The sequence below is a fragment of the Massilia sp. Dwa41.01b genome, assembly GCF_014171775.1.
Classification (GTDB): Bacteria; Pseudomonadota; Gammaproteobacteria; order Burkholderiales; family Burkholderiaceae_D; genus Telluria.
In genome coordinates, this window is the sequence record NZ_CP050454.1 from 519045 (window position 1) to 573692 (window position 54648).

Genomic DNA, 54648 nt, shown 5'->3' on the forward strand with positions numbered 1-54648 from the left:
CACCGACACCCATCTCGACCTGCAGGTCGGCGCGCGCGCCAGCGCCCGCATTCCGCTGGGCGGGGTGGAGCATGCGCAACTGCTGCGCGACTCCGTCGATGCGTGGCGCAAGGCCCATCCATGCCGACTGATGGAAAGGGTCTCGATCACGCCATTCGACAAGCCGAACCTGGTCCTGACGCTGCGCGCGGATGCCGGCTGCGCGATCGTGCACCACGGCGTGGTGCGCAGCGGAGTGCGGTATGTCTTCCTGTATCTCGACCGGCCGCAGCAACTGATTGCGGCCCTGGATGCGCGCCAGGAACCAGGAAAAAGCTGACCGGTTTCCAAGGACAGCGCGCCCGCGACGACAGCTCCCGCGCAAGGAGAACGGGGCCAAGCTGGGCGCGCGCAGGAAGCGAGCACGTTTTTATTGCGAGGAAGGAAAGCTGACGGACAGCCGGCCTACTGCAAATGGTCCAGCACCGTCGAGAATGCCGGCAGCGCCATCGCCATCGCTTTCTGCTCGAACGCTGGCGCCGTCAGCGGACCGGTCACCGTCTCGCGAACGGCTCCCTGCGGCGACCGCGTCGCCGTATCGACGATAAAATAGCTCGTCGTGCCGCGATTGCCTTCTGGATGCTGTTTCGCTACCAGGTAACGCCCGTCCCAGCCGACCGCGAACACCGTGCTGTCGACCAGCACATCCCAACTACCTTCGCCCTCGTCGCGGGCCAGCGAGACGTTTTCCGGCGTATCGATCCAGAGCAATGCATAGGGGCCGCCGCGCCATTCGACCCCGGAATCGAACAGACTGCAGGAACTCAGGAAGCCTGCCATGACAAGCAGCAGAGCGCGGCGCCAGGCTGTCATTGCCTCTCCTTTATGCGAAAGTGTCCGCCGGCCGCTTCTTCTTACTTTTCCCGACTGATCGTCTGCAGCAGCTTGAACGCTTCGCGTTCGATGGACGGCTCCGCAGCCGCCAGTTCCTTGCTTGCCAGGACATAGGCGGCGCGCTTGCGCTCCTTCTTCTCTTCCGGCGCTACCGATGGACGCGCGTATGGATCGACGAACTGGGCAGAGTGGTTGTAGCGCTTGTAAATGACCTGCTTGCCGTAGGGCGTGCCGTAGAAGCGCGTCATCTCGATGGCGGTATCCGCCGAAATCGCCTGTACCAGCTGCGGCGCCAGGCGCCGGTAGACCTCTGTCGCCGGCAGTTTGTCGAGCTTGGCGAACACGGCCTGGCGCTGCTCCTGGCTCGGGAAGCGGCTGCGGGCCGCGACGCCGCGCAGCACTTTTTCGACCTGCATCGCGCCCAGCAGATCCTGCACGGCCTGCACGTGGGCGGGACCGGTAACGGCCGCCTGTGCGGCGGTCGGCACGGAAGCGGCAAACGCAGGCGCCGCGGCAAGCAGCGACAGACCGAATACGGCGTGGACTACACACTTCATGGGTTCTTCTTTCAGGTGGGGTTGTCGTCGGCTTCCCGGCACGGATGCTCGAGTGCTCGACCGTAGCGATCATACCCTGCCGCCTCTCGACGAAAATGCGCGGAATTTCACATCTTTTGAATCCACCTCGTCGATATGGAAGAGGAAGAAAGGCAAGCGACGCGGCGCCGTTTCCCGGCGCGCAGGGCATGCCGCCCGTCCCCTCAATCCTTGCTGCCGGTCTTCCAGCGCAGCCCGAACTGGAAGCGCTGGTCCATCAATTCGTGCGCGCTGGTCCGGCCCTGCTGTTCGAAATATTCGGCCAGCTTCGTCACCTGCAGGCGTCCGCCCTGGTTCTCGATCATCGCGATCGCACACATCATCTGGCTGCCGCCACCGTCCAGGCGTACCTCGACCGGTGCCTGGTTCGGTACGGCGATGGTGACCACGCCATCGGTCGCTCCCCAGTTCGGCACACCCTCGTAGATGAAGGAAAAGATCAGCGCGCGGCGGATGCCGTCGAAGCGCTCGCCGTTGATGTACAGGTTTTCGCCATTGCTCGACGATCCCGTGCGGTCGTCGGCGTCGAGCTTGATATAGGGGACGTTGTCGTAGTCGCCCCAGGCATTGCCGAGCGCCTGCACCAGGCCCTTGCGGCCATCGGCCAGTTCGAACATGCAGCCCAGATCCAGGTCGATGCCACCTGAACGCCGGCGTCCGCCCGGGGCGCCACCCAGCGCGCCGCTCAGCCGGCCGAGGAAGCCCGTCTTCTCGGGCTGCGTGCTCGGGCTGACGGCGCCGGACTGGTTCCAGTTCAGGTTGACGTGGATCCGTCCGAAGCCGCCGCCGGCGCGCTTCTCGAGCGAGACCTTGTCGCCGCGCTTTTCGAGCGTGACTTTCGACAGCGAGACTTTAGGCTGGACAGAAGAAACCGGCGCGGGTGCCGGCTGTGCCGGCGTGGAAGACGGCGGTGCCGCCTCGCTTCCACCGAAATGCTTCAGCAGCGCCGACAGCCCGCCATTGAATCCCTGGCCAACCGCGCCGAAGCGCCATTGCCCGTCGCGCCGGTACAGCTCGGCCACGATCACCGCCTTTTCGTCGCCGAAGTCCGCCCCAGACCACGGAAAGCGCAGCGCGCTGCCGACGGTGAGGCTGCTGGCACCGAGCGCGCGCATGGTTTGCGCGCCGTCGATGGCGGCCACGAACACCAGCTTGGCGATGGTCGAAGGCAGGGCGTCGAGTTTCAGGTCGAAGCGGGCCTTGCTGCCAGCCAGTTGCAGGCGCACGGCGTCGCCGGGGCTGGCGAGCTGGTTGTAGAAGACCATGTAGCGCTCGTCCGAGAGCTTGTCGGCGCCATCGAGCCCGAAGCAGGAGACGTCGAGCGTCATGCCTGGCGCCGCGATATCGATTTCGACCGGGAAGGAGGCGCCCAGGCCCAGGTCGGCCAGCTTGCCCTTCTGGCCGCGCGAGAAGATGTTCATGTGCTTTCCCTTTCAATGGAAGATGCCTCGGCGCCGAAGCGGCGCGACTGCGCGACAAGGCGCTCCGCCCAGGCGCGGTGGGTAGCCACCTCGCACATCGATTCGTGCAGCTTGAAGACGGCCGGGCTGTTCTCGTCGAGGATGGCATGGGCCGCCGCCAGGTCCTGCGGCTTCACCTTGTAATGCTGTTCGATCGGTGCGATCTGGCTCGGGTGAATGGCCGTCTTGCCGACCATGCCGTAGGCGATATCTTCCAGCACTTCCTGGTCGAGCAGGGCCGGTGCATCGAGGTGCTCGAACACGGGCGCGGTCAGCATGAAGCCCCAGGGGCGGAAGATTGTCACCAGGCGTGCGATCACGGGACCCAGAGGCGTGCGATAAATCGTCATGCCGCGCGGACGGCGCAGTCCCAGCAGGGCCAGCAGATCGTTGCCGCCGATGCGCAGCGCCAGGATGCGGTTGCGCACGCCCGGGGCCTGCAGCAGCTCGCGGAAGGCTTCCATCTCGCGCTCGCTGAACACCTCGGCCGTTTCCAGCGTCGGCATCAAGAGGTGGCGCGTGTCGCGCACCTGGCGGTAATACGATTCGAAATTCTGGCGCGTCGCTTTCGGGATCACGAAGCCGGCCAGCTTGTGCACGCCCGGCATGGCCAGCACCCGCGCCAGCACCTCGGGATTACGCACCCGCACGAAGCGCTGCGCATGCACATCGGGGTGCATGTTCTGCAGCACCACCGACAGGTTGAACAGCGCCCAGCTCAGGTCGCGGTCTGCCACCGCGTCTTCGGTACAGAAGATCAGCGAGCGCGCCTGTGGCAGCTTCTCGCCGTTGGCCACCTGCAGCAGGTCTTTGTGGTTGGCTGGCACGTACAGCGACGCGCCCATCGATTCATGCATCCGAGGCACTCCTGATCAGGGAAACAGCTTCATACGGCAGCGCCGGGTCGATCTCGACCGGTACCGCCTTTTCTTCGGCCAGCAGGCGCAGGTGCGCCGTCGCCGCGCCCTGCGCCTGGCGCAGCAGCAGCAGGCGCGGCACGCGGCGCAGCAGCACGCGGGTGGCTTCGCCGATGCCCGGCTTGACGAGGTTGACGTCGCCGATGGCATGGCGCGCCATGGCGCCGGCAATGTAGGCGTGCGAGCGCGCGGCGGCCGCGCGGGTATCGATCGCTTCCACCTGGCCCAGCGACGGCGCCTGCGCGAGCGCGAGTTTCACCAGCAGGTCGACGAATGCGCGCGAGCGGTCCTGCGGCGCGAACGCCTCGTAGAGCACGCAGCCGTGGAAGTCGGCCGGACCGATCGCATCGCTCAGCACCGAGCGGCTGACCAGGCCCGACACCGTCGCGTTCAGGATGCTCGAGGGGATCAGGTAGTCGTCGCAGGGCGGCGGCGACGCTTGCCGCCCCGGCCAGGTCCGACAGCACGTACAGGCCGGCGTCGAGCCCCACGCCGTGTTCACGGTTGAAGCGCGCGATCGAGGCTGCCAGCTCGCGTGCGATCACGCCCTTGCCGGTCCAGCCGTCCACAAACACGATCGATTCGGGCGCGTGGCCCCGGGCCAGGATGTGGCGCAGGGCGTTCGCGTCGATGCCGCGGTCGCGCACGATCGAGACCGAATAGTGGGTGCTGGCGCGCTTGAAAACGGGGCCCAGCAGGCGTTGCAGCACCACGCCGACGGGCGTGCCGCCGCGTGCCAGCGATACCAGCGTCACCGGCCCGCTGCGGCGTGCCGCGATCAGGCTCGCCAGGCGCAGGCAGTCCAGTGCCATGCGCTCGCCATTGTCGCGGCAGGCCTGGTCGAACAAGGCCAGGTAGCGCTGCGACGGCGGCCGTTCGGGAGTCAGCATTTCGCTGTAGTGGCGGCGGCCGGACTGGATCAACGCCTCCTTTTCGCCGATATCGACGAAATCGGCCAGCACCAGGGGCGTCAGGAGGAAGCGCACGTCCCCGCTCGCATAGCTGCCCGAAAAACTCACAGGGCCTCCAGCGTCAGTCTGGAGAGCTGGGTGCCACGCGGGACGATCGCATAGTCGCAGTCGGCCATGAAGCGCGCATCCGAGCGGCTATCGCCCATGCCGAAGGTGACGATCTCGCCGTGCTCGCGGCGCAGGCGCTCCGTCACGTGGGCCACCGCATGCGCCTTGTCCAGGCTGCGCGGCAGGATGGCCAGGTTGTTGCCGTTGCGGTGCACGCAGTAGCCGGCATGCGCATCGAGCCAGGGCTGTACGACCTCGCGCTCGATGCGCGCCAGCGTGTCGTGGTCCTTGTCCGGATCCTGAGCACCACGAAAAACGGCGTGCCCGCGTCTTCCACCAGGCGCGCGCGGCCACGGTAGCCGCAGTCCACGGCCCAGGCGTCGACGTGGGCGGCCAGCCCCTGCAGAACCGGGCAGGGCGGTCGTCATCTGGCCGTGCATTTGCGCCTGCCATTCGCGGTCGATGGCGCCGTCCGGCAGCAGGATGACGCCGCCGAAATTCAGGATGACGTAGCTGGAAAAGCCCAGGTCGACGCGGCGGAACGCGTCCAGGCTGCGCGCCGTGGTCGGGATCACGGTCGTGCCTTCGCTGGCAAACGCAAAAAAGGCGCGCTGCGCCGGCGTGGTGTACGAGCAGATGCTGCCATCGCTGTAATAGGCGGCCGGCTCGAGCTCCGCGCGGCCGGCGCATTTCTCGAGCGTCTGGAACAGGGTATCGTCCAGGTCAGCAAACAGGAACTTCTTCAACATCGTCTTCCAGGTGATAGTGGAACAGGCGCGCGCCGAGCTGGCGCGCCAGCGCATGCAGGGCGTCGTTCGGAGCTGTCTCGTGGCAGAGCAGCACATGCTGGTACTGGCCTGGCGCCACGTTGTACAGGTAGTTGGCAACGCCTTCGCCGTAGTTGTCGGGGAAGCGCAAGGCGTGGCTGACAGCGCCCCAGGTGAGGATGGGCGAGCGCGTGGTCGATTGCACCACGACGTCGACGCCATGGCGCTCCAGCGCCGCGCCCAGCAGCGTGGACGGGTGCATGAATTCGCCGGTGCCCAGCACCAGCACTTTCTCGCCAGGTGCGAACCCTGCGGCCAGGCGCTCTGCCAGCGCTTCGGGCGTACGCAGCGCGCGCCATCCCCAGGCGGCCGAAACGGGTGCTGGCGCCGCGTTCGGCTTTCGCATCGTAGCGCTGGGCCGGCGCCGCGTCGACCGGCAGGGTGCCAGGGGTGAAGCGGTAGGCGCCGCTAATGAGCGCGCCGAGGGTGGTGGGCAGGCCGAAGCGAGCGCTCAAGCCCGCGTTGGCCGCCTGGCCCATGAAATCGGTGATCACGGCCAGGTGCACGTGCTCGATGCCGGGATTGAGGCGCCGGCAGGCCTGCGTCAGGTTCAGGAAGGTGTTGCCGGTGCTGGCTTCGTCATCGACCAGCACGATGCTGCGCGCCCGGTGCAGCAGCGCCTGTTCGGCTTCTCCCTGCGGCAGGTGCAGGAACTGGCGCGGCGCGTGGCTGTGCGCCTCCTCGAATTCGAGCAGCGGGCCGCTACCGACGCGGTAGCGTGTGGTCTGCAGGAACAGGGCTTCGCGGCCCGGGTTGGCGCGCAGCCAGGCTTCGAACACGCCCTGGCCGAGGCCCACCGCGGTTTCCGCCATGGCGATGAAGAGCACCGGAGCGTCGGCCGCATTGTCAGTCACGGGAACGCCGGTAGCCAGGCGTTCGTGCACGGCCAGCATGTCGCGCGGGCGCACCGGCCAGTGCTTGCCCAGCACCTTGCTCAGGAACAGAAAACCGCGCTTGGCATTCGCGCGCGCCGCAAAGCCGAGCAGCGCGTCGAGCTCGTGCGCGCCCTCGTGCAGCGTGAGCTCGAGCAGGCCGGTCGGCAGTTCGGCGCTGCGCCCGATGGACAAGCCGTCGTCGCTGCGCGCGTTCATGCCAGCTCCACGGCCTGCGCCATTTCGGCAACGCGGATGCCGTTGCGTACGGCGGGCACCGCCAGTCCCTCGAACCCGTCGGCGCAGCCTTTGATGGCCAGCCAGGGCAGGTTGGGCCCGGCCACGCAGGCCATGCCGATGCCGCCCGACATGCGGGGGTTGATTTCCAGCAGACGGGGGCGGCCGCCGCCTTCACGGAACTGGACATTGAACAGGCCGTTCAGTCCATAGGTGGCGGCCAGGCTGGCAGTCGCCTCGAGGATGTCGGCGCGCTGGTCGATGCGCTGGCCGGCGCCGGCGGTGCCTGACTTGCGGCGCACCACGGCGGCAACCAGGCGGCCGGCGTCGCCCACGCAATCGACGCTGTATTCGCGCCCGTCCAGGTATTCCATCAGCAGCATGCTGCGGAAGTTGCCCATGTTCGCCAGGCCGCGGCGGAAGTCGGCCAGGCTGACGTGGTATTCGGCGCCAGCCATCAGGATCTCGGCGCTGCTGCGCTCTTCGTCGAGCACGGCAAAGCCCAGGCCGTAGATCGAATGCGCCGGTTTCACGCACAGGCGCGCATGGCGGCGGCGCAGCGCGTCATGGGCTTCCTCGAAAGCGGCCGCGTTCTCGAAGTGGCGGAACTCGGCCACCGGTGCGACCGGCAGATCGGTCTCGGCGTAGAAGCGCGCCTTGTCGTGGATGAGCTGCAACGCCGCCTCCGAGGCCACGTTCAGCATGCGCGTGCCGATCGCGTCGAAGCGCGCCTGGGCGCCGGCCAGCACCGTGGCCTCGCGTCCTGGCACGAAGATGTCGACCTGCTGCGCGCGGCAAAAGTCGAGGCACCAGTCGATGTACTGCGCTGGCGTGAGGCCGGTCGGTTCGGGATGGAAGGCGTCGGCCAGCCGGGCGCCGGCGGAATGCGGGTTCGGATGGCTGTGCAGGAGGTGGAAACGCCCGCTTGAATCTGCCTGGCGGATCAGGGAGAGGGCAGTGTGGACGGAGGAAAAACCGCGGTTGAACCAGACACGCATGAAGAATCGTTCGCTAGCAGGAAGAGCAGGCCGCGCCCCCGGACAGGCGGCGGCGCGGTATGGGGGAAGGGTGCGTCAGACGTTGACGCCGAACGAGCGTGCCAGCGGACCGAGGCCGCCGTTGTAGCCCTGGCCGACGGCGCGGAATTTCCAGTCGCCGCCTGCGCGATACAGTTCGCCGAAGATCATTGCCGTCTCGGTCGAGCTGTCCTCGGACAGGTCGTAGCGGGCGATTTCGCCGTTGCCGTTGGCATTGACGCAGCGGATGAAGGCCTTGCTGACCATGCCGAAGCTCTGGCGGCGCGAGTCGGCTTCGTGGATGGTCACGCAGAAGGAGATCTTGTCGATGTCGGCCGGCACGCGCGTCAGGTCGACGGTGACGGTTTCGTCGTCGCCTTCGCCCTGGCCGGTGGTGTTGTCGCCGTTGTGGACGACGGAGCCGTCGCTGGACTTCAGGTTGTTATAGAAGATGAAGTCGGCGTCGCCACGAACCTTGCCGTCGGCCTTGAGCATGAAGGCACTGCCGTCGAGGTCGAAGGCGGCGCCGTCGGTCGAGCGCGGATCCCAGCCCAGGCCGATGATGACCTTGGTGAGGTTCGGCGCTTCCTTGCTCAGGTTGACGTTGCCGCCCTTTTGCAGACTGATTGCCATTACAGCTCCTTTCGTGATTGTCGCGGGTTGTCGGTGGACTCGTTGTCGCGCGGCCCCTGGAGCGGCCGCGCGGTCGCTGCCGTGAATATAGCGCTAATTGACGAATATTACACATCGGGGCTTACGGAAGACTTAGGCGGGGGGCGGGAGGGGGGAACGCATGGGTCCATGGGGCTGTTGCCTGTGCTGGCATGGGCATGCATGGTCCGCGTGGGCTCGGAGAGCCCACTCTACGAGACTCAGGCGGGGCTGCCCATGGAAGGGAGGCATGGGTAGGCGGGGCTGTTGCCTGTGCTGTTATCGGGATGCATGATCCGCGTGGGCTCGGAGAGCCCACCCTACGGGACGCGCCAGGGGCTCCGGTCGCGAAACCCGATTTTTGCGGCCGGCAGTCAGCGGCCTCATCCGTAGGGTGGGCACCCTGTGCCCACGCGGACGAAGCCCACCCACAGCAGGGCAGGCAACAGCCCCACCGACATCCGCGCACGCCTTTCAACACTCAGCTATTGCAAACCACGGCAACCCTTGGCATAATGCGGCTCCCCGGGCGGTTAGTTCAGTTGGTTAGAATACTTGGTCGACATCCAAGGGGTCGCAGGTTCGAATCCTGCACCGCCCACCAAAGACACTTCAAAGTTCGCGTCGATCCTCTTGTGATCGGCGCAGAGAAAAGGCGCATCGGTGCCTTTTCTGTGCTGGCCAGCCAGGCCAGATTCCTTCTTCTCCACGCTACTGCGAAAAACGCGCAACAGGGTCGACATACCCCCGATTATCTTGTTGCGTCAAGCCCTTTTGCGCGCTATACTAGCCGGCTTCGGTATGGACTCGTCGTTGCAGAGTCCGTACGTTTTTAGTAGTTCAACTACCCCCGCCCAATCGTAGGTGGGAATGGAGAAAAAATGAGCTTGGGCCTTCTCGGTCGCAAGGTTGGCATGATGCGCATCTTCACGGATGACGGGGATTCGATCCCAGTTACCGTGCTCGACGTGTCGAACAACCGTGTCGCACAAATCAAAACTCCTGAAACTGACGGCTACGCTGCAGTCCAGGTCGCATTCGGTCAACGTCGCGCTTCCCGCGTGACCAAGGCAGTTGCGGGTCACCACGCAAAAGCAGGCGTCGAAGCTGGCACCATGCTGCGCGAATTCCGCGTTGACGCTGCCAAGGCAGCTGAACTGAAAACTGGCGACGCAGTCAATGTCTCGCTGTTCGAAGTCGGCCAGAAAATCGACGTGCAAGGCACCTCGATCGGTAAGGGCTACGCCGGTACCATCAAGCGTCACAACTTCGCATCGGGCCGCCAAACCCACGGTAACTCGCGTTCGCACAACGTTCCAGGCTCCATCGGTATGGCGCAGGATCCGGGCCGCGTGTTCCCTGGTAAGCGCATGACCGGTCACATGGGCGACGTCACTGTCACCACCCAGAACCTGGAAATCGCCCGTATCGACGCCGAGCGTCAATTGCTGCTGGTAAAAGGTGCCGTTCCTGGCGCCAAGAACGGTCAAGTGATCGTCAAGCCGGCTGTCAAAGTCAAAGCCAAGAAAGGAGCTTAAATATGGAACTTCAGCTCCTGAATGAGCAAGGTCAAGCTGGCGCCGCTGTTGCAGCTGCCGATACCGTGTTCGGCCGCGAATACAACGAAGCACTGATTCACCAGGTCGTCGTCGCCTACGCTGCCAACGCACGTAGCGGCAACCGCAAGCAGAAAGACCGTGAAGAAGTCAGCCACACCACGAAAAAGCCATGGCGCCAGAAAGGCACCGGCCGCGCTCGTGCTGGTATGTCGTCGTCGCCTCTGTGGCGCGGCGGTGGTCGCATTTTCCCGAACTCGCCTGACGAGAACTTCACCCACAAGGTCAACAAGAAGATGTTCCGCGCAGGTATCTGCTCGATCTTCTCGCAACTGGCACGTGAAGGCCGTCTGGTCGTTATCGAGAACCTGTCGATCGACGCTCCGAAAACCAAGCTGCTGTCGCAAAAGCTGCAGGGCATGGGTCTGGAATCGGTCCTGGTGATCACCGACACCATCGAAGAAAACCTGTTGCTGGCATCACGTAACCTGCCGAACGTGCTGGTTGTCGAGCCAAAAGCAGCTGACCCGATGTCGCTGGTGTTCTACAAGAAAGTCCTGGTCACCAAAGCTGCACTGGCCAAGATCGAGGAGATGTACGCATGAGCACCGCAATCAAATTTAGCGAAGAGCGCCTGATGAAGGTGCTGATGGCTCCGGTCATTTCCGAGAAAGCTACCTTCGTCGCGGAAAAGAACGAGCAGATCGTCTTCAAGGTCTTGCCAGACGCGACCAAGCCGGAAATCAAGGCTGCCGTCGAACTGCTGTTCAAGGTCGAAGTGGAATCGGTGCAAACCGTGAACCGCGAAGGCAAACAAAAGCGTTCGGGCCGTTTCAATGGCCGTCGCAACCACACCAAGCGCGCTTTCGTGTGCCTGAAGCCAGGCCAGGAAATCAATTTTGTCGAGGAGGCTAAATAATGGCACTCGTTAAGATGAAGCCAACCTCCCCAGGCCGCCGCGGCATGGTGAAAGTTGTGACCGAGGGCCTGTACAAGGGTCGCCCGTTCGCAGCACTGGTTGAGAAGAAATCGAAGACTGCTGGCCGTAACAACAACGGCCACATCACCACCCGTCACATCGGTGGTGGTCACAAGCAACACTACCGTCTGGTCGACTTCAAGCGCCAGAAGGACGGCATTCCTGCCAAGGTCGAGCGTATCGAATACGACCCGAACCGTACCGCGCACATTGCACTGCTGTGCTACGCGGACGGCGAGCGTCAGTACATCATCGCCACCAAAGGCATGGCTGTCGGCGACAGCGTCATGAACGGCTCGGAAGCGCCGATCAAGTCGGGCAACTGCCTGCCAATCCGTAACATCCCGGTCGGTACCGTGATGAACTGCGTCGAAATGCTGCCAGGTAAGGGTGCCCAGATGGCCCGTACCGCCGGCGCCGCCGTGGTCCTGATGGCCCGCGAAGGCACCTACGCCCAGGTTCGCCTGCGCTCGGGTGAAGTCCGTCGCGTGCACATCGAGTGCCGCGCAACGGTTGGCGAAGTCGGCAATGCCGAGCACAGCCTGCGCAAGATTGGTAAAGCTGGTGCGATGCGCTGGCGCGGTGTCCGTCCGACCGTCCGCGGTGTCGTCATGAACCCGATCGACCACCCGCACGGTGGTGGTGAAGGTCGTACGGCTGCTGGTCGCCATCCGGTGTCGCCATGGGGCCAACAGACGAAGGGCAAGAAGACGCGTTCGAACAAGCGCACTTCTTCGATGATCGTCTCGCGCCGCGGCAAGAAATAAGGGATAACACATGACTCGTTCATTGAAAAAAGGGCCGTTCGTTGACGCCCACCTGGTGAAAAAAGTCGAGACCGCGCAAGCGAACAAAGACAAAAAGCCAGTGAAAACCTGGTCGCGTCGCTCGACGATCACGCCTGACTTCATCGGTCTGACGATCGCTGTTCACAACGGCAAGCTGCACGTGCCGGTGTACGTCTCCGAGAACATGGTCGGCCACAAGCTCGGCGAATTCGCGCTGACCCGTACGTTCAAGGGCCACGCCGCTGACAAGAAGGCGAAAAAATAATGGAAACTAAAGCTATCCTCAAAGGCGTGCGCCTGTCGGAACAAAAGGGCCGCCTCGTTGCTGACCTGATCCGCGGCAAGAAGGTTGATGCAGCACTCAACATTCTGCAGTTCAGCCCGAAGAAAGGCGCAACCATCATCAAGAAGGTTCTCGAGTCGGCAATCGCCAACGCGGAACACAACGATGGCGCCGATATCGACGAACTGAAGATCACCCAGATCTACGTTGAAAAGGGTCCGATCCTGAAGCGCTTTACGGCTCGCGCCAAAGGCCGCGGTGATCGCATTTCGAAACAATCCTGTCACATCTACGTGACTGTCGGTAACTAAGGAGTCACACGATGGGACAGAAGATTCACCCAACAGGCTTCCGCCTGTCCGTCACCCGTAACTGGGCGTCGCGCTGGTACGCCGGCAACGGCAACTTCGCTGAAATGCTCAACGAAGATCTGCAAGCCCGCGCTTTCCTGAAGAAGAAGCTGAAGAACGCTTCGGTCGGCCGCATCGTCATCGAGCGTCCAGCCAAGAACGCGCGCTTCACCATCTACTCGTCGCGTCCAGGTGTCGTGATCGGTAAAAAAGGCGAAGACATCGAAGTGCTGAAGACTTCGCTGGCGAAGATCATGGGCGTGCCTGTGCACGTCAATATCGAAGAGATTCGCAAGCCGGAAATCGATTCGCAGCTGATCGCCGATTCGATCTCGCAGCAGCTCGAAAAGCGCATCATGTTCCGCCGCGCGATGAAGCGCGCCATGCAAAACGCCATGCGTCTGGGTGCCGTCGGCATCAAGATCATGTCGTCGGGCCGTCTGAACGGCATCGAAATCGCCCGTACCGAATGGTACCGCGAAGGTCGTGTGCCTCTGCACACCCTGCGCGCCGATATCGACTACGGCACCAGCGAAGCATCGACCACGTACGGCATCATCGGCGTCAAGGTCTGGGTCTACAAGGGCGACCGTTCGGTCACCGGCGAAGCCCCGGTCATCGACACCCCGCCAGACGAGAAGAAGCCACGCGGCCCACGTCGTGACGACGGCAAGCCATCGCGCGGCCCACGTCCGGCCGGCGGCGCCCGTCCAGCTGCAGCCCCAACCGTGCGTGCTCGCCCAGCCGTCAAGCTGGCGACCCCGGCCGCTGCTGCACCAGCTGAGAAAGCAGGAGAATAAGCATGCTGCAACCATCGCGCAGGAAGTATCGTAAAGAGCAGAAAGGCCGTAACACCGGCATTTCGCACACCCGCGGCACCGCGGTCTCGTTCGGCGAATTCGGTCTGAAGGCAGTTGCCCGCGGCCGTATCACCGCACGCCAGATCGAGGCGGCACGTCGCGCCATGACCCGTCACATCAAGCGTGGCGGTCGTATCTGGATCCGTATCTTCCCGGACAAGCCGATTTCGAACAAGCCGGCCGAAGTCCGTATGGGTAACGGTAAGGGTAATCCGGAGTACTACGTCGCTGAAATCCAGCCAGGCAAAGTCCTGTACGAGATGGACGGCGTCGCAGAAGAACTGGCGCGCGAAGCATTCCGCCTGGCCGCTGCCAAACTGCCACTGGCTACCACGTTCGTCGTGCGCCAAGTCGGCCAATAACAGGAGTTGAATATGAAAGCATCGGAACTCCGCGGCAAGGACCAGGAAGCGCTGCAAAAGGAGCTGAGTGAGCTGCTGAAGGCCCAATTCGGCCTGCGCATGCAAATCGCTACCCAGCAGCTGGGCAATACCGCGCAGCTCAAGAAAGTACGTCGCGACATCGCACGTGTGAAGACCGTGATGAACCAGAAGGAAGCCAAATGAACGACACCACTAAAACGGCGCTGAAGCGTACGCTGGTCGGCAAGGTCGTGTCCGACAAAATGGACAAGACGGTAACCGTACTGATCGAACGTCACGTGAAGCACCCGCTGTACGGCAAAATCATCGTCCGCTCGAACAAGTACCACGCGCACGATGAGACCAACCAGGCCAAGACCGGCGACACGGTCGAGATCTCGGAAGGTCGCCCGATCTCGAAGACGAAGGCGTGGACCGTGACCCGTGTTGTGCAGGTTGCACAGGTCATCTAAGCCTTAAAAATTGTCTTGCGTGGCCCGCTGGTATCTGGGATACTAGCGGGCTTCGTTCATGTGTTGCCGCAGTTTGTCCCCCTCGGTAACTGCGGCCTGTACGAAGCAATTGGAAAGTCCAATCACCCAATCGTAGTGCTCCAGCAGGGGCGGTACGGCGGGACCAAGACTGACCGCAGGCCTACGGTTTTCCGTGGGATTTCTTCGGCTTAAGTTGGGAAAGAAAATACTATGATTCAAACTGAAAGCCGGCTCGAAGTGGCCGACAACACCGGTGCAAAAGAAGTTTTGTGCATCAAGGTGTTGGGCGGCTCCAAGCGCCGTTATGCGAGCATTGGCGACATCATCAAGGTAACCATCAAGGTTGCCGCGCCACGTGGCCGTGTCAAAAAAGGTGAAATTTATAACGCTGTGGTTGTGCGTACCGCTAAAGGTGTGCGCCGCCAAGACGGCTCCCTGGTGAAGTTCGACGGCAATGCCGCAGTGCTGCTCAACGCCAAGCTGGAACCGATCGGCACCCGTATCTTCGGACCAGTGACCCGCGAACTGCGCACTGAAAAGTTCATGAAGATCGTGTCCCTGGCACCTGAAGTACTGTAAGGAGTCGCAATGGATAAGATTCGTAAAAACGACGAAGTCATCGTTTTGGCCGGTAAAGACAAGGGCAAGCGTGGCGTGGTTTCGCGTCGCGTCGACGCCGAGCACGTCATCGTCGATGGCGTGAACGTTGCCAAGAAGGCCGTCAAGCCAAACCCGATGACCGGCGTACAAGGTGGTATCGTCGACAAGGCGATGCCGATTCACGTCTCCAACGTCGCGCTGTTCAACGCCGCGACCGGCAAGGCTGACCGCGTAGGCTTCAAAGACCAGGACGGTAAAAAAGTCCGCGTCTACAAGTCTTCCGGCGAAGAAGTGAAGGTGTAAGAAATGGCCCGTCTCCAACAATTCTACAAAGACAAAGTCGTCGCTGACCTGACCGAAAAATTCGGCTACAAGTCGGTGATGGAAGTGCCGCGCCTGACCAAGATCACCCTGAACATGGGTGTTGGTGAAGCGATCGCCGACAAGAAAGTGCTCGAGCACGCTGTGGGCGACCTGACCAAGATCGCCGGCCAGAAGCCAGTGACCACCAAGTCGCGCAAGGCAATCGCAGGTTTCAAGATCCGCGAAGGCTACCCGATCGGTACGATGGTGACCCTGCGCGGCGCCCGTATGTACGAGTTCCTGGACCGTTTCATCACCGTGGCCCTGCCACGCGTGCGTGACTTCCGCGGTGTGAATGGCAAATCGTTCGACGGTCGTGGCAACTACAACATCGGTGTCAAGGAACAGATCATCTTCCCTGAAATCGACTACGACAAGATCGACGCGCTGCGTGGCATGAACATCTCGATCACCACGACCGCTAAGACCGACGATGAAGCCAAAGCGCTGCTCGCCGCCTTCAAATTCCCGTTCAGGAACTAAGAGCATGGCAAAACTTGCACTGATTAACCGCGAACAGAAGCGTGCAGACCTGGTGGAGAAATTCGCCGCAAAGCGTGCAGCTCTGAAAGCAATCATCGACGACCAGTCGAAGACCGAAGAAGAGCGTTACGAAGCGCGCCTGAAACTGCAGGCACTGCCACGTAACTCGGCGCCGACCCGCCAGCGTAACCGCTGCGCCATGACCGGCCGCCCACGTGGCACCTTCCGTAAATTCGGCCTCGCCCGTACCAAACTCCGCGAATTCGCCATGAAAGGCGAAATCCCGGGTATGACCAAAGCCAGCTGGTAATAGGAGAATAAGCAATGAGTATGAGCGATCCTATCGCCGATATGCTGACCCGCATTCGCAACGCACAAACTGTTCAGAAAACCACGGTCGCAATGCCGTCGTCCAAAGTCAAGGTTGCCATTGCCAACGTCCTGAAGGACGAGGGTTACATTGAGGATTTCGCCGTGTCCACCGAAGGTGGCAAGTCGGAACTGAAAATCGGTTTGAAGTATTACACCGGCCGTCCGGTTATCGAGCGCATCGAGCGCGTGTCCCGTCCTGGCCTGCGTGTCTACAAAGGCAAAGATGAGATCCCAACCGTCATGAACGGCCTGGGCGTTGCCATTGTGTCGACCCCGCAAGGCGTGATGACTGACCGCAAAGCCCGCGCCTCCGGCGTCGGCGGCGAAGTTATCTGCTACGTGGCTTAAGGAGTAGACGATGTCTCGAGTAGCTAAGATGCCAATCGCAGTTCCAGCGGGCGCCGAAGTGGCGATCACTGCAGCAGCGATCACGGTCAAAGGCCCATTGGGCACCCTGGTCCAGCCGTTGAACGGCATGGTCAAGGTTGAAAACAACAACGGCACGCTGACGTTCGACGTGGTGGACGATTCGCGTGAATCGAACGCCATGTCGGGTACCCTGCGCGCCCTGGTCAACAACATGGTTGTCGGCGTCACCAAGGGCTTCGAGAAGAAGCTGAACCTGGTCGGCGTGGGCTACAAGGCGGCAGTGCAGGGCAATGCCCTGAACCTGTCGCTGGGCTTCTCGCACCCGGTGCTGCACGCGATGCCAGAAGGCATCACCGCAGCAACCCCGACCCCGACCGAAATCCTGATCAAGGGTATCGATCGTCAAAAGGTTGGTCAGGTTGCCGCCGAAGTGCGCGCTTACCGCTCCCCTGAGCCTTACAAAGGCAAGGGCGTCCGTTATTCGGACGAGGTGGTGAAGCTTAAAGAAACCAAGAAGAAATAATCGGAGCTGACGATGGACAAGAAAGAATCGCGTCTGCGTCGCGGACGCCAAACCCGCATCAAGATCGCGCAGTTGGGCGTGAACCGCCTGTCGGTGCACCGTACCAACCTGCACATCTATGCGAACCTGATCAGCCCGGATGCGAAGGTCCTGGTTTCGGCTTCGACGCTGGAAGCAGAAGTGCGCGCCGAACTGGCCGGTCAAAGCGGCAAGGGCGGCAACGCTGCCGCCGCTGCCCTGGTTGGCAAGCGCGTCGCAGAAAAAGCACTGAAGGCAGGAATCACCGAAGTCGCTTTCGACCGTTCGGGTTTCCGTTACCACGGCCGTGTGAAGGCGCTGGCAGAAGCCGCGCGTGAAGCCGGTCTGAAGTTCTAAGGAAGAATCGTCATGGCAAAAATGCAAGCGAAAATGGCAAGCGACAAGCCGGATGATGGCATGCGCGAAAAAATGATCGCGATCAACCGCGTGACCAAAGTGGTCAAGGGTGGTCGTATCATGGGTTTTGCAGCGCTGACCGTTGTCGGTGACGGCGATGGCCGCATCGGCATGGGTAAAGGCAAGTCGAAGGAAGTTCCAGTCGGCGTGCAAAAAGCGATGGAAGAAGCCCGCCGCAACCTGATCAAGGTGCCCCTCAAGAACGGTACGCTGCACCACACCGTTACCGGTCGTCACGGCGCCTCGCGCGTCATGATGTCGCCGGCCAAGCCAGGTACTGGCGTGATCGCTGGTGGCGCAATGCGCGCTATCTTCGAGGTGATGGGCGTGACCGACGTGGTCGCCAAGTCGACCGGTTCGTCGAACCCGTACAACCTGGTTCGCGCCACGCTCGACGGCCTGTCGAAAATGAGCACTGCTTCCGACATCGCAGCCAAGCGCGGCAAGTCGGTCGAAGACATCCTGGGTTAAGGGGAACAAACATGGCAAACACTGTCAAAGTCAAGCTCGTCAAGGGCCTGATCGGTACCCGTCAGGATCACCGTGCCACCGTGCGCGGCCTGGGTCTGCGTCGTGTCAACTCGGTCTCCGAGCTGCAGGACACCCCATCCGTGCGTGGCATGATCAACAAAGTCGCGTACCTCGTTAAAGTTGTATCGTAAGCCTCGGCTTACGAACGGAGAAAACAATGGAACTCAATACCATTCAACCAGCTGACGGCGCCAAGCACTACAAGCGCCGCGTCGGCCGCGGTATCGGCTCCGGCCTGGGCAAGACCGCTGGTCGCGGTCACAAGGGTCAGAAGTCGCGTTCGGGCGGCTTCCACAAGGTCGGCTTCGAAGGCGGTCAGATGCCTCTGCAGCGCCGTCTGCCGAAGCGCGGCTTCAAGTCGCTCAACGCAACCTTCAAGGCTGAAGTCCGTCTGTCGGACCTGAACGCCCTGGCGGTCGGCGACATCGACATTCTGGTGCTCAAGCAAGCAGGCATCCTGCCAGTGGTGGCACGCGACGTGCGCGTCATCCTGTCGGGCGAGATCACCCGTGCGGTGAACCTCAAGGGCCTGAAGGCGACCGCGGGCGCGAAAGCGGCCATCGAAGCAGCTGGCGGTTCGGTCGCCTAAAGCGACCGCTGCCTGATCGGAGCAAAAATTGGCGACTAATTCACAACTTGGTAAAAGCGCCGCTGCCGGCTTCCCCTGGAGTCGCTTGTGGTTTTTGCTTGGCGCATTGGTCGTGTACCGTATCGGTGCTCACATCCCGGTCCCCGGGATCGACCCGAACGAGCTGGCGGCGCTGTTCAAGCAGAACGAAGGCGGCATCCTGGGCATGTTCAACATGTTCTCGGGTGGCGCGTTGTCCCGCTTTACCGTGTTCGCACTCGGGATCATGCCCTATATTTCGGCTTCGATCATCATGCAGCTGGCGTCGATCGTCTCGCCGCAGCTGGAAGCGCTGAAGAAGGAAGGCGAAGCAGGACGCCGCAAGATCACCCAGTACACCCGCTACTTCACGGTGGCACTGGCTCTGTTCCAGGCGTTCGGCATCGCCGTCGCGCTCGAGGCTCAACCGAAACTCGTGATCGATCCGGGCCTGGCTTTCCGCTTCGTCACCGTCGTGACGCTGCTGACCGGCACCATGTTCCTCATGTGGCTGGGCGAGCAGATCACCGAACGTGGCCTCGGCAACGGCATCTCGATCATTATTTTCGCCGGTATCGCTGCCGGTCTGCCATCGGCACTGGGTAGCCTGTTCACCCTGGTGCAGAACGGTTCGATCGGTAATTTTGCCGCGATCTTCATCGTCATCCTGGTGGCTGTAGTGACGTTTATCGTCGTGTACGTTGAACGCGGACAGCGCAAGATCCTCGTGAATTACGCCAAGCGCCAGGTCGGCAACAAGGTGTACGGTGGCCAAACCAGCCACCTGCCTCTGAAGCTGAACATGGCCGGCGTGATTCCGCCGATCTTCGCTTCCTCGATCATCCTGTTCCCGGCGACGATCGTTGACTGGTACACCCGCGGCAAGGACGCCAATGGCCCGTTCATCGGGTTCTTGAAAGACCTGGCCGCATCCATGGGTACCGGTGAGCCGATCCACGCGTTGCTGTATGCGGTGGCGATCGTGTTTTTCTGCTTCTTCTACACCGCGCTGGTATTCAACAGCAAGGAAACGGCGGACAACTTGAAGAAAAGCGGCGCGTTTGTACCGGGCATCCGTCCGGGCGAGCAGACCGCACGCTACATCGACAAGATCCTGATGCGCCTGACCCTGGCTGGCGCCGTGTACATCACGGCCGTGTGCCTGGTGCCGGAGTTCCTGCAGTCGATCTGGAAAGTTCCTTTCTACTTCGGCGGCACCTCGCTCCTGATCATCGTGGTAGTCACGATGGACTTCATGGCACAAGTGCAGAACTACGTCATGTCGCAGCAATACGAATCGCTGCTGCGCAAGGCTAACTTCAAGGGCGGGATTCCGACGCGATAAGCGGGGAGTGCAGATACCGAATGGCAAAAGACGACGTCATCCAAATGCAAGGTGAGATTCTCGAGAATCTCCCAAATGCGACATTTCGCGTAAAGCTGGAAAACGGGCATGTGGTCCTGGGGCATATCTCGGGTAAAATGCGGATGAACTATATCCGCATTCTCCCGGGCGACAAGGTAACGGTGGAACTGACCCCGTACGACCTGTCCCGGGCACGCATCGTATTCCGGACCAAGTAAAAAACATTAAGTAAACTCACCAGGAGTACAACATGAAAGTTAATGCTTCAGTCAAGCGGATCTGCCGCAACTGCAAGATCATCAAGCGCAAGGGCGTGGTCCGCGTGATCTGCGTCGAGCCGCGTCACAAGCAGCGTCAAGGTTAAGAGGAATAACGAATGGCACGTATTGCAGGGGTTAACATCCCAAATCATCAGCACACTGTTATCGGCCTGACGGCGATCTATGGTATTGGCCGTCCACGCTCGCAGAAGATCTGCGATTCGACTGGTATCGCGACCAACAAGAAGGTCAAGGATCTCGACGATAACGAACTCGAGAAGCTGCGCGACGAAGTTGCGAAGTTTGTCGTGGAAGGCGACCTGCGCCGCGAACTGTCCATGAACATCAAGCGTCTGATGGATCTGGGCTGCTACCGCGGCATGCGTCACCGTAAGGGCCTGCCAGTGCGCGGCCAGCGTACCCGTACCAATGCACGTACCCGCAAAGGTCCGCGTAAAGCCGCTCAATCGCTGAAGAAATAATCTAGGAACCGACCATGGCTAAGCAACAAAGCAGCGCAGCAGCAGCACGCGTTCGTAAAAAAGTGAAGAAGAACGTGGCTGAGGGCATTGCCCACGTCCACGCTTCGTTCAACAACACCATCATCACGATCACCGATCGCCAGGGCAACGCCCTGTCGTGGGCGACGTCGGGTGGCGCTGGCTTCAAGGGCTCGCGTAAATCGACCCCGTTCGCGGCACAGGTCGCTGCTGAAGCAGCCGGCAAGGTCGCGCAGGAAAGCGGCGTGAAGAATCTGGAAGTGCGTATCAAGGGCCCAGGCCCAGGCCGTGAATCGGCTGTGCGCGCGCTGAACAACCTGGGCATCAAGATCACCGAGATCCAGGACGTGACGCCAGTTCCGCACAACGGCTGCCGTCCTCCAAAGCGTCGTCGTATCTAAGAACCGCCGGGCGGCTTCGCTGCCCAGTTGTTTCGATACATCGCGCAAGCGATTAGCAGTATCAAAAGCCGGTGCAGTATCCCGAATTCGGGTATACTGCCCGGCTGTTGTCGCCTTGGGCCCAGCGCCTGACAAAACTCTCATGGCTGCGTTGCATCGTCTCGCCGTACAGGCGTACTGCCTTCGACGACGCGCCTTGCCCTGAAAGTTTTGTCAAGCGCTCCCTCGGGCATCTTTTTTCAGCCACGTCCGCTCATCTACGGGTCGGACTAGCGCCTGCCGCATCGGCAACGATGCCTCTGGGGCGTGATTAATACATTAAAGGATTCAACGTGGCACGTTATATCGGACCAAAAGCAAAACTGTCGCGCCGTGAAGGCACTGACCTGTTCCTCAAGAGCGCACGTCGCTCGCTCGATTCGAAGTGCAAGCTGGACGTCAAGCCAGGCCAGCACGGCGTGAAATCGGGTGCCCGCACCTCCGACTACGGCAACCAGCTGCGCGAAAAGCAGAAGGTCAAGCGTATGTACGGCATCCTCGAGCGCCAGTTCCGCCGCTACTTCGCTGAAGCATCGCGCCGCAAGGGCAACACCGGCGAAACGCTGCTGAAGCTGCTGGAATCGCGCCTGGACAACGTCGCTTACCGCATGGGCTTCGGCTCGACCCGCGCTGAAGCGCGTCAGCTGGTGAGCCACAAGGCCTTCACCGTCAACGGTAACGTCGTGAACATCGCTTCGTACGCTGTCAAGACCGGCGACGTCATCGCCGTGCGCGAAAAGGCGAAGAAGCAAGTGCGTATCGTCGAAGCGCTGTCGCTGGCTGAACAAGTCGGCATGCCGAGCTGGGTCTCGGTCGACAGCAAGAAGATGGAAGGCACCTTCCGTTCGTTCCCAGAGCGTAACGAGATCGCCGCCGACGTCAACGAAGCACTGATCGTCGAACTGTACTCGCGTTAATCGTTTTTGAAGAGGCGCGCCTGCTCGGTATCCGAGGGGGCGTGCCTTCTTTGCGTTTTCGCTGCTACGCCAGATTCACCCAAGAATTCACCACATGCCATCAGCCTTATCGGTGTAACGAGCCGAGGGTATTGAAAAGGACATTTCATGCAAAATAGTTTGTTGAAGCCACGTATCATCGACGTCGAAGCCCTCGGTGCCGGTCACGCCAAAGTCGTGATGGAGCCATTCGAGCGCGGTTACGGCCACACCCTGGGCAACGCCCTGCGCCGTGTCCTGCTGTCGTCGATGATCGGCTACGCGCCGACCGAAGTGACCATCGCCGGTGTCGTGCACGAGTACTCGTCGCTGGACGGCGTGCAGGAAGACGTTGTCGACCTGCTGCTGAACCTGAAGGGCGTCGTGTTCAAGGTGCACAACCGTGACTCCGTCACCCTGACCCTGAAGAAGGAAGGCGAAGGCGCCGTCCTGGCATCGGACATCGACCTGCCGCATGACGTCGAACTGATCAACCCGGATCACGTGATCGCTCACCTGACCGCCGGTGGCAAGCTGGACATGCAGATCAAGGTCGAGAAGGGCCGTGGCTACGTTCCTGGTAACGTGCGCCGCCTGTCGGAAGACACCAACAAGACCATCGGCCGCATCATCCTGGACGCTTCGTTCTCGCCGGTGCGCCGCGTGTCGTACGCCGTGGAATCGGCCCGTGTCGAACAGCGTACCGACCTCGACAAGCTGATCATCAACATCGAGACCAACGGCGTCATCACCCCGGAAGAGGCGATTCGCCAGTCGGCCCGCGTGCTGGTTGACCAGCTCAACGTGTTCGCTGCCCTGGAAGGCACGGAAGCCGCCGCCGAAGCACCATCGCGTGCTCCGCTGGTCGATCCGATCCTGCTGCGTCCGGTCGACGACCTGGAACTGACCGTCCGCTCGGCAAACTGCCTGAAAGCGGAAAACATCTACTACATCGGCGACCTGATCCAGCGTTCGGAAAACGAACTGCTCAAGACGCCGAACCTGGGCCGCAAGTCGCTCAACGAAATCAAGGAAGTCCTTGCTTCGCGCGGCTTGACCCTGGGCATGAAACTCGAGAACTGGCCACCAGCCGGTTTGGAAAAGTAATTGCACCACCTGCCCGAACAATGTTGTCCGGGCAGTTTTAACCCTTATGAACCGGTCCGCGGTCATGCCTTGGCATGAACGATCGAAGAACTGGAAATTAAACACTCGAAAGGAAGTACCATGCGTCACCGTCACGGCCTCCGTAAGCTGAACCGTACCTCGTCCCACCGCCTCGCCATGCTGCGCAACATGACCGTCTCGCTGCTGCGTCATGAAGCCATCAAGACCACCGTGCCGAAAGCGAAGGAACTGCGTCGCGTCATCGAGCCGATCCTGACCCTGGGCAAGACCGACACCCTGGCAAACAAGCGCCTGGCCTTCGCTCGCCTGCGCGACCGCGAAATGGTGCAGAAGCTGTTCGCCGAACTGGGCCCACGTTACGCCAACCGCAATGGCGGCTACCTGCGCATCCTGAAAATGGGTTTCCGCGTGGGCGACAATGCGCCGATGGCCTACATCGAGCTGCTGGACCGTCCGGAAGTCACCTCGGCTGAAGAAGCACCGACCGCCGAGTAATTGCTCCGTTCGACAAGAAAAACCAGGCCTCGCGCCTGGTTTTTTTTCGCCTGTGGCAGCCGTGATCGGCCACCTGTCACCCAGCGGTACGAAGCCGGTGTACCATTCCGCTGCGCCGTCATCATCCGAAGAAATAAGCGAAAGAAGTCATGTCCCGTCTCCTGTCCCGCGCGCAGGCTTGCCTGCTTGCCATCCTGTCGCTGCTGATCCTGTTCGCCAGCCTGCCGCTGCCCGCGCGCGCGGCCCAGGACTTCCTCGACCCGGCCATGGCTTTCCGCTTCTCGGCGCGCATGGACGGCAACGACGCCGTCGTTACCTATGCGGTCGCGGACGGCTACTACATGTACCGCGAACGCTTCAAGTTCACCGCGACCGGCGCCAGGCTGGGCGAGCCCGACATCCCGCCCGGCAAGATCAAGTTCGACGAAACCTTCGGCAAGGACGTCGAGACTTACCACGGCAACGTCACCATCCGCATCCCGGTCGAAGGCAAGGGACCGTTCACCCTGAACGCCACCAGCCAGGGCTGTGCCGACGCCGGCCTGTGCTATCCGCCGCAGCAGGCGAGCGCCCAGCTGACGGTTGGGGAAACCGCGCCGCAAACGCGCCCGGCCGCCGCGCCCGCGCATCCGTTGTCCGGCGCGGGCGGCGGCACCGGGCCCGATACCGCGGCCAGTAGCGGCGCAAATACCGGCCCCGGCGCCGGCGCCAGTGCCCGCACTGAACCCGGCGCGGCTGCGTTAGCGCCCACGGAGCCGACGGTGCGAACACCCGCGCCGGCAAGCAAGGCGGCGTCTGCCGCGACGCCGCTTGCCGTCCCGGCCGCCGCATCCACCTCCGGTACCAACGCGCCTTCGGAAATGGCGGGCATCGGGGCCATCCTCCGGGGCGGGCGCCTGCTGGCGATCGTTCCAGCCTTCGCCCTGCTGGGCCTGGGCCTGGCGTTCACGCCCTGCGTGCTGCCGATGGTGCCGATCCTGTCGTCGATCATCGTCGGGCAGGGCGGCCAGGCGCACCGCGCCCGCGGCTTCCTGCTTTCGGCCACCTATTCGCTCGGCATGGCGGTCGTGTACACCGCCCTCGGCGTCGGCGCGGGCCTGGCCGGCGAAGGCCTGTCGGCTTCGCTCCAGAACCCATGGGTGCTGGGCACGTTCGCGCTCCTGATCGTGGCGATGGCCATGTCAATGTTCGGCTTCTACGAACTGCAGATGCCCGCTGCCCTGCAGACGAAGCTCGCGGGCGCGTCGAACCGCCAGAGCCCGGGCAAACTGGCCGGCGTGTTCGCCATGGGCGCGATCTCGGCCCTGATCGTCGGTCCCTGCGTGGCCGCGCCGCTGGCCGGTGCCCTGGTCTACATCAGCCAGACGCGCGACGTGGTCGTCGGCGGCGCCGCGCTGTTCTCGATGGCGGTCGGGATGAGCATTCCGCTGTTGCTGGTCGGCGTCTCGGCCGGCTGGCTGCTGCCGCGCGCAGGCCCCCGGATGGAAAACGTCAAACGCTTCTTCGGCGTGCTGATGCTGGGCATGGCATTGTGGCTGGTGGCGCCGGTGCTGGCGAACGCCCTGCAGATGCTGCTGTGGGCGGGCTTGCTGCTGGGCTACGGCGCCTGGCTGCTGAGCCGCCGTGGCCACCCGCTGGCGATGGCCTTCGGCGTCGCGCTGGGGCTGCTGGGCGCCGTGCAGGTGGTGGGGCTGGCCAGCGGCGCGCGCGACGTCCTGGCGCCGCTCGCCACACTGACGGGTGGTGCGCACCAGGGTCTCGAGTTCCGCCGCGTGAAGACCGTCGCCGACCTCGACGCGGCCCTGGCCGCCAATCCCGGCAAGACCGCGATGCTCGACTTCTATGCCGACTGGTGCGTGTCGTGCAAGGAGATGGAAAAACTGACCTTCGTCGACCCGGCGGTCAAGGCGAAACTGGCGAACACGCTGCTGCTGCAGGTCGACGTCACCGCCAACGATGCCCACGACAAGGCGTTGCTCAAGCGCTTTGGCCTGTTCGGCCCTCCAGGGATCATTTTCTTTGGCCGCGACGGCAAGGAGATCGCGGACAGCCGCGTGATCGGGTACCAGGGCACGGAGAAGTTCCTGGGCTCGCTGCAGAAGCTCGAATAGCGGCGTCCGTAGGGTGGAGTCCCGACTCCACGCGGTACGGCGCGTGACCGCTCGCAACGCGATGGCGGCACGCACGCGATGGCGATGTCGCCCAGTTGTTCGTCAAGCAAACACCGCACCGCGTGGGCTCGAGAGCCCACCCTGCGAAAACATCGGCGGCCCGGCCGCCAGCGCAAAAAAAGGGATGCCGCGGCATCCCTTTTCCTCATCGGCTGAACGGTTCAGCTTTGCAGCGCCGCACCGCGCTCGCCGCCACGGCCGCCGTGGCCACGATGACCATGGTGACGGCCGCCGAAGCGCGTGGCTTTGCTATCGAGCACCTGCTTCTGTTCCGGCGTCAGCACGGCGTACAGGTTGTTCAGGGCAGCCAGGCGTGCTTCCATGCGCGCGGTACGCTGCTTCTGGCGCTCGATGTGCTGCTGCAGGCGCTGCGGTGCCGGCAGGGCGGCAAGCTTGCCACGCTCGCCTCCAACGCGCGCGTCGGCACGCTGGGCCGGCTTGCCTGCGGCAACGAAGGCGGAGAAGGCTGGTTCCTGCTGCGGCGTCAGCTTCAGTTCGGCGCGCAGCCTGGCGACGCGCTGCTCCCGGCGTTCGACCCGCTTCGCCTGGCGCTCGGCCTTGTGCGCTGCGCGCTGCTCGGCGCTGACGGCGTGGCCATGGCGGCCTTCCGACGCCGGCACGGTCGCCGTCACGGCTGCCGTCTGCGCGAGGGCGGTACCGGCGATACCAAGCGCGGTCAGGGCGATGAAGATGTTCTTGCGGAGGGTGTTCATGTGATGTCCTTGGATGTGTAAGTGGATCAGTTTGTGCATCCGAACCTCTCGCTGCACAGGACCTATCTTCTCTAAAAACTGTAACCCCAGCGTGTCCCCTGCCACGTACTTTGTATCAATATGTTTCCTTCCTGAATCCATATACATACCGATACAAATGGTCTGTGCAGGCTCGGATGAAGCAGGGATAATTGCGTTCATGGACAATCCCTCTACCATCCTCATCGTCGACGACGACCGCGACATCCGCCAGCTGCTGGCCGACTACCTCGAGTCGAACGGCTACCGCGCACTGGCCGCCGGCGACGGCACTGCGATGTGGAAAATCCTCGACGAGTCGCGTCCCGAACTGATCGTGCTCGACCTGAACCTGCCAGGCGACGACGGCCTCACGCTATGCCGCAAGCTGCGCGCCAGCTCGAGCCTGCCGGTCATCATGCTGACCGCCCGCAACGAGCCGCTCGACCGCATCCTCGGCCTGGAGATGGGTGCCGACGACTACCTGCCGAAACCCTTCGAGCCGCGCGAACTGCTGGCGCGCATCCGCAGCGTACTGCGCCGCTCGCATGCCATGCCTTCGAATGCGCCGGCCGAGAACGTGCAGCAGATGCGTTTTTCGAACTGGACGCTCGACCTCACCGCACGCCACCTGGTCAACCCGGACGGGCTCGTGATCATGCTGTCGGGCGCCGAGTTCCGGCTGCTGCGCGTTTTCCTCGAGCACCCGAACCGGGTACTGAACCGCGACCAGCTACTGAACCTCACGCAGGGGCGCGACGCCGACCCCTTCGATCGCTCGATCGACATCCAGATCAGCCGCCTGCGCCAGAAGCTGGGCGAGGACGCGCGCATGCCGCAGATCATCAAGACCGTGCGCAACGGCGGCTACGTGCTGGCCGGCCAGGTGACCGTGGAGCCAGCCGCGTGAGGGCTTTCATCGGCTCGATGACGGGCCGTGTCTTCGCCACCCTGCTGCTGGGGATCCTGGTATCGGCCGCGCTGACCCAGTGGCTGGCCGACGTCGAGCGCCAGCGCGTGCTCGAGCGCCAGCGCGACCAGACCCTGATCGAGCGCGCCGAGCAGCTGATCATGGCCACCGAGATCGTGCCGGCATCGACGCGGCGCGCCTACCTGGCCGTCGCCAACCGTCCGGGGCTGCTGCTCGCGGTCGGTTCGCCGCATCCGAGTGCAGCCCAGCCCACGGGCTTTTCGAAGACCCTGTCCGAGCGGCTCGGCAAGGACTACCAGATCGTCCCCGCGGCCGCCGCGCCCGACGCCTGCGCGCATCCGCCGCGCATGCCCATCCTGTACGGCCTGCTCAGCGCGGAGTGGCGCGGCGCCTGCGAAAACCTCAACGTGCGCCTGCGCGATGGCGAGCAGCTGCACTTGGCCGTGCTGCCGCCGCGGGCGCTCGCTCCGGCCGATACCGACTACCGCGCCGTGCTCGCGCTGTTTTTCGTCAGCACCGCTTTTCTGGCCTACCTGGTGGCGCGCATGACGACGCGTCCCCTGAAACAGCTGGCGCAGGCCGCGCAAGACCTCGGCAACGACATCAACCGCGCGCCGCTCGACCTGACCGGTGCCAGCGAGATTCGCCAGGCCAGCGCCGCCTTCAACGCGATGCAGGCGCGCATCCGCCAGTACATCTTCCAGCGCACGCAAATGCTGGCGGCGATCACCCACGACCTGCAGACGCCGCTCACGCGCATGCGCCTGCGCCTGGAAAAGGTGGACGACCGCGAACTGCAGGAACGCCTTATCGGCGACCTCTCGGCCATGCAGGCGATGGTGCGCGAGGGCCTGGACCTGGCACGCAGCATGGACGCGACCGAGAGCATGCAGATGCTCGACCTGGACTCGCTGCTGGCCTCGAGCTGCGACGATGCCGCCGATGCCAACCTGCCCGTCACGCTGGCCGGCCGTTCGAACATGGCCCTGCTGGGCCGCCCGCTCGACCTGCAGCGTTGCCTCGGCAACCTGATCGACAACGCCGTCAAGTATGGCCAGCAGGCCCCAGGTCGTGGTCGACCGCGTGAACGGCGCCGCGCGCATCCGCGTGCGCGACAAGGGGCCCGGCATTCCGCAGGCCGAGCTGACCCGCGTGTTCGATCCGTTCTACAGGGTGGAAACCTCGCGTTCGCGCGAATCGGGCGGTACCGGCCTCGGGCTGACCATCGCCCGCAACATCGCCGAACAGCATGGCGGCAGCATCGCGCTGGCGAACCCCCCGGACGGCGGCCTGGAAGTCACGCTGATGCTACCGGCGTATTATCCGGGAAAGTAGGCGCCTTACACGCAGGCGTCATAATGTCGGTCTTGCTGGATTAATGATTGAGGAAGCCGCCGGGACGCGCGGCAAGGGAATCGAATGAAAAAGAATACGCTCGCTGTGATCGCCATCGTCGTTGCCGCCGGAGCCGGCGCTGCCTGGACCATGAAGGGGACAGGCCAGGCCCACGAGGAAACCGGCAAGGGCGGAGGCCGCGGCGGCGCCCGGGGCCGACCACGGTGAACGTGGTGACCCCGCAGCGCCAGGACGTCGGCGTCGACGTCGCTTCGAATGGCACCGTCACGCCGCAACGCACGGTGGACCTGCGTCCGCAAACGACCAGCACGATCCGCCAGGTGCACATCAAGGAAGGCCAGTTCGTGAAGGCCGGCCAATTGATGTTCTCGCTCGACGACCGCAGCGACCGCGCCAGCGTGGCCCAGGCCCAGGCGGAAGTGGCACGCGGCCGCGCCACCCTGGCCGACCTCGAGCGCCAGTACAAGCGCAGCCAGAACTGTTTGCACAGAAATTTATTGCCCAGAGCGCCGTCGACACCCTGCACAGCCAGGTCGACGCCGCGCGCGCCGCGCTGGCCGCGAATTCGGCCGCCGTGCAGGCCAGCCAGGTCAATGCCAGCTACACCGCCATCCGCGCGCCAATGGCGGGCCGGGTCGGTGCCATCAATGTCTATCCGGGTTCGCTGGTGCAACCCGCCACCTCGCTCACCACGGTGACCCAGCTTGCCCCGATCGACGTCGCCTTCACGCTGCCTGAGTCAAACCTGGCTTCGCTGCTGGCGGCCCAGAAGCAGGGCACGGTACCGGTCGAGGCCAGCACCGGCGGGGACGCCAAGCCGGTGACGGGCCAGCTGAGCTTTGTCGACAACACGGTCGACCCGACCAGCGGCACCATTCGCGTGAAAGCCCAGTTCGGCAACGGCGACGGCCTGCTGTGGCCGGGCCAGTACGTGAACACCCGCGTCACGGTGCGCACGATCAAGGATGCGGTGGTGATTCCACAAAGTGCGATCATCATCAACGCGGAAGGCACCTTCGTCTACGTGGCCGAGCACGATGGGACGGCGCGCATGGTGCCGATCACGCGCCTGCACGCCTTCGGCCTGAACGCGGCGGTCACTGGCCTGGCCGGCAACGAGCAGGTGATCACGGAAGGCAAGCAGAACCTGCGTCCGGGCGGCAAGGTGCGATTGGCTGGTGCCAGGCAACAAGGCAAGCCCGGCGCGCAGGATGCGCCTGCGGCACGAAAGGATAAAGCGGCATGAATTTGTCCGAACTGTGTATCCGCCGCCCGGTCATGGTGGTGCTGCTGTCGATCAGCCTGGTGCTGGTCGGCATCCTCGCCTACATGCACATCCCGGTCGCGGCACTTCCCAGCTATAACACCCCGGTCATCAACGTCAGCGCCAACCTGCCCGGCGCCAGCCCGGAGACGATGGCGTCATCGGTGGCCCTGCCGCTGGAGAAGCAATTCTCGACGATTGCCGGCATCAAGCTCATCACGTCCACCAGTACCCAGGGCAGCACCTCGCTGACGCTGGAATTCGCCACCGAGATCGACGTCGACAAGGCTGCCGTCGACGTCCAGGCGGCCCTGCTCGGCGCCCAGCGCCAGCTGCCGCTGGAAATGACCGACCTGCCGTCCTACCGCAAGGTCAACCCGGCCGACTCGCCGATCCTGTTCATGCACATGACCTCGCCGTCGATGAACCTGTCGGAGCTGAACGACTACGCCGAAAACGTGGTCTCGCCGGCAATCTCGACCCTGCCGGGCATCGCGCAGGTCTCGGTCAATGGCGGCAAGCGCTTTGCCGTGCGCGTGCGGGCCCGCTCCGACATGATGAACGCCCGCAACATCTCGATGGATGAGCTGGCAGCGGCCCTGCGCGCGGCCAACTCGAACGCGCCGCTGGGCGTGCTCGACGGTCCGGCCCAGACGCTCACCATCCAGGGCGGCGGCCAGCTGATGAAGGCGGCCGATTTCGCCAAACTGATCGTTGCCACGCGTGACGGCCTGCCCGTGCACCTGCAGGACGTGGCGCAGGTGGAAGACAGCTACCAGTCGGTCAAGTCCGCGGCCAGCCTGAACGGCGAGCGATCGATCGTCCTGGTGGTGCAGCGCCAGCCGAACGCGAACACCGTGCAGGTGGTCGACTCGGTGCGCGCGCTGCTGCCGAAATTCGAAACGCAGCTGCCGGCCTCGATCAAGATCCACCTGGTGAACGACCGCTCGGTGTCGATCCGCGAAGCGATCCACGACGTCAACCTCACCCTCGCCGGCACCGTCGTGCTGGTCATCCTGGTGATCTTCCTGTTCCTGCACCGCCTGACCGCCACGCTCATTCCGGCGGTCACCGTGCCGATCTCGCTGCTGGGTGCATTGTCGCTGCTGTATGCCTTCGGCTATAGCCTCGACAATATCTCGCTGCTCGGCATTACACTGGCTGTCGGCCTCGTGGTCGACGATGCCATCGTGGTGCTGGAAAACATCGTGCGCCACATGGAGCTGGGCAAGAAACCCTTCCATGCGGCCCTGGTCGGCTCGCGCGAGATGGGTTTCACCATCGTCTCGATTTCGATCTCGCTGGTCGCCGTGTTCATCCCGATCTTCTTCATGCCGGGCGTGATCGGCCTGCTGTTCCGCGAATTCGCCGTGGTCGTCGGCCTGGCGGTGCTGGTCTCGGCCGCGGTGTCGCTGACACTCGTGCCGATGCTGTGCTCGCGCCTGATCAAGGACGGCGGCCACGTCGAGCCGCACGAGATGTCGTGGATCGGACGCCGCTTCGAGGCCATGTTCACCCGCGTGCGCAACGCCTATGCCCGCACCCTCGACGGCGCGCTGCGCCACCGCTTCCTGGTGCTCATGCTGGCGCTCGGCACCCTGGTGCTGACGGGGCTGCTGTACTCGACCATGCCGAAAGGCTTTTTCCCTGAGGAAGACCTGGGCCAGCTGCGGGTGACCGTCGAAGCCTCGGAAGACACCTCGTCGGCCGCGCTGCTGGCCTTGCAGGACAAGACCGTCGAGGCCATCCGCGCCAACAAGCACGTGCAGAGCGTGACCGCGTTCACCGGCGGCGGCAATACCGGCCGCATGTTCCTGGTGCTCGTGCCGCGCAAGCAGCGCCCGGCGATGCCGGAAGTGCTCGACGAACTGCGCAAGGCCACGCGCAACATCGCCGGCGTGCAAGTCTACATGGCACCGGTGCAGAACCTGCAGCTGGGCGGACGCCCGAGCAAGAGCCGCTACCAGTATTCGCTGCAGAGCGTATCGGGCGGGGAGATCGGCAACTGGGCCGACCAGTTCCTCGAGCGCATGCGCGCCAATCCGATCTTCCGCGACGTCACCAGCGATTCGCAGAACCGCGGCTTGCAGGCCACCCTCGACATCGACCGCGACAAGGCGGCGCTGCTCGGCGTCGACATGGCCGCCGTGCGCACCGTGCTGTATGCCACCTTCGGCGAGCGCCAGGTCTCGACCATCTATTCGAGCGCGGCGAGTTACTACGTGATCCTCGAAGCGGCCGAGGCCGACCGTCATTACGACGATGCGCTGTCGAAAGTATCGGTGCGTTCGAAATCGGGCGAACTGGTCAAGCTGTCGAGCTTTGCGAACGTGCGCCGCACGGTCGGCCCGATCGCCATCAACCACCAGGGACAATTGCAGGCGATCACGCTCGCGTTCAACCTGGCACCGGGCGTGCCGCTGGGCGACGCCACCGCCGCCATCGACGAGATGGGGCGCGACATGAAACTGCCGGCCTCGATCATCACGCAATATGGCGGCGACGCCGCGGTGTTCCAGGACACGCAGTCGAGCCAGCTGATCCTGATCATCACGGCCATCGGCGTCATCTACGTGCTGCTCGGCGTCCTGTACGAAAGCTATATCCACCCGCTGACCATCCTTGCCGGCTTGCCGTCGGCGGCGGTCGGGGCGCTGCTGACCCTGTGGCTGTTCGACATGGACCTGACGCTGATTGCCATGATCGGCATCCTGATGCTCATCGGTATCGTCAAGAAGAACGCCATCATGATGATCGACTTCGCCCTCGACGCGCAGAGGAATGCCGGCATGACCCCGGTCGAGGCGATCCGCGAGGCCTGTATCCTGCGCTTCCGGCCGATCCTGATGACGACCCTGGCCGCGATGATGGGCGCACTGCCGATCGCGCTGGGCATCGGCGCTGGCGCGGAACTGCGCCAGCCGCTGGGCCTGGCCGTGGTGGGCGGCCTGATCTTCTCGCAGGTCATCACGCTCTACATCACGCCGGTGATCTACCTCTACCTCGACAAGTACAGCGGCACCGGGCCGATGACGGACGACGACGTGGCGGCCGCGGAAAGCGCGCATGCCGGGCATGCCGCCCACGAGGCCGCCAAGCACCCGCTCCAGGCCCGCTGAAACAAGTTGTAACAACCATCAGGATAGCCTGCCTGTAAGCTGAGCCAGGAAATATTGCTTCGGAACGCGGCCGTGCGTGGAAGACCCAAACCGGGTAGACTCCGCATTGGCCGCCTTTCGCTTATTTGGCTACCTGGAAAGTGCTATTGAACTTGCGTGACAATCTCCATACCTGCAGCAACGACAGCGATGTCTGCGCACATTGCGGCCAGCCTCTGTCCGCACGCCCGGCGCTCCAGTATGGCGAGCGCCGCGCCAGCCGCACGGGCCTGGCCGTCACCATCCTGCTGCACCTGCTGCTGGTCGCGCTGTACTTTTACCAGCCCGATCGCCCCGAGAAGAAAGCCCGGCCGAGCGGCGGCAGCGAAATCGTCTACGTCGCGCCGCTGAGCAAGCCGCCGCCGCAAAAGTCGTCCACGCCGACCACCACACCCTCGAAGAAGACGCCGAAAACGCAGCCAACGCGCCCGCGCGTGGAACGCCTGCCGGACACCATCACCTTGCCGGACGAGAAGCCGGTCGAGGTGGCGAAGGAGCCGACGCCGGAACCCAAGCCCGAAGCCAAGCGCGAAGAAATTCCGCCAGAAATGGACATGGCCGCCTACATCGCCAGGCGCCGCCAGGCCCGCGGCGCGGTCGACCCCAGCACCAGTACCGAGGAAAGCGAAGCCGCGCGCGGCACCCGCAATGCGCTGGCGAACATTGCCGCCATCAACAACCGCGGCCGCGACGATGCGAACGAAACCGGCGGCGTGTTCTCGATATCGAACCGGACCTTCCACAGCCTCGACCTGAAGTTCCGCGGCTGGAACCCGAACTTCAAGCGCCGCTGGCTGACCTCGGTGACGGTGGAGCAGGGCAGCGAGTCCGATCTGGAAACGGCCGTGGTCAAGAAGATGATCGAGCTGATCCGCCGTGAAAAGACCGGCGACTTCGACTGGGACTCGCACCGCCTGGGACGGGTCGTGACGATGAGCGCGCGCGTCAAGGATACCGAGGAACTGCAAGCCTTCTTGTTGAAGGAAATGTTCCCGGACTACAAGCCCCCAGTGAAATAAGTTCACGGCCAGCGCCTCGATTTCGTAGGGTGGAGTCCTGACTCCACGCGGTGTCACGGTATGTGTTCAAGCGCCATGAGCGGCATCGGCATGCTTTGCTCAAATCGTAGGGTGGGCTCTTGAGCCCACGCGGTGTCATCCCGTGCATACAGGGCGACACGACCGATAACGGCACACTTTGCGCGGCGCTAGACCCTTGCCGCAGCGTGTTTTTTTACCGGGAATGGCTGCGAACGGCCGGCGCCTCCGCCGGCGCGCACCTTTGCGGTGCGCCAGTTATCCCGCATACGGACGAGCTAGGCTGATTCCAAGCCCAGCCGGTTCGTGCCCACCCCGGGCGCAGGCGGGCGGTCCTCCACGGAGCGTCCCATGAGCAAGAAGCCACACACTGCCTTCAGCCCGTCACGTCGCGCAACCCTGTTCAAGACCGGCGCGGTGCTCGCCACGAGCATGCTGCCCTTCGGCCTGCCCTCGGCGCAGCCGGTCATTCCGACACCCTATTTCCGTGCCTTCCGCCGCTATAACGCCTCCGCTTCCAAGGCGGGCGAACGCATGCTCAAGAGCTATGCGAAAGCCGTGCGCGCCATGCTGGCGCTGCCGCCCGAGGACCCGCGCAACTGGTACCGCCACGCCATCGTCCACACGCTCGACTGCCCGCACGGCAACTGGTGGTTCCTGCCCTGGCACCGCGGCTACCTCGGCTGGTTCGAGCAGATCTGCCGCGAACTCTCCGGCGACCCGCGCTTCGCGCTGCCGTACTGGGACTGGACCGCCGAACCGAAGATCCCCGATGGCATGTTCTACGACGTGCTGGACCCCAATCACGAGGCCTATATCCCGACCGCAGCCGACTTCGACAACCGCCTGCGCACGGCGATTGCCAATTCCGGCTACTGGACCTCCCCGGGCGGCACCTTCACCCGCCGCAGCCAATACGGCCAGCTGCTCGCGCGCGGCGTGCGCTTCGAGCAGGACCTGATGTTCGACATCATCACCGATCCGTCCGGCCGCCTGTTCTACGAGCAGCCGGGCGCGCGCGGACTGCGGCGCGAACGTCCGCAATTGAATGCCGCCACAGGCGACTCGGTTTCGATCGCCACCATCCGCGCCGCGCTCGACGCACCCGACTTTCCCACCTTCGCCAGCCCGAAGAGTTCGAACCACGGCACGCCGGCCGGCTTCGGCATCCTGGAAGCGAAGCCGCACAACTCCGTCCACCGCTGCGTCGGCTCGCGCGACTGCAACTTCGTCGAGGGCCAGGGCTTCATGGCCGACATGCTCTCGCCCGTCGACCCCGTCTTCTTCCTGCACCACGCCAACATGGACCGCCTGTGGGACGTGTGGGAACGCAAGCAGAAGCGCCTCGGCCTGCCTACCCTGCCGGCAGGCGTGGAACTGCGTACCGACCTGCCGGACAACCAGAAATCGCCCGAGGAAAAGGCGACCGATTACTACCGCTGGGCGCGCGAACCGATGCTGTTTTTCGTCGACAAGAATGGCGCGCCGGTCACGAAGACCGAGGCCGGCGACTATGCCTCGGTGGCCGCGTTCAACTACGACTACGAGCCCGGTTCCGGCGAGGACTCGGTCCCGCGTACCACGTCGCAGCCGCGCGCACGCTCGGCTGGCCGGCGCGTCTTCCCCGGCACGGTACAAACCCGGCAGGTGCATGGCGAGCAGCCCGCCAGCGCCACCGTCGCGGTGCCAGCAGCCACGCTGGCCTCCGCCGCTGCATCCGGCGTCACGCTGGTAGCAAACATCACGCTGAACTTCGCCGGCATGGCGCACGATCCGTATGTCGTCGTGCTCAACGGCCCCGACGACTTATCAAACATCGACGCCACCAGCCCGTTTTACCTGGCGACCATCGTCATGTTCGGCCACCACGCCAACTGCGGCGCGCTGACCTATGCGCTGCCGCTGGGCGAGAAACTGGCCTCGTCAGGCACGTCCGGCCCGCGCAGCGACGGTACGCTGCGCGTGCGCGTGGTGCCGCTGCACACGGCAATGGGGCACCACGGGATGGGGGAGGCGAGTGCGGTGGAACTGCTGGCGGTGAATGTCGAGGCCTATTGAACCGGAGCCGACAAGCCAGCACCAGACACACCGCGTCCCGGCATGGTGTGTCTTGAATGTGTGCTTGTTGGCATCCCGGCAGGAGGAGGCCGACCTCCGGCCTCCCTGCCATATGGGCGCACTTGCAACAGCGCCTTACGCAGGAGAAATTTGCTTTCTGTATTGACGAAACTTCCGGTAGTCTTTCCAGTACATACCGTCCGGTACGATCACCTGCTGTCACACTGGAAGCGAGATGCCTACCTACATACTGAACGGCCCCGTGGGCCAGCGCGGCCCCGGCAAAAAAGTCTGCACCTTCACTGGCGGGACGCTGCAAGATCCGAGCATGAAACTGGGACCGGACGGGGCGCACTGGGCCGTGCTCACTGCCGACGAGGTCGTAACGCTGACGACGGAGCACGTCCGTTACCAGCACGTCGCGGCTGTGCCGATCAGGCACCTGTGCGCACAGAAGAGCGGGTGGGCATTCACGGTATTCGGCTCTTCCTTGCCCCACGCCGTCGCCTTCCTGCACATCCGCCCGCCGGTAGCACTCGTCGCGGCAATGGGGGATGCCCCGAACCGGATGGAGTTCTCGGGCGCCGATCTTCTCAGGTGTTACCTGCGCGCGGCCGACGGCGTGCGCAGCCCGCGCGTGTGGCGGCGCGAGATGCCTGGCTGGGATGAGATCGCAGTCAATTTCTGCGTCGACCGGGCGGCATAGGGGGCGGCCCAGATTGGAAGCGACGCGACCGGAAACCCTGCCCCGGCACGGCTTCTATTTTATCGCTGCACCAGCCAGAACGGCAGCGCAATAAAGCCCAGTCCGAAGATCACCACCAGCCAGAGCCAGCGATGGGCGCCGGGGCGGATGGTGCTGCGATGCGGATTACGCGGGTTGAAGGCGACAGGGAGCCGCTGGCCGGAACTGTATCCGCTGCCGGACTCAGCGGCATTGGCGCGGCTGGACACCCCGGAACCGAGGCTGCTCTTGCCCCGGTAGACTTTACCGTCGACGACGTATCGGTAATGCAGGACAGGGTAGTAGAAGACCGCGTTCTGGCTGCTGCCGATGTCGCCCCGGGTCTTCACCACCGCCACTTCGACGACCGTTCCCGCTACTTGCGGCCAGCTGGCCGACCCGCGGTACCTGTACAGGCCGGCCGCGCCAACTGCTGCAATAGCAACGCCCACCAGCACCGGTACCCATTCGCCGGCCACCGCTTACCCGCCTGCCTTCAGCTTCCTCGCCACGTCCAGCGCAAAATAGGTCAGCACGCCATCGGCGCCGGCGCGTTTGAAGGCCATCATCGATTCCATCATGACCTTGTCGTGATCTAACCAGCCGTTCTGCGCGGCGGCCTTGATCATCGCGTACTCGCCGCTGACCTGGTAGGCAAAGGTCGGCACCTTGAATTCGTCTTTTACGCGGCGCACGATGTCGAGATAGGGCATGCCTGGTTTGACCATCACCATGTCCGCACCTTCGGCGATGTCGAGCGCCACTTCGCGCAGGGCTTCATCGCTGTTGGCCGGGTCCATCTGGTAGGTGTTCTTGTCGGCCTTGCCGAGGTTGGCGGCCGAACCGACGGCGTCGCGGAAGGGGCCGTAGAAGGCAGACGCGTATTTGGCTGAATAGGCCATCAGGCGCGTGTGGATGAAGCCGCGTTCTTCCAGGGCGGAGCGGATCACGCCCATGCGCCCGTCCATCATGTCCGAGGGCGCGACGACGTCGACACCGGCTTCGGCCTGGGCCAGTGCCTGGCGCGTCAGCATGGCGATCGTCTTTTCGTTGACGATATAACCGGTTTCGTCGGGCAGGCCGTCCTGGCCGTGGGTGGTGTAGGGATCGAGCGCGACGTCGGTCAGGATGCCCAGTTCCGGGAAATGCTTTTTCAGCGCGCGCACAGCCCGCGGCACCAGCCCGTCCGGATTGGTCGCTTCCACGCCATCATAGGTTTTCAGCGACGCATCGATCACCGGGAACAGCGCCAGCACCGGAATGCCCAATGCCACGCATTCCTCGGCCACCTTCAGCAGGAGGTCGACCGACACGCGCTCCACGCCCGGCATCGACGCCACCTGCTGGCGCTGGTTCTCGCCGTCGAGGATGAAGACGGGGTAGATCAGGTCCGATGCCGTGACGGTGTTTTCGCGCATCAGGGCGCGCGAGAACGGATCGCGGCGCATGCGGCGCATGCGGGTGTTCGGATACTGGCCGGTAATGATGGAAGACATCGTGCTCGCTTTCGTCAGGGTTGGTCGGGGGCTGGGGCGGCGTCGCCTTCGTCCTGCGCATCGGCCTCGTCGACCTCGTCGCGGTCCAGTCCAATCAATTCCTGGATCTTGGCGTCCGCTTCCTCGATGCCGATGCGCTTCAGGGCCGAGAACAGCTGCACCGTGAACGGGAAGCCTTCGCCATCCTCGTCGACATAGCTTTCCAGCACGCCTTTCGCCTCGCGCAGCACGTTGGCCTGCTCGTTGCGGTTGAGCTTATCGGCCTTGGTGAGGATGCAGTGGATCGGCTTGCCGGTGGGGGCGAACCATTCGAGCATCTGCACGTCGAGGTCGGTGAAGGGACGGCGCGAGTCCATGATCAGCACCAGGGCAGCGAGCTGCTCGCGCCGCTGGACGTAGTCGCCCAGCAGCTTTTGCCAGTGCAGCTTGGCATTGCCCGACACTTCCGCATAGCCATAACCCGGCAAGTCCACCAGCAGGGCGCGGATTTCCTCGACGATGGTCGGATCCTTGCGGTGCTGGCCGACGTGGGCGCCGCCGATCGAGAAATAGTTGATGTGCTGGGTACGGCCAGGGGTCTTGGAGGCGAATGCCAGGCCCTTCTGGTTGGTCAGGATGTTAATCGCGGTCGACTTGCCCGCGTTGGAACGGCCGGCGAAGGCGATCTCGGGCACCACGGTGTTGGGGAGATCGCGCAGCTGGTTGACGGTCGTGAAGAAGCGGGCTTGCCAGAGTTTGGACATGGGGAGAGGTGAAAAAGGCAATGAATTGAAGCAATGAAAAAACAAAGCTATTGTACAATAAGGGGTTGGTGGTTGGACCTCGATCAACCTACTGCGCGTCGGATTGGCGTCCTGCGATGCTCCGCAACGGCGGACCGGCTGTACTCCTCGTACAGCTGCGCTTCTCGGACACCACTCCTTCCGCTCGCTACGGTTGCTCGAGGCCCCGTTACGCTGTCGGTGGGGGCCGCTTTAGTTCTTTACAATCTGTTGTCGACTTTTTCAGGGTGCTCGAATGAATCGTGTGTCTGTATCGTCCGCTGCTGCGGTGTTCGTGAAATCGTTGTTGGTTGCAAGCCTGGCGTTCGCCGGCGCTGCCCAGGCACAGCACGCCGCCGCCCCGGCTGCCGCCAAGCCCGACGCCGCCAAGGGCGCCACCCTGTACGACGGCGGCGACAACGTTAGAGGCCTGCCGGCCTGCGTATCCTGCCACGGCGCCAACGGCAATTCGAGCATTGCCGTCAATCCGAAACTGTCGTCGCAGATCGAAGCCTACACCCACAAGCAGCTGGTCGACTTCACCACGCCGAACCGCCAGCACCCGGTCATGACCACCTACGCCAAGATGCTCACCGAGGAAGAAAAGCGCAACATCGCCGCCTACCTCGCTACCCAGAAAACCAAACCGGGCGCCGCCAAGAACAAGGACACGGTCGAACTGGGCCGCAAGATCTATCGCGGCGGCATTGCCGAGAAAGGCGTTGCTGCCTGCGCCAGCTGCCACGGCGCCGCCGGTGCCGGCATCCCGGTGCAGTATCCGCGCCTGGCCGGCCAGCAGCAGGACTACACGCTGGCCCAGCTGGTCTCGTTCAAGAACGGCACCCGCAACAACAGCCCGCAGATGACGGCGCTGTCGCAGCGCATGTCGGAAGCGGAGATGAAGGCGGTGGCCGACTATATCGCCGGCCTGCGCTGATTTGCCAGGCGCTTCGAGTCGGACAGAACTGTGAGGGAAGGGCGGCAGCGCAAGCTGGCGCCCTTTTTGCTGTAAGCTCGCGGCGAACCGTGCCGCAAGAGGAAGTTTGGTAGAACAATGAGCACCACCGGAATTGAACTGAAGTCGCGCCGCGGCGCATTGGCCGAGGCCGTCGAGCTGGTGTCGTCGATGCGCTTTGCCATCAGCCTGCTGGTGCTGGTGTCGATTGCCGCCATCATCGGCACCGTGGTGCGCCAGAGCGACATCATGCCGAACTACGTCAACCAGTTCGGTCCCTTCTGGTACGAGGTGTTCCGCAAGTTCGGCATCTATACCGTCTATACCAGCTGGTGGTTCCTCCTCATCCTGCTGGTCCTGATCGTCTCGACCACGCTCTGCGTCGTGCGCAATGCGCCGAAGATGATGCGCGACATGCGCAGCTGGCGCGAGAGCGTACGCGAAGACTCGCTGCGCAATTTTCACCACAAGAGCGAGTGGCACGCGGACCTGGCCCCGGCCGCGCTGGCGGCGCAGAGTGCGGCGCGCCTGCAGCATGCCGGCTATGCGGTGAAGATCATCGAGAAGGACACGGGCACGCTGGTGGCGGCGAAAAAAGGCGCCGGCAACAAGTTCGGCTACATCTTCGCGCACACGGCCATCATCGTCATCCTGCTGGGCGGCATGCTCGATTCCGAATTGCCCATCCGCTTGCAGCAATGGATATACGGCAAGACTCCGTACAGTGGTGGCGGCCTGATCGCCCAGATTCCCGAGCAGCACCGCCTGAGCGTGTCGAACCCGACCTACCGCGGCAATATCCTGCTGGCCGAAGGGCAGGTCGGCCGCATCGCCACGATCGCGCAGTCGGGCGGCTCGTTGCTGCAGGAACTGCCCTTCGAGATCGAACTGAAGAAATTCCACATCGATTTCTACTCGACCGGCATGCCGAAACTGTTCGCCAGCGACGTCATCGTGCACGACCGCGAAGCGAACACCACCTTCCCGGCGACGATCAAGGTCAACCAGCCGCTGATCTACAAGGGCGTGGCCGTCTACCAGTCGAGCTTCGAGGATGGTGGCAGCAAACTGAAGCTGACGGGCTTCCCGATGGCGGGCGCCGACGCGAAGGCTTTTACCATCGCCGGCGAAGTCAACGGCAGCACGGAACTGAAAGCGGGCGGCGCCACCTTCTCGGTCGAGTGGTCGGGCTTCCGCCCCTTCAATGTCGAGAACACCGCGGCCGGCAACGACGTGCGCGCGGTCGCGACCGGTAAATCCTTCAACGAGCAGTTCGCCGCGACGCTGGGCAAGGCCTCCGGTTCGGCAGCCAAGAACAGCGCCAACAAGGACCTGAAGAATGTGGGTCCGAGCGTGCAGTACAAGCTGCGCGACCAGACCGGGCAGGCGCGAGAATTCCTGAACTACATGCAGCCGGTGACGCTCGATGGCGTGCAGGTCTACCTGGCCGGCGTGCGATCCAGCCCGGCCGAGGAATTCCGCTTCCTGCGCATTCCCGCCGACGACGAATACAGCGTGCGCGAATGGATGCGCCTGCGCGCCGCCCTGCACGACCCCGCCCTGCGCGCGCAGGCGGCGCGCAGCTATGCCGCCCGTGCACTGGCGCCCGGCCAGGCCGCGGGCTTTGCCGGGCAGCTCGAGCAGTCGGCTGCGCGTACGCTGGGCATGTTCGCCGGCGAGGGCACGCCGGGCGGTTTCGTCGCCGTGGCCCAGTTCCTGGAAAAGATCCCGCAGGCCGAGCAGGAAAAGGCGACGGGCGTGGTCATGAAGATGCTGAACGGCGTGCTGTGGGAATTGTGGCAGGCTGCCCGCGCGCAAGCGGGGCTGGCGCCGATCGAACCGAGCGAACAGCATGGCCGCTTCCTGCAACTGGCGACCAATACCCTGTCGGACAGCTTCTTCTACGGCGCCCCGGTCTACCTGCAGCTCGACGAATTCAACGAAGTGAAAGCTTCGGTGCTGCAGGTGACGCGCTCGCCGGGCAAGAAAATCGTCTACCTCGGCTGCGCGCTGCTGATTGCCGGCATCTTCGCGATGTTTTACATCCGCGACCGCCGCATCTGGATCTGGGTACGGGGCGACGCGGGCAGGGCGCATGCGCTGTTCGCCATGAGCACCCAGCGCAAGACACTCGATTTCGAAAAAGAGTTCGCCGAACTGGCCACCACATTGCCGCAATCGGCGTAATCTGAACAAGTTGCACAAGATACAGGCACTGGAGACAACGATGGAAGCATCCCACCTGAAAACGCCCGTCACCTACACCCAAGCGCCGGGCTATTTCCGCCGCCTCACAGCCTTCGACTGGGTCTATGGCGCCGCGCTGCTGGCCGCCGCCCTGTTCGCATTGAACCGCTACGCCGGCTTCATGGACATCTACGAGCGCGCCATCCTGCTGCTGGCCGCGCCCACCTTTGCCGCGCTGGGCTGGCACTGGAAGCCGGTGCGCTGGCTGATTCCCCTGATCGCGCTGCTGTCGCTGTGGGCGATCGGGCTGTACGACGGCAACCTGGCAGCGGCCGACGGGCGCTTCTTCCTGAAATACATGCTGTCGAGCCAGTCCGCCATCCTGTGGATGAGCGCCTTGTTCGTGTTCTCGACCGTGTTCTACTGGATTGGGCTCCTGAGCCGTTCGCCCTCCGGTGCCGTGCTCGGTTCGCGCCTGTGCTGGGCTGCCGTGGTGCTGGGCTTTACCGGCATGATGGTGCGCTGGTTCGAGTCCTACCTGGTCGGTGCCGACGTCGGCCACATCCCGGTGTCCAATTTGTACGAGGTGTTCATCCTGTTCGCGATGATCACGGCCCTGTTCTACCTGTACTACGAAGACCGCTATGCCACCCGGCAACTGGGCGCCTTCGTCCTCTTGATCATCGCCGCGGCGGTGGGCTTCCTGCTCTGGTATACCGTCTCCCGCGACGCCGCGACGATCCAGCCGTTGGTGCCCGCCCTGCAGAGCTGGTGGATGAAGATCCACGTGCCGGCCAATTTCATCGGCTACGGCACCTTCGCGCTGGCCGCGATGGTCGGCACCGCCTACCTGCTGAAATCGCATGGCATCCTGGCCGACCGCTTACCAAGCCTCGAAGTGCTCGACGACGTCATGTACAAGGCCATTTCCGTCGGTTTCGCCTTCTTCACCGTCGCCACCGTGCTCGGCGCGCTGTGGGCGGCCGAGGCCTGGGGCGGCTACTGGTCGTGGGATCCGAAGGAAACCTGGGCGCTGATCGTCTGGCTGAACTACGCGGCCTGGCTGCACATGCGCCTGATGGCGGGCCTGCGCGGGCGGATGGCGGCCTGGTGGGCGGTGGTGGGTTTGCTGGTGACGACCTTTGCCTTCCTGGGCGTGAATATGTTTTTGTCGGGGTTGCATTCGTACGGGGAACTGTAAGCCGGCGAGGGTGTGCCATCGTTCGTTGAACGCGTGGGCGGGGGACCCGCCCACGCTACGAACATCCATCGTGGCAAAGCGATTTGACGAAATCGTGTACAGTCAGGATTCAATTGCCTGGAGTTAGCGATGCTCATCAAATCCTCCCGCGACGGCCTCAATCCGCCGTCGTCTTCCGAGATCACGCCGCGCGCCGTGTACGAAGAGCGGCGCCGCTTCATCGCGAAAATGGCGGCCGGCGCCGCCGTCGGCAGCGCGCTCTGGGAAATGGCCAACCGCGAAGCCTTCGCCCAGACGGCGCCTGGCCAGAAGCTCGCCGCCCGCGCCAACCCAAGCATGTCGACCACCGAGCCGCGCACCGCCTTCAAGGATGCGACGGGCTACAACAATTTCTATGAGTTCGGCCTCGACAAGAGCGACCCGGCCGAGAACGCCCACACCCTGAAAACGCGGCCCTGGACGGTGGCCATCGAAGGCGAAGTGAAAAAGCCGCTGCGCCTCGACATCGATAGCCTGACCAAGCTCGCGCCGCTGGAAGAGCGCGTCTACCGGCTGCGCTGCGTAGAGGGCTGGTCGATGGTGATTCCCTGGGTCGGCTATTCGCTGTCGAATTTGATCCGCCACGTGGAACCGAACGGCAACGCCAAATTCGTCGAATTCACGACCCTGGCCGACAGCCGCCAGATGCCGGGCCTGCGCTCCGGCGTGCTCGACTGGCCGTATGTGGAAGGCCTGCGCCTGGACGAAGCCATGCATCCGCTGGCGCTGCTCACCGTCGGCATGTACGGCCAGGTGCTGCCGAACCAGAACGGTGCGCCGGTGCGCGTGGTCCTGCCCTGGAAATACGGCTTCAAGTCCGCCAAGTCGATCGTACGCATCCGTTTTACACGCGAGCAGCCGAAGACGGCCTGGAACGTGTCGGCGCCCTCCGAATACGGTTTCTACTCGAACGTGAACCCGAAGGTGGACCACCCGCGCTGGTCGCAGGCCACCGAGCGCCGCATCGGCGAAGACGGCTTCTTCAAGAAGAAACGCGACACCCTGATGTTCAACGGCTATCCCGAGGTCGCCTCGCTGTACGCCGGCATGGACCTGAAAAAGTTCTTCTAACCGTGGCGTTCGCTCCAGCCCCGAAGCAGCTCTCGCTCATCAAGACGCTCCTCTTCGTCGCGGCGCTGCTGCCCTTCATTCGCATCGCCTGGCTCGTGTTCCGGCAGGTGCCGGTCGATCCGCTCGAATTCATCACCCACGAGACGGGCGACTGGGCCCTGTACCTGTTGACCATCACGCTGGCGGTGACGCCGTTGCGGCGCCTGACCGGCTGGAACTGGTTAATTAAACTGCGGCGCATGCTCGGCCTGTTCGCGTTTTTCTACGCGCTGCTGCATTTCATTGCTTTTTTCTGGTTCGATCATTTCTTCGACGTGGGCGCCATGCTGCGCGACGTCGGCAAGCGGCCCTTCATCCTGGTCGGTTTCACCGCCTTCGTGCTGCTGATTCCGCTGGCGGCCACGAGCACGAACGGCATGATCCGCCGGCTGGGCGGCAAGCGCTGGCAATGGCTGCACCGCCTGATCTACCTGGTCGCGCCGCTGGCGGTGCTGCATTACTGGTGGATGAAGGCGGCCAAGAACAACCTGGCGCAGCCGATGCTGTTCGCGGGGATCGTCGCGCTGCTGCTGGGACTGCGCGTGTTGTGGAGCCGCGGCAAGGCGCGCACGGGGGCGCGCGCCTGAGCTTCTAATCGACGTTGCAGGTGGTGTCGCTGTCCACGACAGGGATCAGCCGCAGGCGCTTGCCGGCAAAGGCGATGTCCGACAGGCGCGGCGGCACGGCGCGCGGCAACTCCCCGGCGGCCTGCGCATCGGGAATACATTCGCGCTCGTTGCCCGTGCTGCCGATGACGCGCCACTTGCCCGCTTCCTGTTCGCCGAACACCAGCGTGCGCTTCTCGGCGCTGCCGACCACCAGGATTTCCGCCTTGCCGTCGCCGCTCACGTCGAGCTGGTAGACCTCGCAAGGCTCGCCTGCCTTGCTCAGGCAGTTCGGCGGAAACGGATAGCCCGGCAGCGTCGTCCAGTCGGTATGCAGGAAACTGTCCGGCAGGCGCATGCCCTGCGGACGGGGATGCAGGTTCGCGGCGATCACATCGCCCACCGGCGCCAGCTCTTTTTTGTCCCAAGCGTGCTGCATCTTGCGCACGGCCGCGATCCGCTCGCGCACCCTGCTTCCCGGGTAGTTGCCGGCCCGCGCTTCGAGCTGGTCCAAAGCCGCGTTACCAAAACGCTTGCCGTCGAAGCGCAGGTAGGCAAAGTCGAATTTCTCGAGCGTGATCCGTCCCGCTTGCAGCCGCGCCATCTGGTCGTTCACCGACAGCCGCGCCGGGTCGAGCAGCGGCGAAAACAGCGCCAGCATCACGCCGAGCACGACGAAGGCAGTGGCGACGTTGACTGGCGCCAGCCCATTCAACCAGCCGCGGCGCAGGGCCGCCGCGCCATAGCCGAGCGCGTAGCAGAGCGCCACCAGCGTGCAGGCGGCGGCGACGATGCGGTCGTGCGTCCAGCCGTAGTCGCCCACGCGCAGCGCCAGCGCGTAGACCGCAATGGCCACCACCGGCGCCAGCAGCAGGGCCGCCACGCGTGCGCTGAGGCGTACGGGACGCGCGACCGGGGCGCTGCCGTTCTGCCAGGCCGCATTGATCAGGACGACGAGGGCGGCCGCGGCGAGCAGCAGCACGGTGGCGGCCTGGCGCGTCGCCCACAGCGGCGCCAGTCCCGTGAACGGCAGGCTGAGCAGGAAGGCGCCGACGAATACCGTCAGCACCGGCAGGATCCACGAGGCCAGCATCAACAGCAGGCCGCGGATGCCCTGCACGATGGCAGGGCGCACGTCGGTCAGGTGGAGGGCGCAGGCATAGGCGAAGGACGTTACCGGAATCGAGAACCAGGGTTCCCGGATCAGTTCCGCGAAGAAGGTGAGCTTCACCAGCTTGAAGAGCTCGGCGCCGAGCTGTAGTGCCAGCCAGGTGATGCCGACGAAAAGGCCGCTGAAGGCCAGTTGCACGCCCAGCTTCCAGGCGATGTCGAAATAGGTGGCGTAGCTGGCGATGCGGCGGCGGTCGCGCGCGCCGGACAGCACCAGCGCATGCGCGATGAACAGGCCGACAACCAGCATCCCCCAGAGTGCCGGCGAGGGCATGGCCACGTGCGGATTGCGTTCGAAATCCAGCTGGCTGCCCCTGCGCCAGATATCGTACAGCGCCAGGCCGGCGACCGCGACGGCGGCGCCCGCGACCCACAGCAGCGCCTGGCGCCGCGTCAACTGGCCGAGGCCGCTCACCAGCAGCAGCGGACAAAACAGGGCCACCAGCAGCATCGGCGCGTACAGCAGGGGTTCGATGGCCGGCCAGACATCGTAGGCGCCTACCAGGTAGAGCAGGTAGAGCGCGATACCCTGGAGCAGGCCGATGCCCAGGCGCAGGAAGGCAATGCGTCGCGGAATGGGGGATTCCGTTGTCGGCAGGGTGCCTGAAGAAGCCGCTGGCTGCATGAACGATGCTCCGGGTTGTTGAACTGGAGCATCTTATCATTCTACCAAGCGTTGTCGACCGGTCTTTTCAGTATGGTCGAGTTGTATTTACCCTCTGAAACGTTTGGTCACTTTCCTTACCGGTTTGGTTCACCTGCCCGGTCCGATTCGCGGTGTAATGGCTTCACTGACGCAGTCCAGCGTACATCGAAAGGAACGACAAATGAAAACCAAACTGATCGCATCCGCACTGATCGCCTTGAGCATGGCTGCCAGCGGCAGCGCGTTTGCCCAGCGCGGTGACTATGGCAATGATCGTTACGACCACGACCGCAACGGCCGGACCGAGCAAAGGCATGACAACCGCTACGACCGCCATGACAACAGCTATAACCGTCACGATGACCGTTATGACCGCCATGACGGCCGCCGCGACAACGACGCGCGCCGCTATGATCGCGACGACTACCGTGGCGGTTCCCGCCATGACTTCCGCCGCGGCGAGCGCCTGAGCCAGGAATACCGCAGCGACCGCTACGTCGTCAGCGACTGGCGCGCCCGCCGCCTCAGCGCGCCGCCTTATGGCCACCATTGGGTCCGCGCCGGTAACGACTACGTGCTGGCCGCGATCGCCACCGGGATCATTGCCCAGGTCCTGCTGAACAATTAAGCGGGTTCGAAGAACAAAAAAGCCGCGTCCCTGAAGAAGGGCGCGGCTTTTTTTCGTCCAGACGGGAGGCGTCCTATTTCAGCGTCGTCTCGCGTGCGAACAGCTCCGCCGGATTTTCACGCTGGCGAATCACGTGGACCTGGTCGCCATCGACCATGATCTCGGCCGGACGGCCGCGCGTGTTGTAGTTCGATGCCATCGTCATGCCATAGGCACCGGCGCTCATCATCGCCAGCAGGTCGCCCGGCTGCACCGCCAGTTCGCGCTCGCGCGCCAGCCAGTCGCCCGACTCGCACACGGGGCCGACGATGTCATAGACGGCCGTTTCGCCCGCGCGTGCGGTGACCGGCTTCATGTCCATCCAGGCGCCATACAGGGTCGGGCGCATCATGTCGTTCATGGCGGCGTCGATGATGCAGAAGTTCTTTTCCACGCCCGGCTTGATGAATTCGACGCGGGTCAGCAGCACGCCGGTGTTGGCGACGATCGAACGGCCCGGCTCGAAGATGACCTTGATCGGGCGGCCTGCATGGCGTTCGGCGCGCCAGGCGTCGATGCGGGCGAACAGGCGCGCGAGATAGTCGCCCACCGGCACCGGCGGCTTGTCGCCAGCCGCGCCGTAGTCGACGCCGATGCCGCCGCCGATGTCGAGGTGGTGCAAGTGGATGCCTTCGCCATCGAGCGTATCGATCAGCTCGATCAGCTTGTCCAGCGCTTCGAGCAGGGGCGCATCGTCGAGCAGCTGCGAGCCGATGTGGCAGTCGATGCCGACCACGTCGAGGTGGGGCAGGCTGGCGGCTGTGCGGTAGGTGGCCAGCGCATCGTCGAAGGCCACGCCGAACTTGTTCGCCTTCAGGCCGGTGGCGATGTAGGGGTGGGTCTTGGCATCGACGTTCGGGTTCACGCGCAGCGACACGCGCGCGCGCTTGCCCATGCTGCCGGCCACTTCGTCGAGGCGGTGCAGTTCGGGAATCGATTCGACGTTGAAGCACAGGATGTCGTGTTCGAGGGCCAGCTGCATTTCGGGCACCGTCTTGCCGACGCCAGAGAAGATCACTTTCTGCGGGTCGCCGCCGACGGCCAGCACGCGCTGCAGTTCGCCGCCCGAGACGATGTCGAAGCCGGCGCCTGCGCGCGCCAGCAGGTCGAGGATCGCCAGGTTCGAATTCGCCTTCATCGCATAGCAGACCAGGGCGTCGCGGCCGGCGCAGGCATCGGCGTAGGCCGCGAAGTTCCGCAGCAGCGCCGACTTCGCGTAGACATAGGTCGGCGTGCCGAACGCATCGGCAATGGCGGACAAGGGGAGTGCGTTCGGCGTGCAGGACGCCGTCTTGGTACGAGAAATGCGACATGGATCTTATTGGGTCGAGGCGGGGACGGGATTCGGCGTGACAGGCTTGGCGGGCGCCGGTGCCGGGGTCTGCGCCGCAGGCGGCGTCGGCGCACCGGCGCGGGCAGGCGGCTTCGGCATGTACAGCGGGCCGGTCTGGCCGCAGCCTGCGAGAACGAGGGCGAGCGCGGAGGCGAAGGAAAGCGCGATGGGTGACTTCACGATTAGAATCACGGTTTGATTAAGACCTTGGAGTGTAGCATGACCGATTCCGAATTTTTGGCGCTGGCCAAAGAGACGCTGGACCGTATCGAAACCTGTTTCGACAACCTGAACGACCAGGACGTCGTCGACGTCGAGTGCAAGCGCAACGGCAACGTGCTGGAGATCGAGTTCATCGACAACGGAACCAAGATCATCGTCAACAGCCAGGCGCCGCTGCAGGAAATGTGGATGGCGGCCCGCGCCGGCGGCTACCACTACAAGCGCGTCGGCGACGAGTGGCGCAACACGCGCGACAACACCGAGTTTTTTACGGCGCTGTCGGAAGTGGCCACGCAGCAGGGCGGGGCGCCGGTGAAGCTGGGGTAAACACCGCTGCCCGGAGACGAACCGGGTACGGTGCGCGTGCGGTAGGGTAGAAACGTAGGGTGGGCACTCCGTGCCCACGCGGTACCCGGCATGTCGAGACCTTGGACGAAGCGCGCTTCCTGGGCGCAGCGGTACCTTCCGAAAATATTTCGTGCCACTTGCGAACGCCATCCCGCGTGGGCTCAAGAGCCCACCCTACGGTGGCGTCAACCATGAAAGGATATTTCAACTAGGTGCCGCCAGTGAAATATCCTTTCACCCCACCCTTTAGAACAACTCATTCCTCACCGCGTCCTGCGCCTTCTGCTGCGCCGGCGGCGGCGTCGTGCCGACGTCGAGCGAGGTCACCCCGGTGCCTGGCGGGTTCTCGGTGTAGTAGTACTCGCCATTGGCCAGGATCAGCCCCGGCGGCGCCGGGCGTTCCTCGACCGGCATGCCCTTGAGCACGGTCTGCATGTAGCCGATCCAGATCGGCAGTGCCAGGCCGCCGCCGGTTTCCTTGTTGCCCAGGTTCTTGGGCTGGTCGTAGCCCATCCAGGCAATGCCCACCACCTTCGGCTGGTAGCCGGCGAACCAGGCGTCGATCGAGTCGTTGGTGGTGCCGGTCTTGCCGGCGATGTCAGGACGCTTGAGCACCTGCGAGGCCTTGGCCGCGGTGCCGTAGCGCGCCACGTCCTTGAGCATGCTGTCCATCAGCCAGGCGTTGCGTGCATCGATGACGCGGTTGGCGTCGACGCCGGCGCGTTCGGGCCGCGCTTCCGACAGCACCTTGCCCGAGCTGTCCGTCACCTTCGAGATCAGGTAGGGGCTGATGCGGTAGCCGCCGTTGGCGAATACGGCGTAGGCCCCCGCCATCTGCAGCGGCGTGGTCGCGCCCGCGCCCAGGGCCAGGGTGAGGTAGGGCGGGTTCTTCTCAGCGTCGAAGCCGAAGCGCGTCGCGTATTCCTGGCCGTAGCGCGCGCCGATGCGGTTCAGGATGCGGATCGAGACCATGTTTTTGGATTTGGTCAGGCCGCGGCGCATCGTCATCGGGCCTTCGTATTTCGCGTCGTAGTTCTTCGGTTCCCAGGCCTGGCCCCCGGTCTGGCCGGCGTCGAAGGAGATCGGCGCGTCGTTGACCAGGGTCGAGGGCGACAGGCCGCGCTCGAGCGAAGCGGAATAAATGAAGGGCTTGAACGAGGAACCCGGCTGGCGCCAGGCCTGGGTCACGTGGTTGAATTTATTCCGGTTGTAGTCGAAGCCGCCGACCAGCGCGCGGATCGCGCCATCCTCGGTATTGGCCGACACGAAGGCCGATTCCACTTCCGGCATCTGCGTGATCTTCCAGGCGGCGCCGCCTTCCTGGGTGACGCGGATCAGGGCGCCGCGGCGGATGCGGCGGTTCGGCGCCGCCTTGCTCGACAACCAGTTTGATGCGAACGACAGGCCCGGGCCGCTGATCTTGATCTCTTCGCCCGAGGCCAGCACCGCCGTCACGGCGGTCGGCGAGGCCGACAGCACGACGGCGGCCACGATGTCGTCGCTGTCGGGCTTTTCGGCCAGTTCCGCTTCGATGGCCTCGTCGGCTTCGGTCTTGTCCTTCGGGATGTCGATATACGACTCCGGGCCGCGGTAGGGGTGGCGCCGCTCGTAGTCCATCACGCCGCGGCGCACCGCGAGGTAGGCCGCGTCCTGGTCCGCCTTGGTGATCGTGGTGAACACGTTCAGGCCGCGCGTGTAGGTGTCTTCCTTGAACTGTTCATACACCAGCTGGCGCGCCATCTCGGCCACGTATTCCGCGTGCACGCCAAAGGCGGTGCTGTCGGACTTGATCTTCAGTTCCTCGTTCTTCGCGGTCTCGAACTGCGCGTCGGTGATGTAGCCGAGCGAATGCATGCGCTGCAGGATGTACTGCTGGCGGGTGCGGGCGCGCGTCGGGTTGACCACCGGGTTGTAGGCCGACGGCGCTTTCGGCAGGCCGGCCAGCATGGCCGCTTCGGCCACCGTGATGTCTCGTAAATCCTTGCCGAAATAGATCTGGGCGGCCGACTGGAAGCCGAAGGCGCGCTGGCCCAGGTAGATCTGGTTCATGTAGACCTCGAGGATCTGGTCCTTGCTCAGGTTCTTCTCGATCTTCCAGGCCAGCAGCGCCTCATACGCCTTGCGTTTCAGGGTCTGTTCGGACGAGAGGAAGAAGTTGCGCGCCACCTGCTGGGTGATGGTGGAAGCGCCCTGGCGCGAGCCGCCAGTGGCGTTGTGCAGGGCCGCGCGCAGCACGCCCCAGTAATCGACGCCGCCGTGCTGGTAGAAGCGGTCGTCCTCGATCGACAGCACCGCTTTCTTCATGACGTCGGGGATGTCCTTGAAGCGCACCAGGGTCCTGCGTTCCTCGCCGAACTCGCCGATGAGGACGTTATCGGCCGTGAAGATCCGCAGCGGCATCTTGGGGCGGTAGTCGGTGATGGTGTCGAGCGCCGGCAGGTTCGGGTAGGCCATCGCCAGTGCGAACACGACCAGCAGCACGCCGACCAGGGCCAGGCCGGCCAGCGCGGCCAGCGCCATCAGGATGAGCCGTTTCGGGCTGTATTTGTTCGGGGCCGGAGAATTCGATGATTGGGAAGATTTCATGCTGGGGTTCACAGTGTTGAGCCGCCTCATTATAAGGCACGCCTTGGAGCGCCTGACAAAACCGTCATCGCTGCGTTGCAGCTCCTTGCCGTACAGTCGTACTGTCTTCGTCGCTGCGCCTTGCGCTGACAGTTTTGTCAGGCGCTCTTCCGCCGCGGCGCGGACTCATCCGTGCGCATTTTGTGGTGCGGATGACAACGGGTATGTACAAGCGCATATCAGAATGTCGTATGGGCGCCGGATTGTAATGTTCCAAGATAGAAATATCTTGTCGCGGCGCATTATTGTCGATAGCATTTAAAGCGGTGCCTCATATATGTGCACTAAGTAAGCGCTTTTTAAAAGACATTCCCCCACGCGGGCGTTGAAAAAAATAAGTCTGCCAGGGGCAGACAGCAGCTGAGGAGTACGCTCGTGATCAATCTAGCTTCCTTGTTCGGGAAGTCGAGTCCGCCGCTGGCGGGCCTCGACATCAGCACGTCGGGCCTGCGCCTGGTCGAGCTGGCGGACGCCGGCAAGGGTGTGCTGCGCGTCGAGCGCCATGCGTTCGAGGCGCTGCCGCGCGGCGCTGTCGTCGACGGCAACATCGAAAATTTCGACCAGGTGGCCGAGGCCGTGCGCCGCATCTGGAAGAAAAGCGGCACCCGTGCCCGTAACGTCGCGCTGGGCATGCCGCCCGCTGCCGTCATTACCAAGAAAATCATCCTGCCCGCCGGCATGGCCGAAGACCAGCTGGAGATCCAGGTCGAGTCCGAAGCCAGCCAGTACATTCCATTCGCCCTGGACGAGGTGAGCCTGGACTTCGACGTCGTCGGACCGGCCCCGAATTCGCCCGAGGACATGGAAGTGATGCTGGCCGCCGCGCGCCGCGAAAAGGTCGAGGACCGCGTCGCGATCGCCGAGGCCGCCGGCCTGACGGCCACCGTGATGGACATCGAATCCTACGCCGCGCGTGCCGCCCTCGAGCGCGCGACGCCGGGCGGCAAGGAAAAGATCGTCGCCCTGTTCCAGATCGGCGCGACCATGACCCATGTGTCGATGCTGCAGGATGGCGACACCGTCTACGAAAAAGAGCAGCCTTTCGGCGGCAATACGCTGACCCAGGACATCGTCCGTTCGTACGGCATGAGCTACGAGGACGCCGAGGCGCGCAAGAAGTCGGGCGACCTGCCGGAAAACTTCCATGCCGACCTGCTCACGCCTTTCCTGGAGACGGCCGCGCTGGAAGTGACGCGCGCGATCCAGTTCTTCTTCACGTCGACTCCCTACACGCGCATCGACCAGATCTGGCTCGCCGGCGGCAGCGCCCAGTTGCCCGGCCTCGTCGAACTGATCAGCGGACGCACGCGCATCCCGACTGCCATCGTGACGCCGTTCGAAGGCATGCTGCTGGCACCCGGACTGCGCGAGCAACAGCTGCGCAGCGAGGGGCCTGCCTATCTGGTCGCCTGCGGGCTGGCCCTGCGGAGGTTTGGCTGATGATCCGGATTAACCTGCTCCCGCACCGGGAAGCGAAACGCAAACAGAAGCAGGCGGCCTTCGTCGCCATGCTGGTACTCGGCGGCCTGCTCGGCGCCGCGGTGGTCCTGCTGGTCGGCGGCTGGAATGCCGGCCGCATCGCCATCCAGGAACAGCGCAATGCCGTGCTGCGCCAGGAAAACGCTGCCCTCGACAAGAAGATCAAGGACATCGCCAACCTGAAGGAAGAGATCGAGGCCCTCAAGGCCCGCCAGCAGGCGGTCGAGGACCTGCAGGGCGACCGCAACCAGCCGGTCTACCTGTTCGACGAACTGGTGCGCCAGACGCCGGAAGGCGTGTACCTGAAGGAATTCACCCAGGATGGCCAGCGCGTGGCGATCACCGGCTATGCCCAGTCGCAGGAACGCGTGGCCGAACTGCTGCGCAACCTGTCGGGCAATTCGCCCTGGCTCGAGCGTCCCGAACTGAACGAGGTGAAGGCGGCCACGCTGACCCAGAACAAGATCGCCCGCAAGGCCGTCGAGTTCAAGCTGGCGGTGGCCGTCAAGCGCGCCCGCGAGGCCGAGGACGCGGAAAGCCCGCCGGGTAGCAAGAAATCCGGCGCCGCCACGGAAGGAAGCAAACCATGAACATCGACCTGAACCAGGCTTTTGCCGACCTGTCGGCGCAATTCCGGGCCTGCAGGGGCGCCAGCCCGGCCAGTGGCCGCTGGCGCCGCGCCTGCTGTGCGCCGCCGGCGTGCTGGCAGGGGCGGTCGTGGTTGGCTACTTCGCGTACTGGAGCGGCCAGTTCGAGGACCAGGAAAGGCTGGCCACCCAGGAAGCGACCCTGCGCGAGGAATACCGCAGCAAGATCACCCAGGCCGT

General features: G+C 63.8%; 64 protein-coding genes, 1 tRNA gene and 4 pseudogenes (2 of these 69 running past the window's edge). 50 read left to right on the forward strand and 19 right to left on the reverse strand.

Annotated features, from left to right (window positions below; translation table 11 throughout):
• Positions 1-319, forward strand: the 3' end of a protein-coding gene (locus G4G28_RS02265; RefSeq protein WP_183107989.1) for a hypothetical protein. Its footprint begins 605 nt before the window's first position; 319 of the gene's 924 nt are visible here — the last part of the coding sequence; the start codon falls outside the window, past its left edge; the stop codon is at positions 317-319.
• Positions 320-444: 125 nt separating this feature from the next.
• Here the strand turns inward: G4G28_RS02265 and G4G28_RS02270 are convergent, their stop codons facing one another.
• The 11 genes and pseudogenes from G4G28_RS02270 to G4G28_RS02310 all read right to left on the reverse strand — a co-directional run bounded on the left by G4G28_RS02270 (position 445) and on the right by G4G28_RS02310 (position 8450).
• Positions 445-852 carry a hypothetical protein gene (locus G4G28_RS02270; RefSeq protein ID WP_182990693.1) on the reverse strand — a complete coding sequence of 136 codons (408 nt, stop codon included), beginning with the start codon at positions 850-852 and terminating at the stop codon, positions 445-447.
• A gap of 41 nt (positions 853-893) precedes the next feature.
• Positions 894-1430, reverse strand: coding sequence for a hypothetical protein (locus G4G28_RS02275; RefSeq protein WP_182990694.1), 537 nt, complete (start codon positions 1428-1430; stop codon positions 894-896).
• Positions 1431-1633: 203 nt separating this feature from the next.
• On the reverse strand, positions 1634-2890 hold the full coding sequence (locus tag G4G28_RS02280) for a TerD family protein (RefSeq protein ID WP_182990695.1): 1257 nt from the start codon (positions 2888-2890) through the stop codon (positions 1634-1636).
• Complete coding sequence (locus tag G4G28_RS02285; protein WP_182990696.1) at positions 2887-3786, reverse strand: HpcH/HpaI aldolase/citrate lyase family protein; 900 nt, start codon at positions 3784-3786, stop codon at positions 2887-2889. Before G4G28_RS02285 ends, G4G28_RS02280 begins: the two co-directional genes overlap by 4 nt.
• Positions 3779-4348, reverse strand: coding sequence for a cysteine protease StiP domain-containing protein (locus G4G28_RS27335; RefSeq protein ID WP_308601677.1), 570 nt, complete (start codon positions 4346-4348; stop codon positions 3779-3781). The genes G4G28_RS02285 and G4G28_RS27335 overlap by 8 nt, the downstream gene beginning before the upstream one ends.
• A pseudogene (locus G4G28_RS25100) lies at positions 4332-4865 on the reverse strand (cysteine protease StiP domain-containing protein); the annotation flags it as partial. The pseudogene G4G28_RS25100 and the gene G4G28_RS27335, both read right to left, overlap by 17 nt.
• Complete coding sequence (locus G4G28_RS02295) at positions 4862-5614, reverse strand: hypothetical protein (RefSeq protein WP_229507858.1); 753 nt, start codon at positions 5612-5614, stop codon at positions 4862-4864. The gene G4G28_RS02295 and the pseudogene G4G28_RS25100, both read right to left, overlap by 4 nt.
• A complete protein-coding gene (locus tag G4G28_RS25105; RefSeq protein WP_229508051.1) occupies positions 5589-6038 on the reverse strand; it encodes a TRSP domain-containing protein in 450 nt (149 codons plus the stop codon). The genes G4G28_RS02295 and G4G28_RS25105 overlap by 26 nt, the downstream gene beginning before the upstream one ends.
• Positions 6039-6156: 118 nt before the next feature.
• A pseudogene (locus G4G28_RS25110) lies at positions 6157-6783 on the reverse strand (phosphoribosyltransferase domain-containing protein); the annotation flags it as partial.
• A complete protein-coding gene (locus G4G28_RS02305) occupies positions 6780-7799 on the reverse strand; it encodes an ATP-grasp domain-containing protein (protein ID WP_183107990.1) in 1020 nt (339 codons plus the stop codon). The gene G4G28_RS02305 and the pseudogene G4G28_RS25110, both read right to left, overlap by 4 nt.
• Positions 7800-7874: 75 nt before the next feature.
• Positions 7875-8450 (reverse strand): TerD family protein, encoded by a 576-nt coding sequence (locus G4G28_RS02310; RefSeq protein ID WP_182990699.1) that lies wholly within the window; start codon positions 8448-8450, stop codon positions 7875-7877.
• A gap of 545 nt (positions 8451-8995) precedes the next feature.
• Here G4G28_RS02310 and G4G28_RS02315 point away from each other — a divergent pair.
• The 30 genes from G4G28_RS02315 (at position 8996) to dsbD (ending at position 25658) form a co-directional block, all read left to right on the forward strand.
• A tRNA-Val gene (locus G4G28_RS02315) sits at positions 8996-9072 on the forward strand.
• A gap of 277 nt (positions 9073-9349) precedes the next feature.
• Complete coding sequence (gene rplC / locus G4G28_RS02320; protein WP_182990700.1) at positions 9350-10006, forward strand: 50S ribosomal protein L3; 657 nt, start codon at positions 9350-9352, stop codon at positions 10004-10006.
• A 2-nt stretch (positions 10007-10008) separates the two neighbouring features.
• Positions 10009-10629 (forward strand): 50S ribosomal protein L4, encoded by a 621-nt coding sequence (gene rplD, locus G4G28_RS02325; RefSeq protein ID WP_182990701.1) that lies wholly within the window; start codon positions 10009-10011, stop codon positions 10627-10629.
• Positions 10626-10943, forward strand: coding sequence for a 50S ribosomal protein L23 (gene rplW / locus G4G28_RS02330; protein ID WP_182990702.1), 318 nt, complete (start codon positions 10626-10628; stop codon positions 10941-10943). Before rplD ends, rplW begins: the two co-directional genes overlap by 4 nt.
• A complete protein-coding gene (rplB, locus tag G4G28_RS02335) occupies positions 10943-11770 on the forward strand; it encodes a 50S ribosomal protein L2 (protein WP_182990703.1) in 828 nt (275 codons plus the stop codon). Before rplW ends, rplB begins: the two co-directional genes overlap by 1 nt.
• A 10-nt stretch (positions 11771-11780) precedes the next feature.
• Entirely contained in the window at positions 11781-12056 is a 276-nt protein-coding gene (gene rpsS, locus G4G28_RS02340) for a 30S ribosomal protein S19 (protein ID WP_182990704.1), read from the forward strand.
• Entirely contained in the window at positions 12053-12385 is a 333-nt protein-coding gene (gene rplV / locus G4G28_RS02345) for a 50S ribosomal protein L22 (RefSeq protein WP_182991690.1), read from the forward strand. The genes rpsS and rplV overlap by 4 nt, the downstream gene beginning before the upstream one ends.
• Before the next feature lie 11 nt (positions 12386-12396).
• Complete coding sequence (rpsC, locus tag G4G28_RS02350) at positions 12397-13224, forward strand: 30S ribosomal protein S3 (RefSeq protein WP_182990705.1); 828 nt, start codon at positions 12397-12399, stop codon at positions 13222-13224.
• Positions 13225-13226: 2 nt separating this feature from the next.
• Positions 13227-13646, forward strand: a complete 420-nt coding sequence (gene rplP, locus G4G28_RS02355; RefSeq protein ID WP_005663456.1) for a 50S ribosomal protein L16 — start codon at positions 13227-13229, stop codon at positions 13644-13646.
• Between the two features lie 12 nt (positions 13647-13658).
• A complete protein-coding gene (gene rpmC, locus G4G28_RS02360) occupies positions 13659-13850 on the forward strand; it encodes a 50S ribosomal protein L29 (protein ID WP_159698333.1) in 192 nt (63 codons plus the stop codon).
• Positions 13847-14119, forward strand: coding sequence for a 30S ribosomal protein S17 (rpsQ, locus tag G4G28_RS02365; protein ID WP_182990706.1), 273 nt, complete (start codon positions 13847-13849; stop codon positions 14117-14119). Before rpmC ends, rpsQ begins: the two co-directional genes overlap by 4 nt.
• A gap of 231 nt (positions 14120-14350) precedes the next feature.
• Positions 14351-14719 carry a 50S ribosomal protein L14 gene (gene rplN, locus G4G28_RS02370; RefSeq protein WP_182990707.1) on the forward strand — a complete coding sequence of 123 codons (369 nt, stop codon included), beginning with the start codon at positions 14351-14353 and terminating at the stop codon, positions 14717-14719.
• A 9-nt stretch (positions 14720-14728) separates the two neighbouring features.
• Entirely contained in the window at positions 14729-15043 is a 315-nt protein-coding gene (gene rplX, locus G4G28_RS02375) for a 50S ribosomal protein L24 (protein ID WP_136219936.1), read from the forward strand.
• A gap of 3 nt (positions 15044-15046) precedes the next feature.
• Positions 15047-15586, forward strand: a complete 540-nt coding sequence (gene rplE, locus G4G28_RS02380) for a 50S ribosomal protein L5 (protein WP_182990708.1) — start codon at positions 15047-15049, stop codon at positions 15584-15586.
• A gap of 4 nt (positions 15587-15590) precedes the next feature.
• A complete protein-coding gene (rpsN, locus tag G4G28_RS02385; RefSeq protein ID WP_036240351.1) occupies positions 15591-15896 on the forward strand; it encodes a 30S ribosomal protein S14 in 306 nt (101 codons plus the stop codon).
• Between the two features lie 14 nt (positions 15897-15910).
• Entirely contained in the window at positions 15911-16306 is a 396-nt protein-coding gene (gene rpsH, locus G4G28_RS02390) for a 30S ribosomal protein S8 (protein ID WP_182990709.1), read from the forward strand.
• Positions 16307-16316: 10 nt separating this feature from the next.
• A complete protein-coding gene (rplF, locus tag G4G28_RS02395; protein ID WP_182990710.1) occupies positions 16317-16850 on the forward strand; it encodes a 50S ribosomal protein L6 in 534 nt (177 codons plus the stop codon).
• A 12-nt stretch (positions 16851-16862) separates the two neighbouring features.
• The gene (gene rplR, locus G4G28_RS02400) at positions 16863-17225 is read left to right on the forward strand and encodes a 50S ribosomal protein L18 (protein WP_119811786.1); all 363 of its coding nucleotides are present in this window, start codon (positions 16863-16865) and stop codon (positions 17223-17225) included.
• Between the two features lie 12 nt (positions 17226-17237).
• A complete protein-coding gene (rpsE, locus tag G4G28_RS02405) occupies positions 17238-17756 on the forward strand; it encodes a 30S ribosomal protein S5 (RefSeq protein ID WP_036208946.1) in 519 nt (172 codons plus the stop codon).
• Positions 17757-17767: 11 nt separating this feature from the next.
• Entirely contained in the window at positions 17768-17947 is a 180-nt protein-coding gene (gene rpmD / locus G4G28_RS02410; RefSeq protein WP_036246278.1) for a 50S ribosomal protein L30, read from the forward strand.
• 26 nt (positions 17948-17973) lie between these two features.
• The gene (gene rplO / locus G4G28_RS02415; protein ID WP_182990711.1) at positions 17974-18405 is read left to right on the forward strand and encodes a 50S ribosomal protein L15; all 432 of its coding nucleotides are present in this window, start codon (positions 17974-17976) and stop codon (positions 18403-18405) included.
• 28 nt (positions 18406-18433) lie between these two features.
• On the forward strand, positions 18434-19768 hold the full coding sequence (secY, locus tag G4G28_RS02420) for a preprotein translocase subunit SecY (protein WP_182990712.1): 1335 nt from the start codon (positions 18434-18436) through the stop codon (positions 19766-19768).
• Between the two features lie 20 nt (positions 19769-19788).
• A complete protein-coding gene (gene infA, locus G4G28_RS02425; RefSeq protein WP_005663428.1) occupies positions 19789-20007 on the forward strand; it encodes a translation initiation factor IF-1 in 219 nt (72 codons plus the stop codon).
• Between the two features lie 32 nt (positions 20008-20039).
• Positions 20040-20153, forward strand: a complete 114-nt coding sequence (rpmJ, locus tag G4G28_RS02430; protein ID WP_005663407.1) for a 50S ribosomal protein L36 — start codon at positions 20040-20042, stop codon at positions 20151-20153.
• Between the two features lie 12 nt (positions 20154-20165).
• Complete coding sequence (gene rpsM / locus G4G28_RS02435) at positions 20166-20531, forward strand: 30S ribosomal protein S13 (RefSeq protein WP_027867244.1); 366 nt, start codon at positions 20166-20168, stop codon at positions 20529-20531.
• A 14-nt stretch (positions 20532-20545) separates the two neighbouring features.
• Positions 20546-20950 (forward strand): 30S ribosomal protein S11, encoded by a 405-nt coding sequence (gene rpsK, locus G4G28_RS02440; protein WP_005663404.1) that lies wholly within the window; start codon positions 20546-20548, stop codon positions 20948-20950.
• 332 nt (positions 20951-21282) lie between these two features.
• A complete protein-coding gene (gene rpsD, locus G4G28_RS02445; protein ID WP_182990713.1) occupies positions 21283-21906 on the forward strand; it encodes a 30S ribosomal protein S4 in 624 nt (207 codons plus the stop codon).
• A gap of 147 nt (positions 21907-22053) precedes the next feature.
• Positions 22054-23031: a DNA-directed RNA polymerase subunit alpha gene (locus G4G28_RS02450; protein WP_026354946.1), complete on the forward strand. Its 978-nt coding sequence runs from the start codon at positions 22054-22056 to the stop codon at positions 23029-23031.
• Between the two features lie 120 nt (positions 23032-23151).
• On the forward strand, positions 23152-23547 hold the full coding sequence (rplQ, locus tag G4G28_RS02455; protein WP_182990714.1) for a 50S ribosomal protein L17: 396 nt from the start codon (positions 23152-23154) through the stop codon (positions 23545-23547).
• Positions 23548-23696: 149 nt separating this feature from the next.
• The gene (gene dsbD, locus G4G28_RS02460) at positions 23697-25658 is read left to right on the forward strand and encodes a protein-disulfide reductase DsbD (RefSeq protein ID WP_183107991.1); all 1962 of its coding nucleotides are present in this window, start codon (positions 23697-23699) and stop codon (positions 25656-25658) included.
• A gap of 221 nt (positions 25659-25879) precedes the next feature.
• Here dsbD and G4G28_RS02465 read toward each other — a convergent pair whose 3' ends face one another.
• Entirely contained in the window at positions 25880-26431 is a 552-nt protein-coding gene (locus tag G4G28_RS02465) for a Spy/CpxP family protein refolding chaperone (protein ID WP_182990715.1), read from the reverse strand.
• 199 nt (positions 26432-26630) lie between these two features.
• On the opposite strand from G4G28_RS02465, the gene G4G28_RS02470 reads away from it, so the two are divergent.
• From G4G28_RS02470 to G4G28_RS02500, 9 genes and pseudogenes are all read left to right on the forward strand, one after another.
• Positions 26631-27359: a response regulator gene (locus G4G28_RS02470; RefSeq protein WP_182990716.1), complete on the forward strand. Its 729-nt coding sequence runs from the start codon at positions 26631-26633 to the stop codon at positions 27357-27359.
• Between the two features lie 566 nt (positions 27360-27925).
• Positions 27926-28189: pseudogene (locus G4G28_RS28795) on the forward strand (HAMP domain-containing protein); the annotation flags it as partial.
• Between the two features lie 241 nt (positions 28190-28430).
• Positions 28431-28715, forward strand: coding sequence for an ATP-binding protein (locus tag G4G28_RS27865; protein WP_308602380.1), 285 nt, complete (start codon positions 28431-28433; stop codon positions 28713-28715).
• 84 nt (positions 28716-28799) lie between these two features.
• Positions 28800-28943 (forward strand): hypothetical protein, encoded by a 144-nt coding sequence (locus G4G28_RS25115; RefSeq protein ID WP_229507859.1) that lies wholly within the window; start codon positions 28800-28802, stop codon positions 28941-28943.
• A 313-nt stretch (positions 28944-29256) separates the two neighbouring features.
• Complete coding sequence (locus G4G28_RS25125) at positions 29257-29982, forward strand: efflux RND transporter periplasmic adaptor subunit (protein WP_229508052.1); 726 nt, start codon at positions 29257-29259, stop codon at positions 29980-29982.
• On the forward strand, positions 29979-33119 hold the full coding sequence (locus G4G28_RS02485; protein WP_182990718.1) for an efflux RND transporter permease subunit: 3141 nt from the start codon (positions 29979-29981) through the stop codon (positions 33117-33119). The genes G4G28_RS25125 and G4G28_RS02485 overlap by 4 nt, the downstream gene beginning before the upstream one ends.
• A gap of 152 nt (positions 33120-33271) precedes the next feature.
• Positions 33272-34177: a hypothetical protein gene (locus tag G4G28_RS02490; protein ID WP_182990719.1), complete on the forward strand. Its 906-nt coding sequence runs from the start codon at positions 33272-33274 to the stop codon at positions 34175-34177.
• A gap of 369 nt (positions 34178-34546) precedes the next feature.
• The gene (locus G4G28_RS02495; RefSeq protein ID WP_182990720.1) at positions 34547-36253 is read left to right on the forward strand and encodes a tyrosinase family protein; all 1707 of its coding nucleotides are present in this window, start codon (positions 34547-34549) and stop codon (positions 36251-36253) included.
• 235 nt (positions 36254-36488) lie between these two features.
• Complete coding sequence (locus tag G4G28_RS02500) at positions 36489-36959, forward strand: hypothetical protein (protein ID WP_182990721.1); 471 nt, start codon at positions 36489-36491, stop codon at positions 36957-36959.
• Positions 36960-37018: 59 nt separating this feature from the next.
• Here the strand turns inward: G4G28_RS02500 and G4G28_RS02505 are convergent, their stop codons facing one another.
• From G4G28_RS02505 to yihA, 3 genes are read right to left on the reverse strand one after another with little or no spacing between them, the layout of a single operon-like run.
• On the reverse strand, positions 37019-37456 hold the full coding sequence (locus tag G4G28_RS02505; RefSeq protein WP_182990722.1) for a DUF3592 domain-containing protein: 438 nt from the start codon (positions 37454-37456) through the stop codon (positions 37019-37021).
• A gap of 3 nt (positions 37457-37459) precedes the next feature.
• A complete protein-coding gene (gene hemB, locus G4G28_RS02510; protein WP_182990723.1) occupies positions 37460-38473 on the reverse strand; it encodes a porphobilinogen synthase in 1014 nt (337 codons plus the stop codon).
• Between the two features lie 14 nt (positions 38474-38487).
• Positions 38488-39216 (reverse strand): ribosome biogenesis GTP-binding protein YihA/YsxC, encoded by a 729-nt coding sequence (gene yihA, locus G4G28_RS02515; RefSeq protein ID WP_182990724.1) that lies wholly within the window; start codon positions 39214-39216, stop codon positions 38488-38490.
• A 274-nt stretch (positions 39217-39490) separates the two neighbouring features.
• Here yihA and G4G28_RS02520 point away from each other — a divergent pair, with 274 nt between their 5' ends.
• The 5 genes from G4G28_RS02520 (at position 39491) to G4G28_RS02540 (ending at position 45313) form a co-directional block, all read left to right on the forward strand.
• Positions 39491-40171, forward strand: a complete 681-nt coding sequence (locus tag G4G28_RS02520) for a cytochrome c (RefSeq protein WP_183107992.1) — start codon at positions 39491-39493, stop codon at positions 40169-40171.
• A 117-nt stretch (positions 40172-40288) separates the two neighbouring features.
• Positions 40289-42376: a cytochrome c biogenesis protein ResB gene (locus G4G28_RS02525; protein WP_182990726.1), complete on the forward strand. Its 2088-nt coding sequence runs from the start codon at positions 40289-40291 to the stop codon at positions 42374-42376.
• 40 nt (positions 42377-42416) lie between these two features.
• On the forward strand, positions 42417-43577 hold the full coding sequence (ccsB, locus tag G4G28_RS02530) for a c-type cytochrome biogenesis protein CcsB (protein WP_182990727.1): 1161 nt from the start codon (positions 42417-42419) through the stop codon (positions 43575-43577).
• 129 nt (positions 43578-43706) lie between these two features.
• Positions 43707-44687, forward strand: a complete 981-nt coding sequence (msrP, locus tag G4G28_RS02535) for a protein-methionine-sulfoxide reductase catalytic subunit MsrP (protein WP_182990728.1) — start codon at positions 43707-43709, stop codon at positions 44685-44687.
• A gap of 2 nt (positions 44688-44689) precedes the next feature.
• Positions 44690-45313, forward strand: coding sequence for a sulfite oxidase heme-binding subunit YedZ (locus tag G4G28_RS02540; protein ID WP_182990729.1), 624 nt, complete (start codon positions 44690-44692; stop codon positions 45311-45313).
• A gap of 4 nt (positions 45314-45317) precedes the next feature.
• Here G4G28_RS02540 and G4G28_RS02545 read toward each other — a convergent pair whose 3' ends face one another.
• Positions 45318-47126: a DUF4153 domain-containing protein gene (locus G4G28_RS02545; RefSeq protein WP_183107993.1), complete on the reverse strand. Its 1809-nt coding sequence runs from the start codon at positions 47124-47126 to the stop codon at positions 45318-45320.
• A 202-nt stretch (positions 47127-47328) separates the two neighbouring features.
• Here G4G28_RS02545 and G4G28_RS02550 point away from each other — a divergent pair, with 202 nt between their 5' ends.
• Positions 47329-47775 (forward strand): RcnB family protein, encoded by a 447-nt coding sequence (locus tag G4G28_RS02550; protein ID WP_182990732.1) that lies wholly within the window; start codon positions 47329-47331, stop codon positions 47773-47775.
• A 73-nt stretch (positions 47776-47848) separates the two neighbouring features.
• On the opposite strand, the pseudogene lysA reads toward G4G28_RS02550, so the two are convergent.
• Both lysA and G4G28_RS02560 read right to left on the reverse strand, forming a co-directional pair.
• Positions 47849-49127: pseudogene (lysA, locus tag G4G28_RS02555) on the reverse strand (diaminopimelate decarboxylase).
• A gap of 5 nt (positions 49128-49132) precedes the next feature.
• A complete protein-coding gene (locus tag G4G28_RS02560; RefSeq protein ID WP_229507860.1) occupies positions 49133-49327 on the reverse strand; it encodes a lipoprotein in 195 nt (64 codons plus the stop codon).
• Between the two features lie 39 nt (positions 49328-49366).
• On the opposite strand from G4G28_RS02560, the gene cyaY reads away from it, so the two are divergent.
• Complete coding sequence (gene cyaY, locus G4G28_RS02565) at positions 49367-49696, forward strand: iron donor protein CyaY (RefSeq protein ID WP_182990733.1); 330 nt, start codon at positions 49367-49369, stop codon at positions 49694-49696.
• A gap of 267 nt (positions 49697-49963) precedes the next feature.
• Here cyaY and G4G28_RS02570 read toward each other — a convergent pair whose 3' ends face one another.
• On the reverse strand, positions 49964-52303 hold the full coding sequence (locus tag G4G28_RS02570) for a penicillin-binding protein 1A (RefSeq protein WP_182990734.1): 2340 nt from the start codon (positions 52301-52303) through the stop codon (positions 49964-49966).
• Between the two features lie 414 nt (positions 52304-52717).
• On the opposite strand from G4G28_RS02570, the gene G4G28_RS02575 reads away from it, so the two are divergent.
• The 3 genes from G4G28_RS02575 to G4G28_RS02585 all read left to right on the forward strand — a co-directional run.
• A complete protein-coding gene (locus tag G4G28_RS02575) occupies positions 52718-53782 on the forward strand; it encodes a pilus assembly protein PilM (RefSeq protein WP_182990735.1) in 1065 nt (354 codons plus the stop codon).
• Entirely contained in the window at positions 53782-54411 is a 630-nt protein-coding gene (locus tag G4G28_RS02580) for a PilN domain-containing protein (protein WP_182990736.1), read from the forward strand. Before G4G28_RS02575 ends, G4G28_RS02580 begins: the two co-directional genes overlap by 1 nt.
• A gap of 127 nt (positions 54412-54538) precedes the next feature.
• Positions 54539-54648 carry the 5' portion of a type 4a pilus biogenesis protein PilO gene (locus G4G28_RS02585; protein WP_374011276.1) on the forward strand. Its footprint extends 451 nt past the window's final position, so the window shows 110 of its 561 coding nt (coding positions 1-110); its start codon is at positions 54539-54541; the stop codon falls past the right edge of the window.

Excerpts from the sequence above, each read along its gene's own strand:
- rplO (WP_182990711.1), top strand. The coding sequence starts at position 17,974 with ATGGAACTCAATACCATTCAACCAGCTGACGGCGCCAAGCACTACAAG.
- rpsS (WP_182990704.1), top strand. The coding sequence starts at position 11,781 with ATGACTCGTTCATTGAAAAAAGGGCCGTTCGTTGACGCCCACCTGGTG.
- G4G28_RS02450 (WP_026354946.1), top strand. The coding sequence starts at position 22,054 with ATGCAAAATAGTTTGTTGAAGCCACGTATCATCGACGTCGAAGCCCTC.
- rplP (WP_005663456.1), top strand. The coding sequence starts at position 13,227 with ATGCTGCAACCATCGCGCAGGAAGTATCGTAAAGAGCAGAAAGGCCGT.
- ccsB (WP_182990727.1), top strand. The coding sequence starts at position 42,417 with ATGGAAGCATCCCACCTGAAAACGCCCGTCACCTACACCCAAGCGCCG.
- rplC (WP_182990700.1), top strand. The coding sequence starts at position 9,350 with ATGAGCTTGGGCCTTCTCGGTCGCAAGGTTGGCATGATGCGCATCTTC.
- yihA (WP_182990724.1), bottom strand. The coding sequence starts at position 39,216 with ATGTCCAAACTCTGGCAAGCCCGCTTCTTCACGACCGTCAACCAGCTG.
- rpsN (WP_036240351.1), top strand. The coding sequence starts at position 15,591 with ATGGCAAAACTTGCACTGATTAACCGCGAACAGAAGCGTGCAGACCTG.
- msrP (WP_182990728.1), top strand. The coding sequence starts at position 43,707 with ATGCTCATCAAATCCTCCCGCGACGGCCTCAATCCGCCGTCGTCTTCC.
- G4G28_RS02495 (WP_182990720.1), top strand. The coding sequence starts at position 34,547 with ATGAGCAAGAAGCCACACACTGCCTTCAGCCCGTCACGTCGCGCAACC.
- G4G28_RS02280 (WP_182990695.1), bottom strand. The coding sequence starts at position 2,890 with ATGAACATCTTCTCGCGCGGCCAGAAGGGCAAGCTGGCCGACCTGGGC.
- G4G28_RS02470 (WP_182990716.1), top strand. The coding sequence starts at position 26,631 with ATGGACAATCCCTCTACCATCCTCATCGTCGACGACGACCGCGACATC.
- rplQ (WP_182990714.1), top strand. The coding sequence starts at position 23,152 with ATGCGTCACCGTCACGGCCTCCGTAAGCTGAACCGTACCTCGTCCCAC.
- G4G28_RS02270 (WP_182990693.1), bottom strand. The coding sequence starts at position 852 with ATGACAGCCTGGCGCCGCGCTCTGCTGCTTGTCATGGCAGGCTTCCTG.
- dsbD (WP_183107991.1), top strand. The coding sequence starts at position 23,697 with ATGTCCCGTCTCCTGTCCCGCGCGCAGGCTTGCCTGCTTGCCATCCTG.
- rplW (WP_182990702.1), top strand. The coding sequence starts at position 10,626 with ATGAGCACCGCAATCAAATTTAGCGAAGAGCGCCTGATGAAGGTGCTG.
- G4G28_RS02580 (WP_182990736.1), top strand. The coding sequence starts at position 53,782 with ATGATCCGGATTAACCTGCTCCCGCACCGGGAAGCGAAACGCAAACAG.
- rplE (WP_182990708.1), top strand. The coding sequence starts at position 15,047 with ATGGCCCGTCTCCAACAATTCTACAAAGACAAAGTCGTCGCTGACCTG.
- G4G28_RS02500 (WP_182990721.1), top strand. The coding sequence starts at position 36,489 with ATGCCTACCTACATACTGAACGGCCCCGTGGGCCAGCGCGGCCCCGGC.
- rpmJ (WP_005663407.1), top strand. The coding sequence starts at position 20,040 with ATGAAAGTTAATGCTTCAGTCAAGCGGATCTGCCGCAACTGCAAGATC.
- G4G28_RS02305 (WP_183107990.1), bottom strand. The coding sequence starts at position 7,799 with ATGCGTGTCTGGTTCAACCGCGGTTTTTCCTCCGTCCACACTGCCCTC.
- G4G28_RS02520 (WP_183107992.1), top strand. The coding sequence starts at position 39,491 with ATGAATCGTGTGTCTGTATCGTCCGCTGCTGCGGTGTTCGTGAAATCG.
- rpmC (WP_159698333.1), top strand. The coding sequence starts at position 13,659 with ATGAAAGCATCGGAACTCCGCGGCAAGGACCAGGAAGCGCTGCAAAAG.
- G4G28_RS02295 (WP_229507858.1), bottom strand. The coding sequence starts at position 5,614 with ATGTTGAAGAAGTTCCTGTTTGCTGACCTGGACGATACCCTGTTCCAG.
- rpsK (WP_005663404.1), top strand. The coding sequence starts at position 20,546 with ATGGCTAAGCAACAAAGCAGCGCAGCAGCAGCACGCGTTCGTAAAAAA.
- rpsQ (WP_182990706.1), top strand. The coding sequence starts at position 13,847 with ATGAACGACACCACTAAAACGGCGCTGAAGCGTACGCTGGTCGGCAAG.
- G4G28_RS02465 (WP_182990715.1), bottom strand. The coding sequence starts at position 26,431 with ATGAACACCCTCCGCAAGAACATCTTCATCGCCCTGACCGCGCTTGGT.
- G4G28_RS27865 (WP_308602380.1), top strand. The coding sequence starts at position 28,431 with ATGGCCAGCAGGCCCCAGGTCGTGGTCGACCGCGTGAACGGCGCCGCG.
- infA (WP_005663428.1), top strand. The coding sequence starts at position 19,789 with ATGGCAAAAGACGACGTCATCCAAATGCAAGGTGAGATTCTCGAGAAT.
- rpsE (WP_036208946.1), top strand. The coding sequence starts at position 17,238 with ATGGCAAAAATGCAAGCGAAAATGGCAAGCGACAAGCCGGATGATGGC.
- G4G28_RS25115 (WP_229507859.1), top strand. The coding sequence starts at position 28,800 with ATGAAAAAGAATACGCTCGCTGTGATCGCCATCGTCGTTGCCGCCGGA.
- G4G28_RS02525 (WP_182990726.1), top strand. The coding sequence starts at position 40,289 with ATGAGCACCACCGGAATTGAACTGAAGTCGCGCCGCGGCGCATTGGCC.
- rpsH (WP_182990709.1), top strand. The coding sequence starts at position 15,911 with ATGAGTATGAGCGATCCTATCGCCGATATGCTGACCCGCATTCGCAAC.
- rplB (WP_182990703.1), top strand. The coding sequence starts at position 10,943 with ATGGCACTCGTTAAGATGAAGCCAACCTCCCCAGGCCGCCGCGGCATG.
- G4G28_RS02570 (WP_182990734.1), bottom strand. The coding sequence starts at position 52,303 with ATGAAATCTTCCCAATCATCGAATTCTCCGGCCCCGAACAAATACAGC.
- rplN (WP_182990707.1), top strand. The coding sequence starts at position 14,351 with ATGATTCAAACTGAAAGCCGGCTCGAAGTGGCCGACAACACCGGTGCA.
- G4G28_RS02285 (WP_182990696.1), bottom strand. The coding sequence starts at position 3,786 with ATGCATGAATCGATGGGCGCGTCGCTGTACGTGCCAGCCAACCACAAA.
- rplX (WP_136219936.1), top strand. The coding sequence starts at position 14,729 with ATGGATAAGATTCGTAAAAACGACGAAGTCATCGTTTTGGCCGGTAAA.
- G4G28_RS02550 (WP_182990732.1), top strand. The coding sequence starts at position 47,329 with ATGAAAACCAAACTGATCGCATCCGCACTGATCGCCTTGAGCATGGCT.
- G4G28_RS02545 (WP_183107993.1), bottom strand. The coding sequence starts at position 47,126 with ATGCAGCCAGCGGCTTCTTCAGGCACCCTGCCGACAACGGAATCCCCC.
- G4G28_RS25105 (WP_229508051.1), bottom strand. The coding sequence starts at position 6,038 with ATGCGAAAGCCGAACGCGGCGCCAGCACCCGTTTCGGCCGCCTGGGGA.
- rpsM (WP_027867244.1), top strand. The coding sequence starts at position 20,166 with ATGGCACGTATTGCAGGGGTTAACATCCCAAATCATCAGCACACTGTT.
- rplD (WP_182990701.1), top strand. The coding sequence starts at position 10,009 with ATGGAACTTCAGCTCCTGAATGAGCAAGGTCAAGCTGGCGCCGCTGTT.
- rplF (WP_182990710.1), top strand. The coding sequence starts at position 16,317 with ATGTCTCGAGTAGCTAAGATGCCAATCGCAGTTCCAGCGGGCGCCGAA.
- rpmD (WP_036246278.1), top strand. The coding sequence starts at position 17,768 with ATGGCAAACACTGTCAAAGTCAAGCTCGTCAAGGGCCTGATCGGTACC.
- G4G28_RS02275 (WP_182990694.1), bottom strand. The coding sequence starts at position 1,430 with ATGAAGTGTGTAGTCCACGCCGTATTCGGTCTGTCGCTGCTTGCCGCG.
- hemB (WP_182990723.1), bottom strand. The coding sequence starts at position 38,473 with ATGTCTTCCATCATTACCGGCCAGTATCCGAACACCCGCATGCGCCGC.
- G4G28_RS02485 (WP_182990718.1), top strand. The coding sequence starts at position 29,979 with ATGAATTTGTCCGAACTGTGTATCCGCCGCCCGGTCATGGTGGTGCTG.
- rplR (WP_119811786.1), top strand. The coding sequence starts at position 16,863 with ATGGACAAGAAAGAATCGCGTCTGCGTCGCGGACGCCAAACCCGCATC.
- cyaY (WP_182990733.1), top strand. The coding sequence starts at position 49,367 with ATGACCGATTCCGAATTTTTGGCGCTGGCCAAAGAGACGCTGGACCGT.
- rpsC (WP_182990705.1), top strand. The coding sequence starts at position 12,397 with ATGGGACAGAAGATTCACCCAACAGGCTTCCGCCTGTCCGTCACCCGT.
- G4G28_RS02310 (WP_182990699.1), bottom strand. The coding sequence starts at position 8,450 with ATGGCAATCAGTCTGCAAAAGGGCGGCAACGTCAACCTGAGCAAGGAA.